Below are 57,671 nucleotides of genomic sequence, written 5' to 3'. Positions count from 1 at the left end.
CGCTCGGTTTCCGTTTGATCCGGAATATCCATGTCGCCACTGATGCTGGTCACGCTGACGAACTCCCACTCGCCTGGGGTAACATTCGGTGTTTCCGCCAAGGCGACCATCGGGAAGGCCAAAGTGGCCGCTACTACCATGTTTCGTAACATCATCGTTTCTCTCTTTAGCACGTTGAAAAACAGTCCGTGGAAAACCGCGTATATCCTACCTGATTCATCACCGCCATGCCCGGCTTCGCGCAGACTGCTACACTGCCGCCAAGCTCCAAACTTTTAAAGGTAGCTGCTTATGCACGATGATGCCCTGGTAAACCACGATTTTAACTGCCCCTATTGCGATGCGCCTCTGACGTTTGTCATCGATACATCTCAAGGCAGCCACGCCACGTGGGAAGATTGCCATCAATGCTGTGCGCCTATTCAGCTTGAAATCATCATCTCGCCCATGACCGGCGAACTTGAAGCCGTGTTAACCGGCCGAGACGATGACGTTTTCTAGCCAAGCGCCTCCTTGTTGCTAATTTATTTGCCGCTTGGCTTCGCTACGACGCATCAGGTACCACGCCCAAAACGTCACCAGCGATACCGTCAAAATAATCAGCGTCGCCAGCGCGTTAATTTTAGGCGATACGCCCATGCGAACAGATGAAAACACCACCATGGGTAACGTATTGGCGCCAGGGCCTGACACGAAGCTTGCGATGACCAGGTCATCCAACGACAGAGTGAAGGCGAGCAGCCAGCCCGCCGCCAGCGCAGGGGCAATAATGGGTAGCGTGATAAAAAAGAACGTTTTAAGCGGTGGTGAACCTAAATCCATTGCCGCCTCTTCTATCGAGCTATCCAACTCGCGCAGCCGTGCCGCCACTACAATGGCAACGTAAGCGCTGCAAAAGGTGGTATGCGCAATCCAGATAGTGCCTACACCGCGGTCGGCGGGCCAGCCTGTCAGCTGTGCCATTTGAACAAATAACAGTAGCAGCGACAGCCCGGTAATGACCTCGGGCATGACAAGGGGTGCCGTTACCATGCTGGAAAGTGCCGTTTTTCCACGGAAGTGACCAAAGCGCGTCATTACAAACGCCGCGACCGTTCCCAAACATACCGCCATGCTCGCGGCAAAAAACGCGATTTTTAGACTCGTCCATACTGCCGAAAGAATTTGTTGGTCCTGGAACAGCGCCCCGTACCACTGGGTTGAAAAACCCGCCCACACGGTAACGAGCCTGGAAGAGTTGAAGGAGTACACCACCAACACCGCCATCGGCAGATAAAGAAACACCAGGCCGAGTATCAGCATCACGGTTGAAAAATGCGGCCGCCGTCGTACTACGCTCATTCTTCAAGCCCCCGAGACTGGTAACGGTGAAACCAAACAATCGGTATTAGCAGCAGCAGTAACATCACCATTGCCAGCGCCGAGGCAACAGGCCAATCGCGATTAAGGAAAAACTCCTCCCAAAGTACCTTACCAATCATCAGCGTATCCGGGCCGCCCAATAGCTCGGGAATAACAAACTCGCCCACGGCCGGGATAAATACCAGCATTGACCCCGCAATAATTCCCCCCATCGAAAGGGGCAGCGTTACCTTGATAAAAGTATTGAGTTTACGTGACCCAAGGTCCGAAGCGGCCTCCAGTAGTGAATTATCCAGCCGGGCTAGATGGGCATAAAGCGGCAGCACCATAAAGGGAAGATAGGCATAGACAATACCTATCACCACGGCAAACTGCGTGTTCATCATTCGTAAAGGCGTATCGATCAGACCCAGCCCTATCAGTAGATTATTGATAAGACCGCTGTTACTTAAAATCCCCATCCAGGCATACACGCGAATCAAAAACGAGGTCCAGGAGGGCAACATTACCAGCAACAACAACAGAAGCTGCCAGCGTGCTGGGGCACGAGCCATGGCGTATGCCATCGGGTAGCCGATCAACAAACAGGCCACGGTTGAGATAAACGCCGTTTTTACAGACCCCCAATAGGCAGCTGCATACAGCGAATCGGAGAGCAAAAACAGATAGTTGCCCACGTTTAGAAAGATATGCAGGGTCTGGTTGGTATACTCAAGCAGCGGCCCATAAGGAGGGATCGCCACAACACCTTCCGACAAACTGATCTTCAGTACTAGGGCAAAGGGCAGCAAAAAAAACAGCAGTAGCCATACAAGCGGCAAGGCAATCACCGCCCGACGCCCTAACTGTAAGCGTTTGAACAGGGCAGTGAGTTGAGATGGCATCATCGCAAGCAATCTCCCAAGTAGCCAGAAAGGGCCATTAGCGGTTCAACACGATGGCACTGTGGTCTTCCCAGTAGACATACACACTGTCTTCCCAGGTTGGCCGGTCACCTCGCCGTTCGGTATTCGCCATGCTGACCTTAATCAACTGACCCGAGGCGGTGCGTACGTAGTAAAGCGAAAAACCACCCAGGTAGGCGATATCGTGGACTTTACCCTCTGCCCAATTGTAGTCAGACGAGGGTTTTTCACGCGTTAGCCAGATTTTTTCCGGACGCAGCGCGGCCCATACCCGCCGATCAACCGCTTGAGTTGTGATGCCGTGGTCGATATAAATGGGGCGCTCAAGCTCAGGCGATACGATTTGGCAGTGGTCAGCGGCATCTTCCACAATCTCGCCTTCAAACAGGTTCACCGTACCGACAAATTCCGCCACCATACGGCTGGCTGGGCTTTCGTATACATCGACCGGCGAGCCGACCTGCTCAATCCAGCCATCGGCCATAATGGCGACACGATCCGCCATGGTCATGGCCTCTTCCTGATCGTGGGTCACCATAATGCAGGTCACGCCTACCTGCTCAATGATCTCGACCACTTCCAACTGCATTTCAGTACGCAGCTTTTTATCCAGCGCGCCCATGGGCTCATCAAGCAGCAACAGTTTTGGTCGCTTGGCGAGGGAGCGCGCCAGCGCCACCCGTTGACGCTGGCCACCGGAAAGCTGATGCGGCTTGCGCTTGGCAAAGCGCTCCATATGCACCAGTTTCAGCATTTGCGCCACGCGCGCATCTACTTCCGCCTTGGCAAGCTTGTCCTGTTTTAGCCCAAAGGCAATATTTTGCGCCACCGTCATGTGTGGAAATAGCGCATAGGATTGAAACATCATGTTAATCGGGCGCTTGTAGGGCGGGATCGCAGTAATGTCTTGACCGCCCAGCAAAATATGCCCGTCCGTGGGAGTTTCAAACCCGGCAAGCATACGCAACAGCGTCGACTTCCCCGAACCCGACCCGCCTAAAAGCGCAAAAATCTCACCACGCTTCACCTGTAAATTTACATTATCTACCGCCAAGGCCTCGTCAAAGCGCTTACATAAGCCTTTAACTTCTAGCACGATGTCTTCTGCAAACCGCGGTGTCTTGCCTTGTGGGCGTTGTATCGCCAAGCCAGACGCTGCCGCCTCGTTCACTGAAGGTTCGTTTGCCGAGGGTTCGCTCGCCGAATTTCCGTCCGACAGGGGCGTAGTGACCATTCGCCACTCCCATCAAAAGACCCGGAAAACCGGGCATTAAAAGATGAACAGCGAGACAGGCAAAAGGCCTGGCTCGCTGTCGGATGAGGTTAGCTTAACGGTCAGACTTTACACGGTTCCACACACGTGTACGGATACGTTGTACCGGCTGTGGCATGTCAAGCGCCACATACAGGTTTTGCATAACCTCGGCTTCGGGATAGATCGCCGGGTCATTCAGAATTTCTTCCGGAAGGTAAGCATCGGCCGCCGCATTGGGGTTGGCGTAGCTGACGTAATCGGTAATTTCTGCGGCAATTTCCGGGTCCAGGATAAAGTTAATAAAGGCATGGGCGTTTTCAGCATTGGGTGCGTCCGCCGGGACCGCCATAACATCAAACCACAAGGCGGCGCCTTCTTTAGGAATGCTATAGCCAATGTCAAAATCACGCCCTGCTTCCTCGGCACGCTCAGCAGCCTGGAATACATCGCCTGAATATCCGCCTGCCACACAAATATCGCCATTGGCCAAGTCGGATACGTAGCGTGAAGAGTGGAAATAGGTAATATCATCGCGCACGGCGCTAATCACTTCACCGGCGGCTTCAAAGTCTTCCGCGTTTTCGCTTAGCGGGTTCAGGCCCAGGTAAGCCATGGCCGCGGGCAGCATTTCCTCCCCCGTATCCAGCATTGAAATACCGCAACCCGCCTTTTTTAACGCGGAGGTAATTTCAGGGTCAAATAGCATTGCCCAACTATCGACCGGCGCATCATCGCCCAGGATTTCTTTCACGCGGTCAACATTGTAGCCAATACCGTTAGTGCCCCACATGTAAGGCACTGAGTAGTCGCCATCAGGGTCAATCGCGTCTAAATTTTCCATCAACTCGGTATTGAGATTTTCCAGGTTAGGTAACTGCTCTTTATCAAGTGCTTGATAAACGCCCGCTTGGCGTTGACGCGTAAAGAAGTGCGTAGAAGGCACCACTACGTCATACCCCGAACGGCCTGCCAGCAAGGCAGCGTCAAGCGTCTCATTACTATCATAAACATCGTAGGTAACATCAATGCCGGTACGCTCGGTGAATTTTTCAAGCGTTTCCGGTGCTATATAATCTGACCAGTTATATACCCGTACCTCATCGGCATGGGCGACTGTCGCCGCTGCGGCTAAAGAAACGGCCGCAACGGCCCCGGAAAGTTTGTGAATGTTCCCCATTTCGTGCTCCTCATTATCCAAAAACAGTTATTCAGCAGCGGTTATTCAAAAACAGCTCTTCAAAACAGTACCATCTAGATTAACGCCAGCCATCAGCCACTCGCCGTTAGCATAGGCTTTTCTACTGAACGTGCGAATTTTGCGTCGCAGCGGTCTCTATCGCAAGTCAATGTGAAAGATTCTTGCATTATAGTGGGCCTGCCCCCACTTCAAGGTCTGCGGAGCGTAGATAGGCTGCTGCATAATAGTAAAAGACTATACGCCAAATGGTGTTTTTCAATTTTAGCTATCAGGAAAATACCCCTACTATAGTCCTCAACATTTTCACCTTTATTCACAAGACACGGAGATAATCTGGATGTCCTTGATCAACACTGAAGTAAAACCGTTTAAAGCTACCGCCTATCTAGATGGCGAATTTATTGATGTCACCGAAGCTGACCTGAAGGGAAAATGGTCTGTATTCTTCTTCTATCCGGCTGACTTTACGTTTGTTTGCCCAACAGAGCTTGGCGACCTAGCCGACAACTACGAAGCCTTCAAAAAGCTGGGCGTTGAAATTTACAGCGTTTCAACCGATACCCACTTCACCCATAAAGCATGGCACGATAGCTCCGAAACGATCGGCAAGCTTCAGTACCCAATGCTGGCTGATCCCACGCTGCAAATCTCGCGTAACTTTGAAGTCCTGATTGAAGAAGCAGGCCTTGCAGAACGCGGCACGTTTGTTATCGATCCCGACGGTAAAGTTCAGATCGTTGAAATCAATGCGGGCAACATCGGTCGTAATGCCGAAGAGCTACTGCGCAAAGTTAAAGCTGCCCAGTATGTTCGTGAAAACCCCAACGAAGTATGCCCGGCCAAATGGAAAGAAGGCGAAGAAACACTCGCGCCCTCTTTAGACCTCGTTGGCAAAATCTAAACGGCGAGTGCTGCCATCTTCGTTATCTTAACCGCTCTTGAAGCGCCGCTTACGATAACGGCTTAACCAGATGGCAGCCTAACACCCGGGCTTTTTTCACCCGGGTGTTCTCTTTACATCGCGCTATTTGTTCTCCCTTTTATACCGATCTTCGCTGTGATTTTCACAAGCGCGGGCTAAATGTGGCTAAGGGTTGAGAACACCTTTTACAGATTACGAGGAATTCACTGTCATGTTGGACGCTAATTTAAAAAATCAGTTGAAAGCTTACTTGGAAAAAGTGACTCAACCGTTCGAGATCGTTGCGTCCCTTGATGACGGTGACAAGTCACGTGAACTTCACGGCCTGCTGGAAGATATCAACGGGCTGAGTGACATGATCACCCTGAAAACGGATGGTCAGGATAGCCGCACACCCTCTTTTGCGATCAACCGCACAGGTGAAGAGACGGGTGTAGTATTTGCCGGCATTCCCATGGGCCACGAGTTTACGTCGCTGGTTCTGGCACTGCTGCAAGTAGGCGGACACCCACCGAAAACCTCTGACGAGGTGCTTAACCAGATTAAAGCGCTCGAAGGCGACATGCTCTTTGAGACCTACTACTCGCTGTCCTGCCAGAACTGCCCCGATGTGGTTCAGGCGTTAAACCTGATGGCGATCTTTAACCCCAACGTCCGCCATGTGGCGATTGATGGGGCGCTCTTCCAGGACGAAGTTGAAGAGCGTGAAATTATGTCAGTGCCCAGTATTTATCTAAACGGTAAGCCGTTCGATCAGGGCCGCATGACCCTTGAGCAAATTCTAGCCAAAGTGGACACGGGCGCCGCCGACCGCGAAGCCAAAAAGCTAAGCACCAAAGCCGCATTCGATACGCTGGTGATCGGCGGTGGCCCCGCGGGTGCTGCGGCTGCCATTTATTCTGCCCGCAAAGGCATTAATACCGGTGTTGCGGCTGAGCGTTTTGGTGGCCAGGTAGCGGATACCATGAGTATCGAAAACTTTATTTCGGTCACTCATACAGAAGGTCCCAAGCTTGTTAGCGCGCTTGAAGAGCACGTCAAGGATTACGACGTTGATGTAATGAACTTGCAAACGGCAACTGCCTTTAAAGCCGCTGAGGCCGAAGGTGGCTTGCACGAAGTGACCTTTGAGTCAGGTGCAAAACTCAAGAGCAAAACACTGGTTCTGGCGACCGGAGCCCGTTGGCGCGAAATGAATGTCCCCGGCGAGCAGCAATACCGCAACAAAGGCGTTGCTTACTGCCCGCACTGCGACGGCCCGCTATTTAAAGGCAAGCGCGTCGCGGTTATTGGCGGCGGCAACTCTGGCGTTGAAGCTGCCATTGACTTGGCGGGCATCGTTGCTCACGTCACCCTTTTCGAATTTATGGGTGAAATGCGTGCCGATGCAGTACTGCAGAAAAAACTTAAGAGCCTGCCCAACGTGGACATTATCTTAAATGCTCAAACCACCGAAGTAACCGGTGACGGCAGCCGCGTTAATGGCCTGACCTACAAAGACCGCAACACAGATGAGACTACAAACATCGCGCTGGAAGGCATCTTTGTCCAGATTGGCCTGGTGCCAAATACCGAGTGGCTGAAAGGCTCGCCCATCGAAATGACGCCGCGTGGGGAGATCATCGTCGACTCTCACGGCATGACCTCGCTACCCGGCGTATTTGCCGCGGGTGATGTTACCACGGTGCCTTACAAGCAGATTATTATTGCCATGGGCGAAGGCGCAAAAGCCTCACTTGGCGCGTTTGATTACCTGATCCGTAACTAATCGCCAAGCACCAACACCAAAAAGCGGGTAGTGGTTTTCCACTACCCGCCTCCCCTATCCCTTTGACGTATAAGACCGTGACGTCATAACCGCTGCCCTACGTAATGTTATTCGGCCAAGGCTTGCCGATACCGAAGGCTCCAAGAAAATCCGGCTCTCTCCCCCTGGAGGCCGGATTTCTTTGTCTTTAACCCAGCAACCAGATAGTCGCAGCAACTCATCAAAAAAAGGGATTCTGAGCAGGACAACGCTTGCAGATGAACCAACTAATGCCTCTTCTACGAAACATCGTCCTGTTTAGGTATCACACTGCACACAGTGCAAGCCGGATCACGCGGTACGTTGAAGTGGCGCCACTGGCCTCGTAGGCCATCAAAGGTTGCAAGCCCTTGGTGGGTTTGCCCGGCGCCGCTTAGCAATTTGAACGCCTCAACGGCTTGAAAACATCCGATTAACCCCACCAACGGCGCCATCACACCACTTTCAGCGCAGCCAAGTGCCTCATCACCCATATCGTCCGGCGGGTAAAGGCAAGCATAGCAGGGGCAGTTTGGGTCACGGGGGCTAAACACCGCAAGCTGACCAGAAAAGCGAATGGCAGCACCTGACACCAACGGAACACCTACCTTTTGCGTGGCAGCATTGATGGCATAGCGGCTGGAAAAACGATCCGTACAATCCAGCACCACATCGGCAGCAGCAACGAGCTGCTCCAGGGCTCCACCCTCCGCATGTGTTTCAAGTGCTGTAATACGACAATCCGGGTTTAGTGCCTGCATACTGGCCTTGGCAGAAACCGCCTTGTTCTGCCCAATGCTTGCCTGCTGATGAGCAATTTGACGCTGAAGGTTAGATAACTCGACATGATCAGCATCTACAATCGTTATCTGCCCGACACCCGCAGCGGCCAGGTAAAGTGCCGCCGGCGAGCCCAACCCTCCCGCACCGATGATCAGAGCATGGGCACTACGCAAGCGCTCCTGCCCTTCAATATCCACTTCAGGCAGCATAATGTGGCGGCTGTAGCGCAGCAGTGTCTGATCATCCATCATCGACTTATTTGTCCTCAAAGTGCTCAACGTCGGGTACATGCAGGCTAAAGCTTTCTTTCACCTCTTCCATCACCACGTAACTTTTAGACTCTTTGACGCCGGGGAGCGTAAGCACCACGTCTCCTAATAGCTGACGGTAGGCGGCCATTTCTGGAATGCGGCATTTCAAGATGTAATCAAATTGACCAGAGACCAGATGGCACTCCTGGATTTGCGGCAGCTTTTCAACGGCTCGACGAAATTCATCAAATACGGCTGGCGATTGAGTTTCCAGGCTAATTTCAACAAAGACCAGTAAATTGGCTTTTAGCGCCTGGGGGTCAAGAATCGCTTGGTAGCCACGAATAATGCCCGCGCGCTCCAGGCGCTTGACACGCTCCAAACAAGGAGTTGTGGATAAACCAACCTCTGATGCCAAATCAACATAGGAAATACGTGCATTTTCCTGCAGGCAGCGCAGAATTTTAAGGTCGATACGGTCTAGCGTTCTATTTTTAGGTTTCATAGCAGGATCCACTACAGATAAGCCAGACGAGCTAGTAGCGCCCAAGGGTAATACGCTCATGCCCACCGAGGTCGCAAACACTTTCAACGTTTTGATAACCCGCATCCACCAGCGCTGCGCGCACTGAGGCTGCCTGACGATAGCCATGCTCTAGCAACAGCCATCCTGAGGCTGTTAAGTAGCGCCGCGCCGTGACCACTAAATGTATCAAATCGGCCAGCCCATCGCCCCCTGCCACCAGCGCACTCAGCGGCTCAAAGCGCACATCCCCTTGGTGCAAATGCGGATCGTCAGCGGCAATATACGGCGGATTACTCACAATAAGATCAAACCGCTCTACGGGTGTCGCATCCTGCTCAAAGGCAGCAAACCAATTGCTTTGCATGAACGCTACGTTATCGATCCCTAACGCGGCTGCGTTTCGCTGTGCCAAAGAAACCGCTTCTGAGCGAAGGTCGACACCAACCACCTGCCAACCAGGCTGCTCACTGGCAAAAGCCAGTGCAATGGCTCCGGTGCCCGTACCTAAATCCAGCAAGCGCCCGACGGGAGAGGCAACGTGGTTGAGCGCTGTTTCTACCAGCGTTTCGGTATCCGGCCGCGGTATTAGCGTCTCTTTTGAAGTGACCAACCGCAACCCCCAAAACTCTCGCTCACCGGTCAGGTAGGCCACTGGCTGCCCCTGAACACGCGCCGCCACCAGTGCATCAAAGCGCGCATGCTCCCACCCGGAACAAGCACGGTCGCCCCAGGTATACAGCCATGTGCGGTCCCGTTGAATTACGTGGGCAAGCAGGACATCGGCATCCAGGCGCGGCGAGGCTGAGCCGGCGGCTTTTAAGCGCTCTGCCGTGGCCTGTAGAAGCGCATCAAACGTCATTACGTGTCCTGAAGCGCCGATAGCTGTTCGGCTTGATACTCGTGGATCAAGGGCTCAATGACCTCATCCAACTGCTCGCCGCTCACCACTTCATTGAGCTTATAAAGCGTCAGGTTGATACGATGATCGGTAATTCGCCCCTGAGGGAAGTTGTAGGTACGGATACGTTCGCTACGATCACCAGAGCCTACCAGCGAGCGACGGGCATCCGCCTGCTCCTGACGTTGGCTATCGACCGCATTACGCTTCAATTTCGCGGCAAGCAGCGACATCGCCTTGGCCCGGTTTTTATGCTGACTACGCTCTTCCTGGCACTCAACCACTACGCCTGTCGGTATGTGGGTAATACGAATCGCTGAGTCGGTGGTGTTAACGTGCTGGCCACCGGCTCCACTTGAACGGTAGGTATCGACGCGTAAATCCGATGAATTAATATCGATATCGCCAACATCATCAACTTCAGGCATCACCGCCACGGTACATGCCGACGTATGAATACGCCCTTGAGATTCAGTAGCAGGAACGCGTTGCACCCGGTGAGCACCCGACTCAAATTTCAAACGCGCATAGACGCTATCCCCCTTAACGCGGGAAATAATCTCTTTATAGCCGCCCTGCTCGCCATGGTTGGTACTCACTACTTCGACGCGCCAGCCACGTTTTTCCGCATAGCGTGAGTACATACGAAATAGATCACCTGCAAAAATCGCGGCTTCATCACCACCGGTACCGGCACGTACTTCCAAAAACACGCCTCGGCCATCATCGGGGTCTTTAGGCACCAGCAAACGCTTTAGCTCAGTATCCAGTAGGTCTAGCTGCTCGCGCCCTTCACTGACTTCCATCTCGGCAAGCTCACGCATATCAGGATCATCGTCCCGGCTAAGCTGCTGGGCTGCCTCAATATCGTTTTCAACGCTGCGATAGCGCTGCCAAGCCGCTACCAGCTCATCCAGCTCGGCGTACTCACGTGAATAGTCGCGAAAACGCTGCTGATTATTAATGACCTCAGGGTCAGACAGCAGCATCGCCAGCTCTTCAAAACGTTCGGTAAAGCTATCGAGGCGTTGGCGCAAGGTATCTTTCATGCGGGCGTATTATCCTTCTGGCGGTTAGCCGTGGGCGCGGGCTTTTCAAAGGCGGGTTTAACAGGCAATAGTAAGCGTGGCGCGGCCTCCAGCAAGTCATGCTGCTCTTGCGAGGCGGCATCGCGTATTGCTTGCGTGGGCTGGTGCATTAAGCGATTAGCCAGTTGGTGAGCCAGCCGTTCAATCACTTTGGTTGGGTCTTCACCGCGCGCCAAGCGCTCCAACGCCTGATCGCGCGATTGATCGCGCAGGGTTTCGGCGTGCTGACGGTAATCGCGAATCAACTCGCCACCGTTACGAATACGTTTTTCATGCTGCCAACTACTGACACCGTGTTCAATCAGTGACTCGGCCTGATCAGCAGCTACTTGGCGATAGCGACGATTCTCTTCGATCACCTCTTCCAGATCATCGACCGTATAAAGGAATACATCGGCAAGCTCGCCTACTTCAGATTCAATATCCCGCGGCACGGCGATATCCACCATAAAAACCGGGCGGTGGCGACGCTTTTTAAGTGCGCTTTCAACCATCCCCTTACCTAAAATCGGCAGGGGGGATGCGGTGGAAGAGATAACGATATCGGCTTCTTCCAGCGCGGCCGGAATTTCAGACAGCGTAATCGCCTTACCGCCCAATCGCGAGGAGACAAGCTCAGCACGCTCACGTGTGCGGTTAGCCACAGTTAATTGACGTACACCGGCTTCATGTAGATGACGCGCGACCAGCTCGATGGTTTCACCCGCACCGATTAACAACGCCCGCGAACGACTAAAATCATCAAAAATTCGGCTAGCCATACTCACCGCAGCATAGGCCACCGAAACCGGATTTTTGCCAATCCCCGTTTCAGTACGTACCTGCTTGGCAATTGCAAAGGTATGTTGAAAAAGACGCTCAAGCTCGCCGCCTAACCCCTGCATTTGGCGCGCCTGTTGATAGGCATCTTTCAATTGCCCAAGTATTTGCGGCTCCCCCAAGACCATCGAATCCAGACCAACGGCCACACGCATTAAATGGCGCGCAGCGTCGTTGTCTAAATAGTGGTACGCGCAGCGGGTCAGCTCCTCAACACTCAAGTTATGAAAACGCCCTAGCCACTCAAGCACGGCTTGCTCGCCAGCAGCGTCCGTTACGCAATATAGTTCAGTGCGGTTGCAGGTGGAGAGCACCGCTGCTTCGCTAATATGTGACAGACCACGCAGTTGCTCCAGCGCGTGTTCTAACTGCGTCGGAGTGAAGGCTACCTGCTCGCGTACGGCCACACTGGCAGTACGGTGATTGATTCCCAAGGCAAGAAGCGTCATACGGTATGCGTCTTCGCTAGTGGTTCGGTCATCACGTTGCTATCGGTCTTGAAGTCTCAATGGTTTACGTCTTACGCTTAATTAGCGCAAGTCTGGGCAACGGCTGATCATTACTCAATTGCGCTTATCTACCAGCCTTTCAAGGCCGACTATTCTATCACAGCAGACTAACATCTGGCGTACATCACTTTGCCGCAGCCAGCCAAGCCGCTATGCTGAACGCTCGGCCACTAAAATGAGAGACGCATGCCCCTTCGCTCACTACAATTGGGTTCATCCCTACTTCCCTTGGCCGCCACCGTGGTATTCCTGAGCGGCTGCCAGTCAGCACCCTCTTATAAAGGCGGCTTGCCAGACCTGATAGCTTCTGACCCCATGCAGTCGGCCCCACCTATTACCCGAGGCCTGGACGCCGATGGTCTACGTACGCTGCTTACGGCGGAATTAGCGGGCCAACGTGGCGATTACCGCTCTGCCAGCCAAGGTTACCTGGAGGCATCGCAACGCTATAGCGCTCCGGCGCTGGCTGAACGCGCCACTTTTGCGGCTCGGTTTGGTGACGATGTAGCGTTAATGGAGGCATCCGCACTGCGTTGGCGTGAGCTGGCCCCCTCGGCAGAATCACCCAACCAGCTACTGGCCGCGATCTCTTTGCAGCGCGGTGACTGGCTGGACAGCCTTGAACAGCGGCTAGCGATCACTCAAGCAGGCGGCAATGGCGAGCTTGCGGCCTTCGTCGACATCGCTATCACGGAAGGGAGCGCACCGCTCAACTTACTGGCCCAATCAATGCGCGCCCACTTGGCTCAGCCCAGTGCAGAGCAGCTTGAGTATCATAGCGATGCTTTACTTGCCACTGCGCTACTTGAATCAGTGCTTGGCAATACCCGCCAAGCGCAAGCGTATCTGGACGACGTTGCAAAGCAAGCGCCAGAATCGGCGATGCTTTGGCTTGCCCAAGCACAACTGGCGCTCGAAGCTGGCGATCTACACACAGCCAGGCGAGCCGCGCAACACGGCGCCAGCATTGCCCCCGATGACGTACGGTTTACGCTGCTGCTGGCTCAAGCCGAAATTCGTTTGAATAATATTGCCGCTGCAGAAGCACAAACGGATGCGCTACTGGAAAGCCATGACGGAAACCAGCGCTTACGCTTGGCCCTAACGCAACTCTACCTTGAGGAAGGCTACAGCGAGCCTGCTTACCGCCTGCTGCAGCCTCTCACAAGTCAGGACAACGTTCCCGATCTTGCCTACTACCTGCTGGGCGCTATTACGCAGTCCCAGGGCGATACCGATAACGCACTGCTTTACTACCGCCAGGTAGGCGAGGGAGACGAGTTTTTACCCGCCCGTGCGGCAGCCGCTCGCATGTTGATTGATGATGACCGTGTAATGGATGCGCGGGCTTTTTTACGCATTGAGCGAATGCGCTATGAAAATTACTTTGACGACCTGGTCGCCCTTGAAGTGCAACTGCTGGACGAACTGAACGCGCCCGATGAAGCATTAGCGTTACTTGACCGCGAATTGGCGCGCACACCGGATGACGTTAACCTGCTTTATTTACGCGCCATGCGCTCCTGGCAGAGTGGCAACTTCCCAGGCATGGAGCAAGATTTACGTCAGCTTTTGCGTGTTGAACCCAACAACGCAAATGCCTTAAATGCACTGGGCTATACCTTGGCAGACCTTAACCTGCCAGGACACATGGAAGAAGCCCGCGAGCTGATTGAGCGCGCCTACGAAGAAGACCCCAGCAACCCAGCGATACTTGATAGCATGGGCTGGGTATATTTCCGGCTGGGCCAAAATGAAGAAGCGCTTGTCTGGCTTGAAAGTGCCTATAACCAGATGCCCGACCAGGAAGTGGCCGCTCATTTGGCCGAAGTCTTACATGCCCTTGGTCGTAGCGATGAGGCTCGCATGTTAATCCAACGGGCGCTTGATAGCACAACGCACCACCCCCAGGTTGACGAGTTACTTGAACGTCATCCTGAACTCACCCCGTCAGGCGCTCCCTAACGGGGCTGGCGCGTCTCTTTATGCTTGATACGCCATTAAGACGCTGTCATTACCCTTTCAACACATTGACATGGAGCCTGTTATGTTGAACACACTGCCCACTTTTATGCGCTTTACCAGCACCGCTCGCGCCCCTCGCCTCTTGCTTGCCAGCATAGTGTTACTGCTGCTTGCCGGGTGCGCGACGCAAGGCCCGATGGAAGAAGGTGGCCGCCAAGCAGGTCAATGGGAACGCCAGCAAGCGGATGTTGAAGCCTTTGATTCCTGGACGTTGATCGGCAAGGCAGGCCTTCGCACACCACAAGAGAATCAGAGCGCCAACCTGGACTGGAGCCAACACCCCCACTACTTTCGCATGCTGATCAGCGGGCCGTTTGGTGGGGGCCGCAGCGTACTTGAAGGTCGTGAAGGTCGCTTCTCGCTAACCACGGGTGATGGCCGCTTTGAAGCAGAAACACCGGAAGCACTGATGGAAGAGCAGTTAGGCTGGTCACTTCCGGTTAGCGCCATGCCTGACTGGGTGCGCGGCCTGCCCGGTGAACATGCAAGCTATCAGTTGGAAACCGACGAGCTGGGCTTCCCGCAGCACATGCAGCAGGATGGCTGGGAAATTGATTACCGCGACTGGGAAGAGGTTGAAGGTATGTGGCTACCTCGCCGCTTGGTGATGAACTATGACGATGTACGCATCACCCTGGTCGTTAACCAGTGGCGCTCTCAATAACGCTGTATGCGCCCGTTGAGTTGTCGCGCCTAATTCAAGTCACGTGAGAGCGTTAATGCCTGCTTCTTTAACACTACCCGCACCTGCGAAGCTCAATCGCATGCTGCACATTGTGGGCCGTCGCGACGACGGCTACCACGAATTGCAAACCCTATTTCAAATCGTTGACATCAGTGATCAGCTCACACTCACCCTGCGCGAAGACAGCGATATCACGCTCGCCACTCCGATAAACGGTGTGGCTCACGATGACAACTTGATGGTTCGCGCAGCCCGCCTGCTTCAGCGCTCAGCAGGCACGTCACCAAAAGCTATGCCGGGGGCTACGCTAACCATTGAGAAGAAGCTTCCCATGGGAGGCGGGCTGGGCGGGGGCAGCTCGAATGCTGCCACCGTATTACTGGGGTTAAACAAGCTGTGGCAATTAGGACTTTCAATGGAGGCATTAGCCAAGCTGGGCTTACAGCTTGGCGCCGATGTACCGGTCTTTATTTATGGGCACAGCGCCTGGGCTGAAGGGGTTGGTGAAAAGCTGACCTCCGTGACCTTGGATACGCCCTGGTTTGTGATTATTCACCCGAAAGTGAGCGTCTCAACCCCCCTAATCTTCCAGGACCCGGAATTGACACGCGACAGCCGCCCCATTACTATGGCGCGCGCACTGCAGGGGGGAGCGTCTGAATGGCGTAACGACTGCGAGGCCATCGTAAAAAAACGCTATCCGCTGGTGGCGGAAGCGCTTGATTGGCTCGCGCAGTATGCACCTGTTCGGCTGACTGGTACTGGCGCTTGTCTGTTTGCGACGTTTGCGTCTGAACAAACCGCACGTACAGTCGCTGAATTGGCAGGTCAACGCTGGCCGACATGGGTCGCATGCGGCCTGAACACCTCTCCCCTACAAGATGCTCTGGGCTGCTGAAAGCGCCCGGTCATCGCATTAGGTTATTGCTGGGGTATCGCCAAGTGGTAAGGCACCGGTTTTTGGTATCGGCATTCCCAGGTTCGAATCCTGGTACCCCAGCCAACCTGACATGATCTGCGTTTTCTCCCCTGATTCCAAACACTGCAAAGGTGGCTGCGCGTGTCAAAATTGATGGTTTTCACCGGGAACGCCAATCCCGAACTCGCTCAAAAGATTGCCGAGAGCTTGGACAGCCGCATGGGTAATGCCACGGTTGGTCAATTTAGCGACGGCGAAATCGCAGTCGAGATCAATGAGAACGTGCGCGGTAAGGACGTGTTTATCCTCCAGTCCACCTGTGCACCGACGAATGACAACCTGATGGAGCTGATCCTGATGGTTGATGCTCTGCGTCGTGCCTCAGCGGCGCGGATTACGGCGGTCGTGCCGTATTTCGGCTATGCCCGTCAGGATCGCCGCGTACGCTCTGCTCGTGTCCCTATTTCCGCTAAAGTGGTGGCGGACATGATGGTAAAAGCGGGTGTTGATCGCGTAATGACGATGGACCTGCACGCCGACCAAATCCAGGGTTTCTTCGATGTCCCGGTAGACAACGTCTACGGTTCGCCGATTCTTCTGGATGATATCGAGCGCCAAAACTACGCTGACTTGGTCGTGGTTTCACCCGACGTAGGCGGTGTCGTTCGTGCTCGTGCTATCGCCAAACAGCTGAATGCTGACCTTGCGATTATCGACAAGCGTCGCCCCCAAGCCAATCAGGCTCAGGTGATGCACATCATCGGTGAAATTGAAGGCCGTACTTGCGTAGTCGTTGACGACATGATCGACACCGCTGGTACGCTTTGCAAAGCCGGTGAAGCGCTGAAAGATCATGGCGCTGCACGCGTAGTGGCCTATGCGACACATCCGATCTTGTCCGGCCCTGCCGTTGACAACATCACCAACTCTGTACTGGACGAAGTTGTCGTGGCCGACACTATTCCGCTTGCTGACCATGCGCGTCGCAGTGGAAAAATTCGTCAGTTGAGCGTTGCCGGTTTGATTGCAGAAGCGATCCGTCGGGTTAGCAACGAAGAATCTGTTAGCGCGATGTTCCATTGATCGCCTAACGATATAGCCCCCTTCTGGGGCCTTGGAAACGTCGTCGTCTGGTCGCGGACAGCGGCGTTTTCTTACTTAAACCAAGAGGCAAATTACATGTCTGATTTTATCCTGAAAGCCAGCGTTCGTAACGACCTGGGGAAAGGTGCGAGCCGCCGCCTGCGTCGTGCGAACCAACAAGTACCGGCCGTTGTTTACGGCGGTGAAAAAGGCGCGCAATCAATCTCTGTAGAAAAAACTGCTTTCTACAAAGCGATTGAAGACGAAGTCTTCTTCTCCTCAGTAATCAAGCTGGTTATCGATGGTAAAGAAGAGCAAGTAGTGGTACGTGACCTTCAGCGTCACCCCTACAAGCCGCTTCTGACTCACGCTGACTTCCTGCGTGTTGACGCTACTCATGAAATCACCATGAACGTACCGCTTCACGTAATCAGCGAAGAAAAGTGTGTGGGCATCAAAGACCAGGGCGGCGAACTGCACGTACTGGCTAACGAAGTTGCCATCAGCTGCCTACCGAAAGACCTGCCTGACTACCTGGAAGTTGATATTTCCGAGGTTGAGCTGGGCACGATCCTGCACCTGTCTGACCTGACACTGCCGAAGGGCGTTTCCTCCGTTGACCTGTCTCACGGTGAGGAGCACAACCACGCCATTCTCAGCATTACGAAAGTTAAAGTACGTAATGACGAAGAAGCAGACGAAGGCGAAGAAGGCACCAGCGCTGAGTAAGGCCGATAAGGGTGCGCATCGCCTTAATGGCTGAATACGTACCTGGCCCGGGCCATGCTCGTATGGCCCGGGAATGATAAGATCAAGCGCTTCGGCGCTTGATTTTTTTTTGCGACTTGCCTTTTTGCAACTGCACCTCAAGCCGCCAATGACGCACGACGTCAAGAATACGCCCGGATTTTTTTGGAGGTAGGTCAATGAGTCAGGTAACGGCCCTGATAGGACTAGGCAACCCCGGCGCCGAGTATGATACCACCCGGCACAATGCGGGTTTCTGGCTGGTCGATGCCATTGCGCGCAGCGCCCATACCGAACTGCGCCCGGAAAAGAAGTTCCTCGGCCTGTATGCCAAGGCCCGCGTGGGCGACCATGAGCTTCATCTGCTCAACCCTACCACCTTCATGAACCGAAGCGGCGCCTCTGTGGCAGCGCTTACCCAGTTTTTTAAACTTGCCCCCGAGAATTTACTGGTCGCTCATGATGAGCTAGACCTCCCCCCGGGGCAGGCGCGCTATAAAACAGGCGGTGGCCACGGTGGTCATAACGGCCTGCGCGATATCATCAGCGCACTTGGCAACCAAAAGCAGTTCCACCGTCTACGCATAGGCATCGGCCACCCAGGTGAGGCACGTCAGGTCACCCACTACGTGCTTGGTCGGCCCGGCAAAGACGAGCAGGCGGCCATTGATCATGTGCTTAACGAGTGCGAAGCCACACTCCCGCTTGTACTTGATGGCGATTGGGCGAAAGCCATGAATCGCCTGCATAGCGTAAAATAGTTACTATCGATTTTTTTTCACTTTAGACCCGCGCTGAACACATCCTTTCGTTAGCGCGCGCCTAGCGGCCAGGAATGAACTTATGGGCTTTAACTGCGGTATCGTCGGCCTACCCAACGTAGGTAAATCCACGCTCTTCAATGCGTTGACAAAATCAGGCATTGATGCGGAAAACTTCCCGTTTTGTACGATAGAACCCAACGTAGGCATCGTTCCCATGCCTGACCCACGTTTGGACAAGCTGGCTGCGATCGTCAAACCTGAACGAGTCCTGCCCACGACCATGGAGTTTGTCGATATCGCAGGCCTCGTGGCAGGAGCCTCCAAGGGTGAAGGTCTGGGCAATAAATTTCTTGCCAACATTCGCGAAACCCAAGCGATTGCCCACGTGGTGCGCTGCTTTGATAACGACAACGTTATCCATGTTGCCAACCAGGTTGACCCTCGCGCCGACATCGAAACGATTAACCTTGAGCTTGCCCTGGCGGACCTGGATACCGTTGAGAAGGCCAGCCAGAGGCTCTTGCGTTCGGTCAAAGGCGGCGATAAGGAGGCCATCGCAACCAAAGCCATCCTCGACAAGATTGAGCCACACCTGGCCGAAGGCCACCCATTGCGCAGTTTTGGTCTGGATGAGGACGAAAAGCGTCAGGTGAAAAGCTTTGGTTTTTTAACCCTAAAGCCCACCATGTACATCGCTAACGTCAATGAAGACGGGTTTGAGAACAACCCTTACCTGGATATCGTTAAAGAAATAGCTGCCGAAGAAGGCGCCGTCGTAGTGCCCGTCTGCAACCAGCTGGAAGCTGAAATCGCTGAGCTGGAAGATGAAGAACGCGCCATGTTCCTGGGTGAGATGGGCATGGAAGAGCCCGGCCTTGACCGCGTTATTCGCGCAGGTTATGCCCTACTGGGCCTGCAAACCTACTTCACTGCAGGCGTAAAAGAAGTCCGCGCATGGACAGTAAAACAGGGCGCTACGGCCCCAGAGTCTGCTGGCGCTATCCATACTGACTTCCAGAAAGGCTTTATCCGCGCAGAAGTGATCGCCTATGACGATTTTGTCTCACTGGGCGGTGAGCAAGGTGCTAAAGATGCGGGCAAATGGCGTCTGGAAGGCAAAGAGTACATTGTGAAAGATGGTGATGTGGTGCACTTCCGGTTTAACGTTTAATTGACCACCCCGTAACCTGCTAGCTCCTGCCATGGGCGCACTCCTGCGCCCATGGCAATTTGTCTCTTCATCTGCCACCTTCAGGCAACGCCCCTACCCCTTTTTTCTTAATTTTTCAGTGGCATCCTACGCCCAGCCGACTAATACTGAGGCATCCGAGCTTATTCAACCGGAAGCTGATACCTATGGAAACACTGTACAAAGTGCTGTTACTTGGCAGCCTGATGCTTATGATCATTGCGCTGGTGCAACGGCTCTCTGCGCGTACGGCGTTTCCTGAAGCAACGCTGCTGGCGTTAACAGGCATCACCCTGGGGCTCTCTTACGCGACCCTGTCGACATTATGGCCTGCCATAGATCTCTTTGATCCTCTCTTATCAGCATCCTTGCCTGCTGAAATTTATCTGTGGATTTTTCTCCCCCCGCTGTTGTTCCAGGCAGCGCTTAGTGTCGATGTTCGTGAAATGGTGCCTGATGCAGCGCCTATTTTACTCCTTGCGGTAGTGGCTGTTTTCGTTGCTACAGGTATGGTGGGCCTGTCTATATGGCTGCTAGGCGCAGCAGCGCTGCCTGTTGGGCTGTTACTTGGCGCCGTCATCGCGACAACTGACCCATCCGCCGTCATTGCCATTTTCCGTAACGTTGGAGCACCTCCACGGCTAATCCGTCTAGTGGAAGGCGAGAGCCTGCTAAATGATGCGGCCGCAATCGCGATTGTCAGCGTGCTACTCGCCTCACTTACCGACCATGTCGCTACCACTGCGCTACAGGTGGCCGGAATGCTAGCGTTATCCCTGGGCGGCGGTTTGATCCTTGGCGCTATCATCGGGCGTATCGGTGCAGAGGCACTCGCTCTTATCGGTAACGATGGCAAAGCGCAGATAGCCATCACGCTTTCTCTGCCATACCCCACCTACCTGCTGGGCGAAAGTTTCGGTGTTTCGGGGGTTGTCGCCGTCGTAGCCGCAGGCCTGGTGCTCAACGGTTTAGGCAGAACGCGGACGTCGCCCGCCAATTGGGAATACCTGCAACTTCTCTGGGTGCAAATTGCCTCCGTCGCGGGTGCCATGGTGTTTTTGCTCGCCATGCTGCAAGTGCCAAAAATGCTGGAAGGGATGACTCTTGCGTGGCTACCGTTACTCGTAACGATTATTCTGGCGACCTTACTGGCACGCCTCCTCGTTCTATTTGGCTTTCTGCCGCTGTTGAATCGACTCAAGCTTTCAACCCCGATCAGCGCAAGCTATAAGCTGGCTATCACCTGGGGAGGACTACGTGGCGCGGTCACACTCGTACTTGCGCTCGGCGTTGCAGAGCAAACAGCGCTTTCAGCAGACGTTCGCCATTTTGTTGCTATCCTGGCCACCGGCTTTGTACTATTCAGCCTACTGGTTAATGGAACCAGTCTTCAGGCGGTCATTCGCAAGTTAAAGCTTGATCAGCTAAACCCTTACGATAAAGCGCTTCAGCAACAGGCTATTCATCTTTCGACCATTGAGGTTGAAAGCGCGGTACAACGCACAGCGCAGAACTTCAACATTGACCCCTCCATCACCGATGATGTCATTGCTAAATTTCGTCGTGATATGGCCATCGAGACGGCCCCTTTCGCGCTTGACCAAGCGCTACCTGAGCGAGACCGTATGGCAATTGCGCTGGTGACGCTGGCTGTTCGAGAGCGCGATCTTATTCCGCGCTACGGAAACGGCGTCACCAGCATCCATAACCTGGATACGATGATGCGCGCCAGCGGCAGAACCATTGATGCGGCTCGCTCAGAGGGCCGCTTGGGTTATAACAGAGAAACACGGAAAATAACCTCACACACTCGCTGGATTAAGCTGTGCACCTTTCTTCACCAGCATATGAGGATTCGCTGGCCGCTGACACGTCTGCTATCTAACCGTTTTGAGCTATTAATTTGCCACAGGGCGGTACTAGAAGAGTTGCGCCATTACACGACACAGCGGCTAACCCCGCTATTCGGTCAGCGCATGGCTGAATTACTTGATGAGGTGCTCAATATAAGGATCAGCGCTGTCGACCAAGCAATACGTGAGACGGAAGCAAAGTTTGGTCGTCACGCCTACCAACTTGAGCAGCGCATGTTACGCCTTTATGCGTTGCGACGAAGTGCTGAAAGCATGGAAGAAATGGTAAAAGACCGCTTAATCTCTCAAGAGGTTTTCGACGATATACAGCGTGGTTTACATCGCATTTGGCACAAGGCAACTGACCGTCCCAGCCTTTCCGGGCACGATTACGAGCACTCTCCCAAGCACTCTCCCAAGCCCCCTCACAAGTTCACTGACAAGCCATCAGGGAACAGCCACTCCCTACCCAATGTAACGCCACCAGACAAACAACCTCAAAAAGACAACGAGTAACTACCTGGGCATCGCGCTTATTACGTTAAAATATTGACGAGCGGAAAAAAGCTGTTAATATACGCCCCCGTTGAAAGGCTACGTAGCTCAGCTGGTTAGAGCACATCACTCATAATGATGGGGTCCCCTGTTCAAATCAGGGCGTAGCCACCAACACCGAATAGCAAAAGGCCCGCTGACTTAGTCAGCGGGCCTTTTTCGTTGTTGGGCGTTATCTAGTGCGCATCAACCAAGCGTCGGCCGATTCAGAAACACTTTCAATGCTCGGGTTAGGTATTCCACGTCACGCGTACCCGCCGTTTCACGGATAGAGTGCATGGCCCACTGTGGCACGCCGATATCCAGCGTAGGCACGCCAAGCTCCGTCGCCGTAATCGGCCCAATGGTACTACCGCAACCCATATCCGCCCGCGTCACAAACGACTGTACCGGCACGTCGGCTTCGCGACACACATCACGAAATAGCGCACCGGTTACGCTATTGGTGGCGTAGCGCTGGCTGGCATTCACCTTGATAACCGGGCCGCCGTTAATGGCGGGGCCATGCTGCTCATCATGCTTATCGCGAAAGTTAGGATGCAACGCATGCGCATTGTCACAGGAAATCATCAGCGATGACTGAATCAACTGAATCAGCGACTCCTCGCTGCCCTCTCCTACCTGCGCATTGATGCGCTTAAGCACATCGCCCAGGAACGGCCCCTGCGCACCACAAGCGCTCGCACTACCCACCTCTTCGTGATCGTTCGCCACTAACAACGCCCCCTGGCTACCATCACTTTCGAGCAAGGCCTCCATGCCAATAAAACAGGAGAGCAGATTGTCCAGCCGCGCACTAGCGATGAGCTCTTGCTTAACCCCTACGAGCGAAGGCGGCTGCACATCGTAAAAACCCAGTTCAAAATCCACCACCTCAGCGGAGCGCACACCGTGCTGCTCCTCAAGCCAAGCGGCCAGCAATTCAGAAAGCTTGGTGCTATCGCTTTGCAGTAGTACCGGCGCCATTTGCGTTTGCGGATTAATAGCACGGCCCGAATTCACGTCGCGATCCAGATGGATGGCCAGGTTCGGCACCATCGCAATAGGCCGGTCAACATTCAGCAGCAGGCTTTCCAGCCGCCCGTCCGCATGGCGCACATGTACGCGCCCGGCTAATCCTAAATCACGGTCAAACCAGGGCGCCAACAGTACGCCCCCATACACCTGCACGCCAAGCTGCAACCAACCTGCCGAGTGCTGAGTGGCGTTGGGCTTTAAGCGCAATCCGGGGCTATCCGTATGCGCGCCCAGCATACGCAAGCTTTTAAGCGTATCGCTTGGCAACTGAAAGGCGATAATGGAAGAATCATTGCGCGTAACGTAATAGCGCTGCCCAGGCGCCAGCTGCCAATTAGCTGTCTCGTGGAGGCGCTGAAAACCTGCTTTCTCCAAGCGTTCGGCCATTGCCTTCGTTGCATGCCAAGGCGTGGGCGACTGGCGCAGAAAATCACATAACCGCGTTAGCCGATCGGCGTTGAAAGCTTCGGACATGGAAATCCTCATAACAGTAATGATTGAGTCTCATAGAGCAAACGACCTGCTACAATGCCCCCTGGCCTATGCAACACATAGGTCACAAGCAGGTCTAGGGAAGAATGAGTGTACACAAATCCGGGAGAGCTTGACTGATGAGCTTGTTTGCAACGCTTTCGCGCTCGGTCGCCCTTGCCGTGATGCTGGTCGTTACCAGCCCGGCAGTTATGGCGCAAATTGCGCCGACCGACGAACAACGCCAAGCGGCAGTAGAAATTGCGGATGCGCTCCGCTACGGCCACTACGCCAACATAACGTTTGATGAGCAGTGGTCACAGGAGGCCTTCCAACGCTACCTGGATATCCTCGATGGTCAACGCGCTTATTTACTGAATCGCGATATAGAGCCCTACCGCCATTATGAAAATGATATGGCTGAAGCACTCTTTAACGGCGATTTGGATGATGCTTACGCGCTTTATAACCAGCTAAGCGAGCGTAATATTGCGCGGGTTGAATGGCTGCTTGCACGTCTTGATGAAGGCCTATCGTTTAGCTTTGATAGCGATGAGCGCCTGGAAGTTGATCGCGAAAATGCTCCCTGGGCCACCCGCGAGAGCGAACTTGATGAGCTATGGCGCAAGCGGTTAAAAAATGACGCGCTAACGCTCGCACTTACCGACCAGGATGACGAGCAGATAGTCGATAACCTGCGCCAGCGCTATGAAGGCCAGCTTAGTCGCCTACGCCAAACCGAATCAGAAGATGTCTTCGGCTTGATAATGGCAGCGGTCACCAGCACGATTGATCCACATACCGGCTACCTCTCACCACGCCAAAGCGAATCTTTTGACATCCAGATGAGCCTCTCGCTGGAAGGCATTGGCGCGCTACTGCAGGCCGATGGCGAATACGTGAAAGTAGCAAGTCTGGTGCCCGGCGGCCCTGCTGACCGTGCAGATGTCCTGGAACCAGCCGACCGCATTATTGCGGTTGGCCAGGAAGAGGGCGAAATGGTCAACGTTGTGGGCATGCGCTTGGACAACGTCGTTGACTTGATTCGTGGCCCCAAAGGCTCCGTCGTCCGCCTGGATATCGTGCCCGCCCAAGCGGTGGACATGACCCGCTCGCATATTGTCGAGATCACCCGCGATACGGTAAGCCTTGAAGACCAAGCGGCCCATGGCGAAGTGATCAACGTTGAGCGAGACGGTGAATCCCATCCCATTGGGGTCATTAACATTCCTACTTTCTATGTTGATTTTGACGCCTGGCAGGCGGGCGAAGAGGAGTATCGCAGCACCACACGCGATGTCGCCCGTGAAGTCGAGCGCCTAAAAGAGCAAGGCGTAGAAGGCATTGTGCTGGATCTGCGTAATAACGGCGGCGGCGCGCTTCAAGAGGCTAACTCGCTGATTGGCTTGTTTATTGACCGAGGCCCCACAGTACAGGTACGTGACGCTCAAGGGCGCATTCAGCTCTATGGCGATACCAGCGCAGGCACACTCTACGATGGTCCGCTGACCGTGCTGGTCAACCGCCTTTCCGCCTCTGCCTCGGAAATCTTTGCAGGCGCTATTCAGGATTATGGTCGCGGCCTGGTAGTAGGCTCATCAACCTTTGGCAAAGGTACCGTACAAACGCTGAACGACCTAAGCCATGGGCAGATCAAGCTGACCCGCGCCAAGTTTTACCGCATCACCGGTAAAAGCACGCAAAACCGTGGGGTTGAGCCTGACATTAGCTTCCCGAGCTTAATCGACCCAGAACGGATCGGTGAAAGCAGCCTGGATAACGCCCTTGGCTGGGATACTGTTCAAGATGTTCAGTATCGTCGCTATGGAACGCCGGAAGCCTTTATAGACGCACTGAACACCCAACACGCAGCGCGCGCCAAAGAGAACCCCAACTTCCGCTATGTTGAGCGCCAGTCCACGCTGGCCCGCCAGCTACGTGAGCAGCACACCAGCGTGAGCCTGAACCGCGAGCAGCGCCAGCGTGAGCTTGAGGCCCAAGAGGCCGAGCAGCTTTCGCTAGAGAACCAGCGTCGCCGGGCACTCAAACTGCCAGAACTAGACGAGTGGATGGATGCACGCCTGGAAAGCAGCGAACCCAGTGACGATGCTGACAAAAACGGAGAGGATGAAGGCATGCCCGCTGATCGCGCTCCCGTACTAGAAGCCGCAGAAATCCTGCTGGATTACGCGCAATTTCAACAAGCCCAGCGAATGACGACACGCTAAATAACCATTGATCGCTGTATGACGCCGACCTTTTAGGTCGGCGTTTTTTTACGCATGACTTCTGACCCGCCAGATACGCGAAATCAACCCAATACCGTTAGGCAGCGGGGCCAATACTTTTACAGGGGTTAATAACGACCTGGAGAAGATAAAGGCTTAAAGAGGTAATAAAGGTTTGAAGAGGTAATAAAAATCAGGGGAGCTAGAAAACAGACCGAAGTACGCTTTTCAGAACCAGGCACAAAGGAAGCACCCTGTGAATCTAAAAAGGCAAGTAGATGGCTCCTCGAACAGGACTCGAACCTGTGACCCAATGATTAACAGTCATTTGCTCTACCAACTGAGCTATCGAGGAATAACGCGCTACCTATAGCAGGCTATGCCGAAACAGGTAGTAAAATAGTCAGCTTGGCTCCTCGAACAGGACTCGAACCTGTGACCCAATGATTAACAGTCATTTGCTCTACCAACTGAGCTATCGAGGAACATCTTAAGCTATTGTGTTTTAAGCAGAACCAACCTGTAAAGTGTTGGCTCCTCGAACAGGACTCGAACCTGTGACCCAATGATTAACAGTCATTTGCTCTACCAACTGAGCTATCGAGGAACTTCTCAAACACGGTGCGTAGTATACTGATTTAGAGACTAAGGTCAAGTATCGATTATTGGGGAATGCTAGCCCCCGGTTTCTTGTGCCCGTATAATAGGATTATTCAACAGTAGCCTACGCTGCTAAAACGATACCCCATTCATTCCTCGTCCCCCGACGACCCATAGACGACAGGTACCGATGGCGAAGAAGCTCTTCATCAAAACGCACGGCTGCCAAATGAACGAGTACGACTCCTCCCGTATGGCGGATCTACTCGGTGAATCTCACCAGCTTGAACTCACCGACAATGAGAAGGAAGCCGATGTCATCCTTCTTAACACCTGTTCAATTCGTGAGAAGGCTCAGGAGAAAGTGTTTCATCAGCTGGGGCGCTGGAAAAAGCTAAAAGACGCCAACCCGGACCTGGTAATTGGCGTAGGCGGCTGCGTGGCAAGCCAGGAAGGCGATGCACTGCGTAAGCGTGCGCCCTTCGTGGATATGATTTTCGGCCCGCAGACGCTGCACCGTGTGCCCTCCATGCTGGATGCGCGCAGCAACAATCAAATTGCCGCCGTAGACGTAACGTTCCCGGAAATCGAGAAGTTTGATCACCTGCCCCAGCCCAAGTCAGATGGCGCCACGGCCTTTGTCTCGATCATGGAAGGCTGCTCCAAATACTGCACCTTCTGCGTGGTGCCCTATACCCGCGGAGAAGAGGTCTCGCGTCCGTTTGAGAAGGTGATGGATGAAGTTATCCACTTGGCCGATCAAGGGGTACGCGAAGTCAACCTTCTGGGCCAAAACGTTAACGCCTACCGAGGCGACAACGACGACGGTGATGAAATTGATCTTGCCGAGCTGATTGCCTGCATCGCTGCAGTAGATGGCATTGACCGCATACGCTTTACCACCTCGCATCCGGTTGAGTTCACCGACAGCCTGGTGGATGCATTTGCAGACATCCCGGAACTGGTCAGCCACCTGCACCTGCCGGTGCAATCGGGTTCCGACCGGATTCTCAGCGCCATGAAGCGTGGCCATACTGCCGAAGAGTACATTGAGAAGATGGAGCGCGTGCGCGCTAACCGTCCGGATATCAGCTTCTCATCAGACTTCATTATCGGCTTCCCAGGTGAAACCGAGGAAGACTTTGAAGCCACGATGAATCTGATCCACCGGATTGGTTTCGATCACTCGTTTAGTTTTGTGTACTCGGCGCGCCCGGGCACCCCCGCCTCAGGCCTGCCGGATGACACCCCGGAAAGCGTCAAGAAGCAGCGTCTGGCGATTCTGCAAGAGCGCATTCTGCAGAATGTGGCCCAGATCAGCCGCCGCATGGTGGGGTCTACCCAGCGCATTCTGGTCACCGGCTTTTCACCTAAAGACCCCGGCCAACTCTCTGGGCGCACGGAGAATAACCGCGTGGTTAACTTCCGTGCGGCTAACCCTACCGAGCTAATCGGCTACTTTGTGGATGTTGAGATCACTGAGGCATTCCCCAACTCGCTGCGCGGCGAGCTCGCCTCCCCCGAGCGTTACTGACCGCTATCTTATCTTAGGTAATTGCCCCAACCCCGGTTGGGGCAGTAAGCTGGGTGTCTACACACATTAACTGACGGATTTCCTACTCTTGAGCCAGCCATCACCTCAGGCCAATCGCATTATCACCCTAAGCCTTGAACCCAATGACCCACAGCGGCTTGCCAGCCTAAGTGGCCAGCAGGACGAGCATCTAAAGCTGATTGAGAGCCGCTTGGACGTGACTTTGCGCAACCGGGGCAATATGTTTCAGCTGGCCGGTGCTGCCAACCGCATCAAAGCGGCGGCTAACGTGCTTGAGCACCTCTACCGCGAAACGGCGGTGGATGATCTTTCGGCAGATACCGTGCACCTGTTCCTGCAAGAGTCTGGCCTGGAAGCACTAGAAGACGAGCAGGACGGAGAAGGCAGCCCCGATGACGTGGTAATGCGCACGCCGCGCACCATGATCAAGCCGCGCGGCTTGAACCAGCAGCGCTACGTCACCAGCATCCGCGAGCACGATATTAACTTCGGCATCGGGCCAGCCGGCACCGGCAAAACGTATCTGGCGGTAGCAGCAGCGGTTGAAGCGCTTAACCAACAGGAAGTGCGCCGCATCTTACTGGTACGCCCAGCGGTTGAAGCGGGTGAAAAACTCGGCTTTTTGCCTGGTGATCTAGCCCAAAAGATCGACCCGTACCTGCGCCCGCTGTACGACGCGCTGTACGAGATGATCGGTTTTGAACAAGTGGCCAAGCTCATCGAGCGCCAAGTGATTGAAATAGCGCCGCTGGCCTATATGCGCGGTCGCACGCTGAATAATTCGTACATCATTTTGGACGAAAGCCAGAACACCACGCCGGAGCAGATGAAAATGTTCCTGACCCGGATCGGTTTTGGCTCAACGGCCGTGATCACCGGGGATATCACCCAGGTCGACCTTCCTCGTGGGCAGCGCTCTGGCTTGTCCCAGGTACTTGACGTACTGAAAGATACGCCAGGCATCGGCGTTACCCACTTTGCCGCCAAGGATGTCGTACGCCACCCCTTGGTGCAGCGCATTATCGAAGCCTACGACGAATTCGAGTCGCAGCAGGAAGTGGAAGAGCGTGCCCGCCGTGAAGTACGCCAGCAAGAGCGCGAGGCACGCCTTCAGGGGCGCGAACAGCCTCAGGAACGATGGGGAGATACATCACGTTGAACAATATCGTGATTGATCGACAGGCCGCTATTGATGAACCGCTGCTGCCCACGCTTGAACAGCTCACCCTCTGGGTGGGCTGTGTGTTTTCTCATCACCCGGATGATGAGCGCCAAGAGCTTACGATCCGCTTTGTGGACGAGCAAGAAAGCCAAGCCTTAAACCGCGATTATCGCGGCAAAGACAAGCCCACCAATGTGCTATCGTTCCCATTTGAAAACCCGCCGGGGCTCACGCTACCGCTGCTCGGCGATTTGATTATTTGTCATGCCGTTGTGGTAAAAGAGGCGGGCGAGCAACAGAAGCCGTTAGCGCATCACTATGCGCACATGGTCGTTCATGGCACGCTTCATTTAATGGGTTATGACCATATTGAAGATGAAGAGGCAGAAGAGATGGAGCAGCTAGAGCGTACGCTGCTTGCTGAGCTGGGCATCTCTGACCCTTACCATGTGCCATGACACTGACACTGACAACGCGCAGGGAAGAAACCGTTCATTGATGCAAGGCAAGAGGCATAGTGCAACATAGCGCCCTGTACCAGGGGGACACCGCCTTGTTGGCACCCTGTTTTTTGTTGATACTAGATTTAGGCACGTTACGACACCTGTCTGCCCCGTAAACAAGAGATTTGACGCATGAGCGAAGACCGATCGAGCAATCCTAATCAAAAATCCTGGCTCGAGAAACTCTTTGGCGCCCTTACCGGAGATACCGACGAACCCAGTTCACGCGCTGAACTGATGACGTTTTTACGCCATACCGCTGGGAAACTGAAGCTGGATCAGGACGCCATCATGATTATTGAAGGTGCGCTTGAAATTAGCGATCGACAGGTTCGAGAAGTATTAATACCCCGCTCTCAGGTATCAGCCATAACGCTGGACCAAACGCGTGATGGCTATTTACCGCTTATCCAGGAAACCGGTCACTCCCGCTATCCTGTGATTGGCGAGAATCTGGATGATGTTAAAGGGATATTGCTGGTAAAAGACTTGCTTCCTTTACTGTCGCAAACCCAGGAAAGCCGGGACGCCTTCAAACTGGAAGATGTTCTCCGTCCGGCCATGTTTATTCCAGAGTCGAAACGACTTAACAGCCTGCTCAAAGAGTTTCGTGATACGCACAACCACATGGCCATTGTGGTAGATGAGTATGGCGGTACTGCCGGCATTATTACGATTGAAGACATTCTGGAACAAATCGTGGGTGATATTGAAGACGAGCACGATACCGACGAAGAGGACGATATCCGTACGCTGGAAAACGGCCACTTTGCTATTCGCGCCCTCACCCCCATCGAAGACTTTAACGAACGCTTTGGCACCGAATTCTCTGATGATGAATTCGATACCGTGGGCGGCCTGGTGATGCAGCAATTTGGTCATTTGCCCGGGCGCAGCGAGCATACTCGCTTCGGCGGCTGGCACTTTGTCATCCTGAATGCAGATAACCGGCGCATCCGCTTATTAGAGGCCTATCGTGAAAGCGATGGCGAAAGCCTCGAACCTCAAAAAAACGACTAGCAGCTTACCGATTAACCACGTATTGACAGGATATTTCATGGGGCCAACACCCGCCTTTATGCTTCAACTGTTACTGGCCCTGGTTGCGGGCGGCTTTACCACGCTAACCGCTTCACCATTTGAACTATGGTGGCTTGGCCCGGTAGCGATTGCCCTGCTTTACGTAGGGATTCATACCTTAACGCCTGCCCAGGCAGCGCTTAAAGGCTGGCTCTATGGCATTGCACTCTTTGCCAGCGGCGCCTCATGGGTCTATATCTCCATTCATGATTACGGCTATACCGGCGTGCCGCTGGCAGTGTTGCTGACCGCACTTTTTGTCGCCGTACTGGCCCTTTTTTATGCGGGCACTTTCTGGCTTTACCGGCGCTTTACCACCCCGCGATTGGCATGGCTAACGTTTGCCGGTGCCTGGGTGCTGGGTGAAGTGCTGCGCACCTACCTGTTCACAGGCTTCCCTTGGCTACTAATGGGCTCAGGCTATGTCGATTCCCCCTTGGCAAGCTGGGCACCAATTGGCGGTGTTTACCTGCTTTCCCTGCTGGTGGTGCTTAGCGGCACACTGGCGGCTAACGTGCTTCTGCGCCGCCAGTGGTGGGCACTGGCCCCGTTACTGGCGATCTGGCTGATACCGCTGGCCTTGCCTGCACTGTGGACCACCCCTTCCAGCACACCGACTCGGGTTGCTTTACTTCAGGGCAACCTCCCGCAGTTGCTAAAATGGACGCCAGACGGCCAGCGCATCGCAGCGAATACCTACAGCCGACTGACCGCTGAAGTCGCCGATGAAACTGACATAATTATCTGGCCAGAAACCGCACTTCCCATGATGGAAACTCAGGCACGTCCGGTCCTGGAGCGCGTTCAGGCTAACCTTCCGCCAGGCGTTGCCTTGGTGACAGGCATCGTTCAATTGGATGAGGCTAACCGCTACTACAACAGCGTGGTGGGCATTGGCAACGTTGAAGGCAGTTATCAAAAAGAGCACCTGGTGCCCTTTGGCGAATACCTACCGCTTGAAAGCGTGCTGCGCGGTGCTATCGACTTTTTTGACCTGCCGATGTCGAGCTTTACCAAAGGCGCATCGCATCAGACGCCCATGCAGGCCTCCGGCATTCGCCTGGGCAACGCGATCTGTTATGAAATCATCTATCCGCAGCTTGTGGCGCGTCGCGCTCAGGACAGCGATGTGCTGCTGACGGTTTCCAACGACACCTGGTTTGGCGCCTCCATTGGCCCTTTCCAGCATTTGCAAATGGCACGGCTTAGAGCACTTGAAAATGGTCGCTATGTAATACGCGCCACCAGTAACGGCGTTACAGCGATTATTGATGCCCACGGAAGCATCGTTGCTCAAGCGCCCCAGTTTGAAACGACAGCGTTAGTGGGTGAGTTCTATGCGATGGAGGGGTTAACACCTTTCACCCGCACCGGGAGCTGGCCAGCATGGCTACTAGCGGGGCTAATGCTGCTACCAGGCCTTCGCTTGACACGTTGTCGCGGTCGATAGGAACCTTCAACATGACACGCTACAATAGGGCACTTTTTTGATTCTAGCTGGCATAGGAATACCGCTATGTTGAAATCTCGTCCTTTTTTACTACTTGTCGTGATGCCGCTGGCGCTTACTGTCGTGCTGGCGGGCGCTATCTTCGGTGGCCAGGTTATGTCTGACAGCCATGTTGGCGATGACATTCAACACGCTCTGGCAAATAAGCTGGGGACATCCCATGATATTGAGCTCTCGCAGCTGCAGGAAGTGCAGTATGGTTATGGCATCTGCGGCCTCTATCGCACAACCTCTTCTGACAATGGCTATGCCTCCTTTTTCTATGATAAAGACAGTGAGAATATCGAACTGGATATTAACTCTCGTCTGTACAAGTCGCGCTGCGGCCTCTCTGCCGTCTGCTAAATCGCTTTCGTTGCCAGGTATTAGCCAAGTAAACGGCACATAAAAAGGGGCGACTGATCATCAGTCGCCCCTTTTTTGCTACAGACTTTTTCTACCTACGTCTACTACCTGTTTAGCTCCCTGGGGCTACTCCAAGCGGCGTTAGCTTTTTTCTATCAGCCGTGTGATATCCGCCTGAACATCCGTTATCGGGTGGCTATCCCGCACCAGGAACTGTGCATTCCCCTCTCGATCAAAGGCAAAAACAGCGCTGGAGTGTGTTACCAGGTAGTCACCATTCTCATTCTCTTCACCGTATTCGTAAGCAACGCGGTAACGGTTGGTGATCGCATCAATGTCGGCTTTATCGCCGGTCAAGCCAGTGAACTCAGGGCCAAAGGCATTGGTATAGCGCTTTAGCACCTCGGGCGTGTCACGCGCCGGGTCGACCGAAATAAACAGCACCTGAACCTCGTCGCGCGTCTCATCATCCAGCTGTCTGATCGCATCGCCTAATCTTGCCAGGGTAATGGGGCAAACATCGGGGCAAAACGTGTAGCCAAAATAGACAAGCGCTGGCTTACCCAGATATTCATCCGCCTGGACGCTGTCGCCGTTATCATCCACCAGTGAAAAATCAAGCGACGGCATAATGTCGGCAACGTCGGTGGTACGCCAGCTCTGATCACTACAACCAGCCAGTAAAAGAGACGCCAACGCGGCGAACAACAACTTGTACATATAGGGTTCCTATTCCTGGCCTTTACATCGATGCTGGAGAGACAACATTAAAGGTAACGGGCAGTTGCTGTTCATCGCTAAACTCAAGCACCACGTCAACGTCATCACCTACGTTTAAGGGCTCAACGCGGCGCATAAACATCAGATGATGACCTTTAGGAGCAAACTCAAAACGCTCGCCTGAAGCAATTTCAAGCGATGTAAGCTCGTGCATATGGGCCATACCGTCGTGCTCGGAGCTAACATGTATTTCAACACTATCAAAGGCAGGGCTTTGAGCGCCCACCAGCGTGACGGTTTCATCGCCCGTATTATAAAGCTCAAAGTAACCCGCACCGGGCGTGTTACCAGGCAGCAGGCTTAACCGAGCATTGCTTACTTCAAGCGTCTGCGCCTGCGCAACGCCTGCCGTTAATAGCAGTGCTAACACGCTTAACGCCAGCCGCTGAGTCACTCGTTGGGCCATGACATTCAATGCCTTGTTCGCCATTACTTCGATGCTCCCTTTAAATAAACACGGTTAAACGGCACACGCGCCAAGCTCGCACGTACTGGCCTATCGTATGTCGTTATAAATCTTTGGCTACCATAGCGCCATCCAGGTGTTCTACAACCCTCCTGCGACATTATGACAGCACCCTCGGCCTGCCGATATTAGGCGAGAACGCGGCTAAGTCGCGGTTTGTGTTTGCCACACAGAGGGCGCCAGAAGCATGGGAACAGCGGTTGCAAATAGCCCCTAAAAAGAGTTCAACGTCTATCTCCTTAAGCCCGGAAATAGACGTGGGGCCTACTGAAATCCCACCTACCGCGTTAAAAACATTTAAACCAGCAAGGTTGTCCTAAAACCAACACTTCTATTAATGGCCGGAAAAGCGGTCAGTGCTTGATTGATTCAACATAAACAAACAACCGATCAAGCACTTAAAATCGATATTTATAAACGATCTTGCCAAGCTATTGCTGCAAACAATCTTTATAAACACGCCCAGCTTTCATAATCATGCGCAAGTTACGCTCTGGATCTTTAAGAAAATCAAGATCTTTGCTTGGATCACCATCAACGACCAGCAGGTCGGCTAGCGCACCAGGCTCAATACGCCCAAGCACTCCCGGATACGGGTTACGCGGCCCCGAGAGAGAAAGTAGTTCCCCGTTACGCCCCGTCGCCATTGCCAATGCGGTCAACGGGTCGTAGAAACGCGTTAGCTTAGCCAAGTGATGCAGCTGGTTGGGGGTATTTTGAGGATTAAAGAGAATATCCGTTCCCCAGCCAGTTTTAACGTTAAATCGCTGGGCCATTTCATACGCGCGAACCGTTCCTTCGGCAACTTGCCGCTGAGACTCTCGGCGTGCCGCATCCGGGTAAACGTTGGAATCTTCATCCTGCAGAAAAGGCTGAAGGCTCCACCACACATCTTCACCGGCCATCATTCGAACGGTCTCTTCATCTGCCAACTGACCATGTTCAATTGAGCGTACGCCTGCCCGCAGGGCACGCTGAATACCCCGGGAGGTGTAGACATGAACCATGACATACGTGCCCCAGTCACCGGCTGCCTCAACCGCTGCGCGAAGCTCGCGCTCGCTAAACTGCGTACTGTCGAGCGGATCATAAAATGACGCGACGCCACCACCCGCAATCAGCTTTATTTGAGAAGCCCCCAGCATCAACTGCTCACGCGTGCGCCTAAGCACTTCAGCTTCACCGTCAGCAATCATGGCGACCCCTTGCTGCTCCGTGTAACTTAGCGGGGTTGTACTACCACGAGGCAATTCGTGCCGCATTCGGAAATCACCGTGCCCGGATGTCTGGGAAATCATGGCGCCTGCGGGAAATATCCGCGGTCCGTTCACGATGCCTTCGTCAATGGCTCTCTTCAGTGCAAATGACGGCCCTCCCACATCTCTGACCGACGTAACCCCTCGCATCAGCGTTCGCTCGGCCTCTTTTGCGGCGACCAAATGGATATAACCAATATCCGCGCTCATGGCTTCCATCTGTGTAATAGCGGCTAGCGTGGAGTGCCAATGCGCATCGATTAAGCCAGGCATCAACACGCGCCCATCACAGTCGATAACGTCCCCGGACTCGGCGCCAGCATTACCTTCAAGAATAGCGCTGACCCGCCCATCCTCTACCTTAACGGATACGCCATCGCGCAACGGGCCACCACTTCCATCAAAAAGCGTTAAGTTGGTGAGTAGCACAGGGCCGTCATGCGCTTTTGAGGGCTGGTCAACCACGTGTGGCGTATGTACACCTGCAAACAGCGCCATGACCGCTGCCGGCCCACCCAGCATTTCGCGGCGAGCAATCTCTGCCATAACGCGCTCATGAAAGTGCTGTAAGACGGGTGAACCACAGCAGCAAGCGCCATGGTTATTAGGACGGTGTTGTGCGCTAAACGCGGGGGCTAATGAGTAACGGGTAGTGGGCGGCATTGTTAGCACCTCGCTTAAACATGAGAAGGATAGTTTTTTTGTAGAATACCCGGATAATCGGAGCAGCCTTTATAGGCTGCCCTGTTCGCTTAGCACGTCAGGAATGGTCATTTTGACATAGCGCCCTGGTGCTGACTCAATCACCTCAAGCTTACCGTCGCCGGGTGTGCGCGAGGGCACCATTTTCTGGGTATCCGCATAACCATTTTGTGTCATCCATGCCTGCCAGTGCGGCCACCAGGAACCCTCATTAAACGCCGCTGTTTCAAGCCACGCTTCATGGCTTTCTGGCAGAGCGTCGTTACTCCAATAACCGTACTTGTTCTTTTGCGGTGGATTAACGATACCGGCGATATGCCCCGAGCCACCTAATACAAACGTGACGGGGCCTTTAGGCAGCAACGCCCCATAATAGGTGCTGTTCCACTTGGCGATATGGTCCTCTTTGGTCGACACGAAATAACTGGGGGTGGAGATTTTGCGTAAATCAATTTTTACGCCATCAAGCTCAATACCCCCCGGCGCGACCAAACGGTTTTCAAGATACATGTGGCGTAAATACCAGGCATGCGTGCCCGCCGGTAGATTCGTGCCATCCGTATTCCAGTGGAGAAGGTCAAAGGCGGCGGGCATCTCTCCTTTCAGGTAGTTATTGATATAAAACGACCAGAAAAGATCATTTTCACGCAGCAGGTTAAAGGTGTAAGCCATCGAGCGACCATCCAGGTAGCCCTTTAGCTGCATGGTTTGCTCAAGCCCTTGCACCACGGCTTCGTTCAGGAAAACGCCGATATCGCCGGGGTCACGAAAATCCTGCAGCGTGGCCATGTAGGTGACCGACTTCACCTTTCGCCCCTTGCGGGTACTTGTTAGATAAGCAACGGTCGAAGCCGTCAGGGTGCCGCCCACGCAGTAGCTCACCAGGTTGACCGACTTCTCACCACAGGCATCCTCAATGGCGCTAATCGCGCTGATCAGCCCCATTTGCATGTAATCGGCCCAAGTAATGTCACGCTGTTCAGGACCAGGATTGCGCCATGAAATTAAAAATACGGTGTGGCCCTGGTCCACCATCCACTTGACCATGGAATTGTCCTGGCGCAGGTCAAGGATGTAATACTTGTTGATCCAGGGCGGCACGATTAACAGCGGCGTTTTAAAGGTCTTCTCAGTGGTGGGCGTGTACTGAATCAGTTGAATTAACTCGTTTTCATACACGACTGCCCCGGGGGTAACCGCGATGTTTTCCCCGATGCCAAACGCATTGCGCTCGGTCATACACACATTGATGCCTTCCGCTGAGTTGGCAAGGTCTTCACGCAGCCGAGATAACCCTTCTACCAGATTTTGCCCACGAGTTTGCAGCGTTCGCCGCATCACCTCAGGGTTAGTAGAAACGAAATTGGTGGGCGACATGGCATTGACGAGCTGACGGGCATAAAACCCCAGATTTCGTTTCTGGAGGTCATCCATGCCTTCAAGGCTTTCGATCAGTTCTTCTACTACCTGCGAAAACAGCAGGTACTGCTGCATGATCGCCGCATAGTGAGGGTCTTGCGTCCAGGCATCGTCTTTAAAGCGCCGGTCGCTTTTGGAGGGGGTAATCAGCGGTGTGACCTGCTCACCAGACAAAGCACGCATGCTTTGCTGCCATAGCAGCCACTGATCTTGCAGCAGGCGCGCTTGGGTTTGCCACAGCAAGGTTGGGTTATTCATTAATGCCTGCGCACCCGCCTCGAAGCTTTTACGCATATCGCTATATACCGAGTCGGCCGCCTCGCTTGGGGCCATGCGTGCCAGCAGACCCTGCATAAGCCCCTGGTACTGCTCAGCGGCCTCTTTCAGTTGCGTATTCCATGCCTCAATGTCTTCTTGAGACACTCCCTGCTGAAACATGTCGTGCAATGGTCGTTTCCACCCCTGCATACTGAATCCCCTTATAACAATACGGCGCCTAGAGGCGCCGTGAGTTAGCCGACTTCTTATTTTTTCCGTGAAGACTGGCTCGAGGCGGATCCAGAAGCACCAGGCTGTTGGCCTTTTGCGGCGGCGGTCGCCTGCTCGGTCATTTGCTGCCCGGCATCACTGAAGAGTTTTTCCATTTCCGTTTTGAACTGCAGGCTCATCTCGCCCATAGCACGGGCGTCTTCCTGCATTTGCTGGGAAAGCTCGTTCATGATTTCAGCCTGCTGGGTGCCGAAATCACGCAGGCTTTCTGCATCTTGAATGCTGGTGGCACTGCGGATGCGCTCGGTGCCCATTTGGCTATAGCGCTTCATGGCTTCCAGTTGATACTGGGTCATTTTTTCCATGTTGTTGAGCATCAGCGAGTTAATCTTGCGCATGGGCTCAAACATTTGGCGGGTCTGGGCGTTAAAAGCGTCCATCATATCGTCTTGCATAGTGTCTAATCCTCTTCCGTTTCAGAGTGTGGGCGCTTTCGCGCCCCCCCTACGAAGTGATTTGCTGCACTGCAAAAAGAGTAATCCTTGACCGGGTGCTTTGCAATAACACTGTTTTCAAGAACCCTGTTTTCAATAACACTGTTTTCAAGAGCCCTGGATGACGGCGCTCATTAACTGGCCGTTACGCACCTCGCCACATTACTCGGTTTTTCCTTTACCACGCGAACGCGAGGACGCCGTTGCTTTGGCATTAGGCGCTCCCCCGCTGCTCGACGCATCATTGTCCGCCGCTTGATCATCAGAGGCGGTACCGCTGGCATTGCCTGCCTGGCGCAACATATCCAACATCATCTGTTGGTAAGTTCCAAAGTTGGCCAACCCTTGAGAAAGCCCCTGCTGCATCATGGGCTGCTGCAAAAAGGGGCGCATCAAACTCATGGGGTCATACCCTTCTGCACCCGACTCCATTTGCCGCTGAATATTTTCCAGCAGGCTTTGCTGGAATGCCTCTACATCAGGAAGCCCCAATGCTTGACGAAATTCATCCGGGGTCAGATCAAACTCAACGTTAATCTTCATGGGTTACTCCTCAGCCATCTTCCTTGAGTGTAGCAGCGTTACGCCAAGCCGTACGCCGCTTTAACGCTGTGCTAAACGGGGTGTATCAACGCTAACCTCACCGTTTTGCCCACGCTGGCGCAGCCAGTGGTCAAGCAATGTAATCGCCATCATGGCTTCGGCAATCGGCGTGGCGCGAATCCCCACACAAGGGTCGTGGCGACCTTTGGTAATCACCTCGACCGGCTGGCCGTTAACATCAATGGAACGCCCAGGTGTCGTAATGCTGGAGGTCGGCTTAAGCGCCAGCCTGGCCACAATCGGTTGCCCACTGGAAATACCGCCCAATATGCCACCGGCATGATTGGACAAGAAGCCTTCCGGCGTCATCTCGTCTCGGTGCTCGCTACCGCGCTGGGCAACGGATTCAAAACCCGCACCAATCTCAATACCTTTTACCGCATTAATACTCATCAAACCGTGCGCCAGCTCAGCATCCAGGCGATCAAACACCGGCTCACCCAGCCCGACCGGAACGCCCTCAGCGACCACGGTAATCTCGGCACCGACGGAATCCTGGTCACGGCGCAGCTGATCCATATACGCTTCAAGCTCGGCTACTTTGGCGGGATCGGGGCAGAAAAACGCATTCTGCTCGACGGCCTCCCACTGCTTAAACTCAATTTTTATGGGGCCCAGCTGGCTCATATAGCCACGAATTTGTACGCCTTGGGCGGCCAGGTACTTCTTGGCGATAGCACCCGCGGCTACCCGCATGGCCGTTTCGCGGGCGCTTGAGCGGCCGCCACCCCGATAGTCACGGTGGCCATATTTATGGTGGTACGTGTAGTCCGCATGGGCGGGGCGGAACTGCTCCTTGATTTTCGAGTAGTCCTTGGAGCGCTGGTCGGTATTCTCGATCAGTAGGCCAATCGAGGTGCCGGTGGTTTTTCCCTCAAACACGCCCGATAAAATCCTCACCTGATCAGGCTCTTTGCGCTGCGTGGTGTGGCGAGAGCTACCTGGGCGACGACGGTCCAGGTCGCGCTGTAAATCCTCTTCACACAGCGCAAGCCCCGGCGGGCAACCATCGACAATGGCGCCCAGCGCAATGCCATGGCTCTCTCCAAAGGTGGTAACGGTAAACAGCTTGCCAAAACTATTGCCAGACATGGGCGTTCATTCCTTACGCAAAAGACGCCGCATGGGCGTCGAGTTCATCGGCGCTCAAAGCAAATACGCCTTGGCCGCCGCGCTCGAAGTCAAGCCACAGGAAAGGCACGTCGGGAAACGCAGCCTCCACATGGCGGTCAGAATTGCCCACTTCGACAATCAGCCAACCTGTATCGCTCAAATGGCTGCGCGCCTCGCGCAAAATACGCCGCACAATATCCAGGCCATCTTTACCGGCACCCAGTGCCAGTGCGGGCTCATGGCGGAACTCGGCGGGCATGGTAGCCAAATCGCGCGCATCGACGTAGGGCGGGTTGGAAACAATCAGGTCAAAGCGCTGGCCTTCCAGCCCGTCAAACACATCCGAGGCGACCGCCCGTATCCGGTCACCCACGTCATGGCGGGTAATGTTTTCTCGGGCGACGGCCAGTGCATCCTGGCTAATATCGGCAAGCGTCACTTCGCAGGTAGGCAAATAAAGGCCGGTTGCAATGCCGATACAACCAGAGCCGGTGCATAAATCCAGCACGCTCTCCGGCGGCTCTTCCTGGAACCAGGCCGAAAAACCGTCTTCGATCAGTTCGGCAATCGGCGAACGCGGAATCAGCACTCGCTCATCAACATTGAAGGGGTGACCTGCAAAAAAGGCCTCGCCCAGCAGGTACGGCAATGGCTGGCGGCTGGCTACCCGCTTCCGGGTCAGGGCGATAATACGCTGGCGCTCAACAGGCAAAAGCCGTGCTTCCAAAACGGCGGGGTCGACGTTCCAGGGCAGATGAAGTGCCCCCAGGCAGAGCGCAACGGCTTCATCCCAGGCAGACTCGGTGCCGTGGCCATAGTGCAGTCCGGCCAGATAGAACTCGCTGGATACCCAGCGCAGATAGTCGCGTAGTGTAAAAAGATCGCTCACCAACGCCGTATCCGGCAACGAAAGGGTTGAGTGAGAGGTCTCAGCATTGAGGTGCGTGGTCACAGCGACTCCTGATAAACGAAAACCATACATGCAGCCACATGCGGCTACACTCATTGATAAAGAAAAGATTGTACCTGTAAAGATTGTACCTTTGACGCCGCCCGGTTCACAGCGCCGCTCAGCTCGCTATACTGTCGGCAGTTTATATGCTTTCTTGTTTTACTCTTTCTTCCTTTTCACACTTTGAGCTTGATATGACGCGACGCCACCTGCCCAACGATGACGATATCAGCGCTTTTCGCCAGGCGCTGCAAGCAGCAGGCGTACGCCGTATTGCACATAATCAAGCCGACCCCGGCAAGCCCAAGCGCAATGATGAAGCCCAACAGGCGCGGCGTAATGCGGCGGTTCAAAACAGCACAGTACAAGCCAGCGGCCGCACATCGGATGGCCGGGTCGAGGCCGTGCGCCCGTCTGAGTACCTTGAGTTTAGCGTGCCCGATTTACCCTGGCGTACCTTCAGCCAGTTAAAGCGTGGCCAAACCGAGTGGCAGGCGGGGCTTGACCTGCACGGCTACACGCTTGAAGAAGCCCGCGCGGAGCTTGAAAGCTTCTTGCGCGATGCATCAAGCCAAGGGCTGCGCTGCGTGCTGGTGGTTCACGGCAAGGCGTGGGGCACCACTTCAGATTTTCCGGTGCTTAAGAGTCACACCAATACCTGGTTACGCGAATGGCCGGGGGTGCTGGCCTTTTGCTCGGCCATTGATATTGATGGCGGCACCGGAGCAGTCTATATATTGCTGCGTAAGCGCGGGGCGTAACGCCGCTCAACCGCTCTCTTCACTGCTCTACTGGCACTTTTCCAGTGGCTCGCTGCCTCACTCTGTCGCATCCGAGGCAATGCTGGGCATGCGCCGCTCCAGCGCCTCATCGGCCAAGTGCCGCCCCAGGCGGATCAAGTCTTTGGCGCGATGAAACTCATACGTACTGCATACTGTCTTGGGAATCTCGATCAATATATCGGGCGGATAACCGGCAATTTTGTATTTTGCCAGGGCCGCTTGGGTAATATCAAACGACTCTAAAATCATATCGAGCTTGCTCCACTCGCGCTTGCCTCGCGTCTCAACGCTCTCTTCAGCGCCAGCTTCCACGCCGCTGTCCTCTTCACTGCTGCCAAGTCCCTCCCATAAACGCAGGGTGGCTTGGCGCACGTCGCTCATCCAGCCGCCAATCTTTTCATCACGGTCACGCTCTTGCGCCGTTCGGCTGTCATTTTCCTCGTGCTCACGAGGCAGGAGCTCTTCCAACGATACCGGCTGCGGGCTATGTGCCGTTACGTTAATCGCAATCACCAGGTCTGCTTCGTGGGCAGAAATAACCGGCATGATAGGCAGCGGATTAAGCAGCCCGCCATCGACCAGCACCTGATCACCAACATTGACCGGCGTAATGACGCCAGGAATGGCGATAGAGGCACGAATGGCGCGCAGTAACGGGCCATTTTGAAACCACACTTCGCGCTGGCGAACTAGGTCAGTCGCCACCGTTGTCACCGGAATAGGCAAATCCTCAATGAGCACATCGCCTACCAACGCTTCCAACTTGCTCATCACCTTATTGGCACGCATGGCACCCATCGGGCTCCAGGTCACATCCACCAGCTTTAGTACGTCCAAATAATCGAGATTACAGACCCACTCGCGATACTCGGGCAGTTTGCCAGAAGCGTAAATGCCACCAATCAGCGCGCCCATGGAGCATCCCGCCACTGAAATAATCTCAAAGCCTCGTGCTTCCAGGGCTTCAATGACACCGATATGGGCATAACCGCGCGCCCCGCCACTGCCCAACACCAAAGCCACTTTTTTCCCGCTACCCGCGTGCGTCAGTTGATTCATTGGCTATTCCTATTGCTCTTGAGCCGACCGTATAACCGCTTTACACGGCTGCCTCCCAGTGGGCGGTGGCGAGTTCCGCCACAGCGGCAACCGCTTTAGATTCTAAATGTAGATGATGCCCGCCAGGCAACACATGGCGGGTCAGATCATTAACCGCCAAGCGCGCCTGCTCGGCCCAGGCACGCTTTCCTAAAATACCCTGCTCGCCTTCAATCAGTAGTACCGGCGCCTGAATACACGCTAACAGAGCCAGCACCTGCTCAGGGGTAAAGCGCACCAGAGAGGGTTTTAGCAGTCGACTATCCGTACACATTTGTAGATAGCCATCGGCAGTTGCTTGCGTATTACGCTCAACCAACGGCATCGCCGCTACACTATCCAGCGTGGTGACGCCACCGGCTACCCGCGCGGCAACCGCACTTTCGATATCAGCATAGCGTGGTGGGCGGGAAAGCGGGCGACGATGGGCAATAAGCCCTTTGCGCAACTGGCTGGCAGTTTCTTCCGCAGGCGTATTCAACGCCCCCAGCCCGTCAATCAAGGTTAACCGGGCAATACGCTCTGGCATGGCGGCGGCCAGTAGGCAGGCAACCGCCGCGCCCATGGAGTGGGCCAGTAAAGAAGCCTGTTCAATACCTAGCGCGTCCAGCGCATCAAGCACGTCGTGGCAGTAATCCCACAACGCATAGTCGCTTCCGAAAGCGGCATGCTGGGAGTGTCCATGGCCACGAAAATCAATGGCTACCACGCGGATATCCAGCGCATCTGCCAAAAGCGGAGCCAAGCGGCTAAAGCTTGCCGCGTTATCCAGCCAGCCGTGTAGCGCCAGCCAGACAGGTGCATCCACGCGGCCCCAGCCCAGTGCGGCCAAGCGCCCTTGCGCAAGCACCAGCGGTTGCGCAGTGTGTCGAGACGCGTGCTGGAGTGTCGGTTCACGCATACATTGTTTTCCTGATGAAGTGGTCATCTCGTTGGCAAATAACGCGACGCCTTTAATGTTCCTGAATTCAGCTTTCAGGCAATGTCTGGATGACGGTATCAGTAACAAACGTTACCATGCCAGGCGCAATTCTTCCGCCGCTTTTCCCCAACCCTTGCTAATGGTGCTGCCATGAAACCACGCCGCGATACACGCGCCCGTAACCTTGTTTTTTTTATTGCTGTTGTTAGTGCCATCGTCGTGGGGTTGTGGCTAGCGCGCTAGGCTTGCCTAATCGCCGCTCAACGCTTGCAATTTAAACCTCACGAATAAATACTGTATATACATACACACTATATTCAGTGAGGATGCCGACGATGTCGTTGCCTCCATCGACGCTCGTGCCCACCTTGCCGTTAACGTCTCAGCCGTTGCCTTTTTCATCGTTACAAGGCCGTGCGGGCTTTAGCGGCTTTCCATCACCAGCGCAGGATTACGAACCGCGTACGCTCGACCTCAACACGCGGTTAATTAAAAACCCTACCCAGACGTTCTACCTTTCCGCCGCTGGTGACAGTATGGAAGGCTGGGGGATTTTTGATGGCGACCTGCTGGTCGTTGACCGCAGCATTAAGCCTCGGCTAGGGCACATTCTGGTTGCCATGTTTGAAGAGGAAGTGCTGATTAAGCGCTACGCCCTCTACCAAAATACGCCGCATCTCTGCTCTGCGCATCCTCACTACCCGCCGCTTCCTTTGGAAGGCACCGAGTGCCAGCTCTGGGGAGTAGTGCGTGCTGTCATTCATGAGTATGTCCGATGATCGGCCTGGTCGATGCCAACAACTTTTACGTCAGTTGTGAGCGTGTGTTTGATCCTGCGCTGGAAGGCAAGCCGGTGGGCGTTATGTCGAACAACGACGGCTGTATCATCGCCCGCTCTGCCGAGATGAAAGCCATGGACATCCCCATGGGCATGCCATCGTTTAAGCTCGAAAGCCTGCGTAAGCGTGGTGACATTTACCTCAAGTCATCCAACTATGAGCTGTATGGCGATATGTCGGCCAGGCTGTGCCAGCTACTGCGCGATACCTGCCCAGCCGTGTCGCCGTACTCCATTGATGAAATGTTTATTTACCTGGAGGCGTTCAGCAACCAGCAGTGCCAAACCCTGGGCGAATGGCTGCGTCGGCGGATTCGGCGTCATTTAGGCCTGCCGGTATGCGTCGGGCTGGCCCCTACGCATACACTGGCGAAGCTTGCCAACCACCTGGCCAAGCAGGCGACTCACTATCAAGGCGTGTGCCTGCTAACGGGAAAAGATGCGGCAACGATCGCCTTGCTTAAACAGACACCGGTGGGCAGCGTATGGGGCGTTGGGCGCCGGATTGCTGAGCGGTTAGCGATCAGTAATATTAATACCGCTTGGGACTTACGTGAGGCTGACCTTCGGCTACTGCGCAAACATTTTTCGGTAGTGCTGGCCCGCACGGCGCTGGAGCTGCGCGGTACGCCCTGCCTGCAGATGAATGCGCTGGATCAACCGCGCCACCGCATTATGACGTCGCGCTCATTCGGCCAATCAACCGGCAGTAAAACAGAAGTACATAACGCGTTACGCCAACATGCCCAGCGCAGCGCCGAAAAACTCCGTCAGCAGCACAGCCTAACGCGAGCCGTGATGATTTTTTTAAACACCAACCGCCACCGCCGAGACCAACCCCAGTATTTTCCTCACACCATGGTGCCCCTGCCCTCACCCAGCGATGATACGCGCACAATTCTTGAGGCCGTTCACCAAGGGGTTGAACAGGTTTACCGGCCAGGCTACCGGTTTATGAAGGCAGGTGTGATGCTGCTGGATCTGGTTGATGCCGAGCAGCACCAGCTCTCGTTGCTACATCAACCGCCGCGGAACCGATACCCTTACTTAATGGCCACCCTGGACAATATCAATCAGCGTATGGGGCAAGGCACCATCAGCTTTGGTATAACGGATGCCGATGCCGCTTGGCAGCTACGCTGCGGGCACCGCTCAGGCCGCTACACCACACGCTGGGACGAGTTGATGAAGGCAGGCACCCATCCTGGTGCTATCAAGCAATCTGCTTTACGCAAGTAACCGCTGTGATTTCAACTACGATCTCAGGAAGAGACTCAAATCACCTGCCAAACGCCGCTGGATGAGCCGTCACTCATTGCTCAGCAGCAGCGTTGGCTGGGGAGAATCCGTTAGCGTGTCGTTAACGCCTGACGCAGACGAGGACTCAACCACTCGCCCAGCGCCATCATGATCAGCAGGATAGCTAACAACCACGGCCAATGAACTGAAAAAGTAACGGTAAACAGCCCTAACGCATCAGCGAAAATAACCAAAATACCCAGCGGGCTGACATAACGCACCATGGCAAGCCATAGCGTATAGGGCAGAGGCGATAGCCCCAGCTCGTCGCGGAACGTTTCACTCTTTAGGACAAAGCCTGCCAGTATGACGGTGCCTAACCCACCCAACGGCATCATCCAGCGTGAAGTGATGTAGTCCAGCCAGTCAAAGAAGGTCTTGCCTGCCAACGTCCAATCAGCGCCCAGGTTAAAGGAGAGCATGGCAGCGGTACTAATCAACCAAAGAACAATCCCCGTGCTCCACGCAGCACTGCGGCGTGAGAACCCTTTGTTGTCGCAGAGCCAGGAAACGGTCGCCTCGACCATCGAAATGGACGATGTCAGCGCGGCCATGGAGAGCATGGCGAAAAACAGAATCCCAAACAGCGTACCCAGCGGCATGGCCTGGAACGCCAGCGGCAAGCTCATAAAGATAAGCCCGGGGCCTTCACCTGGGTCCATGCCATTGGCAAAAATTACCGGGAAGATCGCCAGCCCCGCCATCAAGGCAACGGCCGTGTCTGCAATGGCGACGCTAATGGTGGTGCGCCCAATGGAGGCGCCTTTGGGCAGGTAGCTTCCGTAGGTAAGAATGGCACCCGAGGCAAGCGATAAGGTAAAGAACGCATGGCCAAGCGCGGCCAACATCCCTTCACTCGAGAGGCTCCCCGCCTTAAAGGAGAACAAAAAGCGTACTGCGTCACCAAAGCCACCGGAAAACACGCCGTACACAATCAGCAGTATCAGCATGATGACCAGGCCTGGCATCATCCAACTGACGTTTTTCTCGATCCCCTCCTGAACGCCTTTGCCCACAATAATCATGGTCACCAGCGTAACAAGCGTGCTCCAGAAGCCTAGGCTGAGCGGGTTGGCGTTGTTTTCCCCAAACACGGCGGCCATGTCGTCAACGCTGGTGCCCACCAGACCACCGGTTAACATCTTCCACAGATAAGAAAACGACCAGCCTGCCACGACCACGTAGAACGACAGAATCAAAAAGCCGCACAGCATGGCCATCCAGCCAAGCAGCGACCACGCCGATGAGCGACCGGACTCGTTAACCACTCGACGAATCGCATCAATGGGGCTACCGCGCCCGCGCCGCCCGAAAGCGATTTCGCTCATCATTACCGGCACGCCCACCGCAAAAATGCACGCCAGATAGACAAGCACAAACGCGCCACCGCCATACTCGCCGGTGATATACGGGAATTTCCAGATGTTGCCCAGCCCTACCGCCGAACCGGTAGCGGCGAGCACGAACCCCCAGCGGCCCAGCCACTGGATGCGTGGTTGCTCGGAAGACGCCATGACTATCCTTCTGGTGTAAAAAAAGCGTTTATCCTAGAGGATTTCGGCTCAAAAGCACAAAACTCGTTAACTCTTTTCTGAAAACGACCGCCTGACGCCCCTGGCTTCTTCCTGGCCTGCCCCATTCGCTCATCATTTAGCGCTTCAATTAGCGCATTACAGACAGCGCTTTCGCCTCGGCATCCAGCCGCTGAGCAGTTTGGTCCACGCATCGCAGCCACACCAATAGCACCGCCCCCAACATGACAAAGCCACCGGCCAGCCAAAGGCCCACGGTATAGTGGCCCGAAGCCTCAGCCAGCACGCCGGTTAAGGCGGGTGCAAAGATCTGCGCGGCGCCATACGCCAGCGTCATTTGGCCCATTAAGCGCGCAGGGCTTGCCGGGTAAAGCCTACCAGCCATGGTCAGCACCAAACTCACGCAGCCTAGAAAAGTACCGCCGTATAGCACCGCGCTGAGCAGCACAACCACCAGGTTTGAGGAGATAGCAGGCAATACAATCCCCACGGCCTGGATCGACATGGCCACCACCAGCGCCCCCAAATAGCCAAGCCTCCGCGCCACCAAATCCCACAGCATAACGGCAGGTGCGGCCGCTAAACCGACCACAGCAAACGTCCAGTTACCCGCGCCCGCAAGCAGCGGTTCACGCTCAACGATGGTGACAATAAACGTGGCGTTAATCACATAGCCGTACCCGGCACAAAAATAGGCGGGCAACATTAAGCGCATAAAGGTACGCGAAGGCGGCTTGGCAGCCGGCAATGCTTTTTGATGCGCACCTGCAACCGGCTTTACCGGGCGTGGCAGACATCGCCAGGCAGGTACCAACAGCACCGCGCCCAATACGCCAAAAATCCACCACTGGCTTTGCCAGTCAAGCGAGAACGCCAGCATTAACTCTACCGCCACAGCAGCCAGTACAATGCCTAACCCCAGCCCCGCAAAATGAATCCCCAGCTCTCCCCGCTGGTGATGGTTCATCAACCAGTGAAGGATCAGCCCAGACGCCAAAAGCATGGCCGCACTGCTGGAAAGCCCCGCCAAAAAACGCAGCGCCGCCCATAGCCAGAAGTTCTCCGTAAGAGCCATGCCCACGGTTGTCAGCACCGCCAGCACCAGGCCAATACGGTAAAGCGTGTCTTTGATGTAAATACTGCGAATCGAGGCGGCCAGCACCGCGCCCAGCATATAGCCCGCGTAATTAAGCGCCGCTAGCCAGCCACCATCCGCGTCGCCCATCCAGGTGTGCTGCTGCATGATCGGCAGCAATGGCGTATAGGCAAAGCGGGCAATGCCAACACACAAAAGCTGACTGCAAACGCCCGCCAACAATACTCTATAGCGCTGAACGCGTAGCGATGCCGCACTCATGCTCTCTCCTGTCGCTGTTTTGGCTTAACCGTTGTTTCTAGTTAATTAGCCTGCATATTACGTGTACACGGCGCGGCCCACATCGTCTAATGGTGGAAGAGCCTGATGAATCTGGCAGACTAGTTACACAGATAACCCCATGGAGAGTTTTAATGAGCGATAACGCCAAGCCCTGGACACAGCCGATGCCCGAAGCGCAGTTCAAGCTGATGCGCGACATCCTGGCCGCACCTAGCCCGGTTGGCCTTGAAGGGGCCATGACCTATGGCGTCTTAAAGCCCTACTTTGAGACATTTGCCCCCAAAAGCTGGCACCTTCATCAGTTCAAGGGCAACGCAGGCGTGGTGCTGGATACCCACCCTAACCGCGATGATATGTTCAAGGTCATGATTATCGGCCATGCGGACAAGATCCGTATGCAGGTACGCTCTATCGGCGAAGACGGTAAAATCTGGATCAACACCGACTCCTTTTTACCTTCCGTGCTGATCGGCCATGAAGTGAAGCTGTTCAGCGAAGACCCCGAAAAACCGGGCAGCTACCGCTCGATTGAGGGTGGCACCGTTGAAGCACTCGGCGCCATTCACTTTTCCGACCCAGCAGCGCGCACCGGCGACAAAGGCATTAAGAAAGAGCAGATCTACCTGGACCTGCAAATTCACGGCGAGAACAAAAAGCAGCAAGTGCTTAATTTAGGCGTGCGTCCGGGTGACTCGATTATTTTTGACCGCCCTATCCGCCCCGGCTTCAGCCCCGACACCTTCTACGGCGCCTACCTGGACAACGGCCTGGGCTGTTTTGTAACGGCTGAAGTAGCGCGGTTAATCGCCGAGGCAGGCGGCACTGACAACGTGCGCATTATGTTTGCGATTGCAAGCTACGAAGAGATTGGCCGCTTTGGTAGCCGGGTAATGGCTGGTGAGCTAAAACCCGATGCGCTGATTGGCGTGGACGTTAACCACGACTACGTAGCCGCGCCGGGTATCGGCGATAAACGCATGCAGCCGCTGGAAATGGGCAAAGGCTTTACCATGTCGGTAGGTTCGATTGCCAGTGAGCAGTTAAACCGCATCATCGCCAGCGCCGCCAAAGAGCAGGATATTCCGATGCAGCGCGATATGGTGGGCGTCGATACAGGCACCGACGGCATGGCAGGCGTGCTGGCCTCTATCGATAGCGCCGCGACCTCCATCGGTTTTCCGATCCGCAATATGCACACCATTTCGGAAACTGGAAACACCCAGGACGTACTGGCCGCTATCCATGCGCTCACGCATACCTTACAAGCGCTGGACAAACTGCCCAACCTTGAGCGTGAATTTTTGGATAACCATCCGCGCCTTGACCAAGCAAGCGCACTTAGCCACCAGGGGCATGCAAAACCTGAGAACAACGAGGACAAATAACCGCGCTGTTCATTTTCATTAGTACGTTTTATTAGCACGTTGCAATAAGAAAGCCCCAGGCATCACAGCCTGGGGCTTTATCGGTTCCTCTGTAATCTTTCCTCGCGAACGTCCTGTTCGTGCATCCCTGGCGACCACAAGCACTCCTTGCTTGTTCTTCCTAACCACGTTTCCGTGTGGTGCTACCTACCTTGAACCTTAAATGTGTCAAATACATTAACCTGAGATAGAAAAAGTTTAAAAGCCCTTAATCTCTAAAAGATGGTTGCCAATAGCCAACGTAGGCCCCGGCATTACGCGCTACTTATACTTAAAGATAGTTAATCTTCACGCACAATAAGAGCCAAATAAAAAGTTAAACGCCAATAACTCTAACAATACGACATGTTACTTTTTATGCTTCCCGCCAAATAACGCCCCAACCCTTGCACCCTCTCAATTTGCTATTGATTACCACGCTGAGTGAAAGCAACGCTGGCAGACACTCCACATCCTTATACCAAAGTCTAAAAATCTACAACCAACGGCGTATAAACGAAAGTGGTAGCATGCCCGCTTCTTATTGTTAGCAAACTATCAATAAATTCATGCAATAGCGTCAGGAGACGAGTATGGGAATGTCATTGTCAAATTGGCGCCACTGGGTACCACTGTTAGCGGGACCACTTCTTTTTGTACTGATACAGGTACTGCTGCCAGACACGCTGATTGATCCAGCCCCCCGCACGGTGCTGGCATTAACCGTATGGATGGGCGCCTGGTGGGTGACAGAGCCGGTTCCTATCCCTGTTACTTCTTTTCTACCCATGTTGGTACTGCCGCTTAGCGGTGTGATGGTGTTGGACGAAGCCGTTGTGGGCTACGCCAACCCGGTTATTTACATGTACATGGGTGGGTTTATTCTGGCCATTGCCATTGAGCGCTGGAACCTGCACCGACGCATCGCCCTGTCTATCGTCAACCGCATTGGCAACAGCCTGCGCAGCATCGTATTAGGCGTTTTGATTGCCTCGGCGTTTTTATCCATGTGGATATCCAACGCCGCCACAGCGCTTATGATGCTGCCTATTGCCGTCGCGCTAACCAATGAATTAGACGAACGCGACCAGTTTGAACGCCATCATCGCGATAGCTTTGCACGTATTTTGCTGCTAACCGTTGCTTATTCAGCCTCGATTGGCGGGCTGGCAACCATTATCGGCTCAGTGCCCAATGCCATCGTAGTGGCCATGATCCCGCAGTTTTTTGAAGGGGTAGAAATCAGCTTCTTGCAGTGGATGATTTTCGCGCTGCCACTCACGCTGATCTTACTGGCGATTTTGTACGTCTATCTCACGCGGATATACACCAAAATACCCAATACGCCGCTTGAAATTGATTTTGTAGCTCAGGAGCTTGCGGCCCTTGGACCCATGAGCCAGGAAGAGAAGCGTGTCTTGGGCGTATTTGTGGCAACGGCACTGGCCTGGGCATTACGCGGCTGGCTGGCACCGTTTTTTGATCTGCCTATTAACGATACGATTATTGCGGTAACCGCCGCCATTGCGTTGTTTGTCATTCCTGCCCACAACGAAAAACGCGCCCTGCTGGTTTGGGACGATATGAAGGGCTTGCCGTGGGGCTTGTTTATACTTTGGGGCGGGGGTATGACGCTCGCTGCTGCGTTCATCGCCAGCGATTTGACCGGTTGGATCAGCGAGCAACTGCAGTTACTGGATGGCGTCAATTACTTCTGGCTACTGCTAATTATGGTGCTGTTAATGCTGTTCTTGACGGAAATCATTTCTAATACTGCAACGGCAAATATGGCACTGCCCATTACTGCGGGCATGGCTGCAGCCATCACGACCGGCAATCCGCTCGGATTAATGGTGGCGGTTGCTCTCGCCACTACGTGCGCCTTTATGTTGCCGATATCCACCCCGCCTAACGCCGCTGTATTTTCCACAGGGCGTATTTCTATTAAACAAATGGCCAAAGCGGGATTTGCCATGAACCTCGTAAGCGCTATTGCGATTACGCTGTTTGTTTATTTTATTATGCCGCTGCTGTTACCCACACCTTAATTAGCGAGCAATCTTTTCAAAAGAGTATTAAAAAAACCCCGGCCATTGCTGGCCGGGGATGATTAGTTCCTCCATAATCCTACACCACGAACATCCTATTCATGCTTCCTTGTGTACCACAAATATCCTTATTTGCTCTTCCTTAATACGCTGTCCTTGCGCTATATGGCTACCTTGGATCTTAAAGCGCCCACAAAAGCTCATCTTCCGGCCTAATATTAAACGCCCAACAAAATAACAAAATTCACATAAAAAGAACAAGATACACATAAAAAGAACAAGATACACATAAAAAGAACAAGATACACAGCAGCATAGATATATTATCCGACAACACCACCTATTAAATAATAACAGCAGAAGAAAATTATCTTTTAACCAGTATATCAATAAAAGCATCGTTTCAAACCTGGATTGAAACTGCCGCAGGTGAGTAGATATTACATCATGCACAAGGGGATAGCGGTTTTTAGCTAGCCTCACGCCTGTCCAAGGCTTGCCTATAATAGGTTAAGGCGCACCTTCTCCTATGAAGCAGGGAAAGAGTTGGACAGCCGTGATCGCATTTGCACAGGCTTTTTCGAATAATATTGTACGCCGCTTAACTTCCATATAGCTCCCGCACATCGTTAGCCAAGGCGTTCCTTGTGATCAACCATTTATATTTCAAAGCTATCCTTGAGTATAAATCACCGTCGCCACTCCTATAAGGACTTCCTCAAAGCTTGTTTAAAATCTTTTCATCACACTTTTAGAAAGTCCACTGAGGCGCCTCTTAAAAAGACTTATGTAGCGTTTTACTCCGCAACTATTTCTGATATACGCTATAACGCATACTGCGTTTGAACACCATTCTTTGATACGCTTGATAACGGTCGGCAGGTAAGTAATGAAACTCAGAAGTCAACAACAGTGGATTACTTCACACCTAACGCGCTTTTCAGGCGTGGGCCTGGTACTGGGCACGCTCTTCTTTGCGTTTTCGCTAACGCCAAGCCTTATACCTCGCCCACTCATCGCGCAAGGCATCGTGTCGGGGCTAAGTTTTACCGCGGGCTATGCGTTGGGAGTGATGGGGCATGGGCTTTGGCGTTACCTCCATTTACCTGCCCCCAATGCGCGGCTGGAAACGTATTTTCACTGGTTAGCCGCCGCTGTATCCCTGAGCATCGCCGCTCTTTTTTTATGGCGAGCCGCCGAATGGCAAAATAGTATTCGCCAACTAATGGAGATGGAACCCGTTAGCGGCACACACCCCTTCTCCATTGCCTTAATTGCCTTGGGTGTGTTTGCGTTTTTAATGCTTATGGCGCTGCTTTTCAGGCGTACCTTCCGGCTACTTTCACGTAAGTTGGCTTATATTCTGCCCCGCCGAGTGGCCTATGTGCTGGGCACGATCGCAGCTATTGCGCTGTTTTGGCTCGTTATCGAAGGCATTATTTTTTCGTATGCGCTAAAGGTGGCCGACCGCTCGTTTCAGCAGGTAGATGAGCTTATGCAAAGCGACCTTTCTCCGCCTGAAGACCCTCTAAAGCCCGGCAGCGCAGAGTCATTAATTAGCTGGGAAGCGTTAGGCAGCCGTGGCCGGCGCTTTGTGACCGAAGGCCCGAGCGGCGCGCAAATCGGTGACTTTCTGGGCGAAGAAGCTCCTGACCCTGTCCGTGTTTATGTGGGTCTTAATGCTGCTGAAACGCCTACCGAGCGAGCCGAACTCGCGCTGGAAGAGCTGATCCGAGTAGGCGGTTTCGAGCGTTCTGTCTTGGTATTAGCGACACCAACAGGGCGTGGGTGGATAGACCCGGGGTCGCAGGATACAGTGGAATACCTACACCGCGGCGACATTGCCACGATAGCGGCCCAATACTCCTACCTGCCCAGCCATCTATCGCTAATTTCTGAAGCCGATTATGGCGTCGAAAATGCCCGGGCGTTATTTGCAGTGGTCTATGATTACTGGTCCAGCCTTCCCAGTGACGAGCGCCCTCGGCTGTACCTGTTTGGGCTCAGTCTGGGCGCACTTAACTCGGATCTTTCGTTTGATCTCTACGATATTATTGATGATCCCTTTAATGGAGCGCTATGGGCCGGCCCGCCTTTCCGAAGCGACACATGGAAACGCATTACGGCTGACCGTGACCCTGGCTCGCCAGCTTGGCTACCCAGGTTTCGCGATGGCTCGGTAGTGCGCTTTATGAACCAAACGCAGGGGCTTCAAGAAGTACCGGGAGAATGGGGAAATTTTCGTATTGCCTACCTGCAATATGCCAGCGACCCCATTACGTTTTTTGAACCCGCTTCTTTCTGGCGTGAACCAGACTGGATGCACACACCGCGTGGTCCCGATGTTTCACCCGATCTGCGCTGGTATCCTGTGGTAACAATGCTGCAATTATTGGTAGACCTTACTACCGAAAGCGCCCCGCCAGGCTTTGGCCATGAAATTGCGGCGGAAGACTATATTGATGCCTGGGCCGCGCTTTCCGAACCGCCCGGCTGGGATGAAGAGTCTCTGAAACGTTTACGTGACTTCTTTATTCACGCCAGGGAGGCAAGGATTCAGCACTAACCCTCAAGCTGTCTAGCTTGAATAGCCAACAGGTAAGCGCGCCGTGAGTATCGACGCTCGAACGTTTTATCGCAACGCGCCGTCTTATCGCCAGCAGGAGCCCAGCAGCTTTGCGCTTATTCGGCGCCAGTTCGATTTTCGCTCCATCGAAATTGGCCGCTGGGTGACTCCTACTGAGCGCGACCGTGCAGCGGAGCTGTTTCATGATGCGCTGTGCGATTTGATGTTGATTCTACAAGGCCCCGAAACGCTGGTGTCATTACGCGGCTCACTGGCATTGCAGTATGGCAGCGGCGGGCGGCCCGGCGTTGCCGCCCATTACGACCCCGCCCAGCGCAGCTTTGCGCTGGCTAAGAACGCGGGGCCTGGCAGTATTGCCCACGAGTGGTTTCATGCCTTTGATCACTACATTGCGCAAAAGTGTTTCACGGGGCTATCTCGCGATATATTTGCATCAGCCGCTTGGCTGGCTGATGCGCCGCCTATTGTGCACCCGCTTAACCTGCGCCTAATAGAGTGCTTTACGGCCATTCTGCTACAACCCAACGGCAAGCAGCCCAGTGAGCTTTTTCAGCACTCGGTAGCCATGGACCGCAAGCTAGGACAAGTGTATTACAGCAAACCGGAAGAGCTATGCGCCCGCGCGTTTGAAGCCTTTGTGCAGGACGCGCCGATCAAGAATCACTTTTTGGTTAAAGGCACCAAAGCCACCCCAGAAGCCGAACTTGGCCTTTACCCCCAGGGCAGCGCCCGCCAGCACATCAATACTGCTTTTCAACGCTATTTCAGCCAGTTAGGCCTCGCCTTAAGCCGCCCCCTATAAACCCTGGTTATCAGGTACCAGCCCGTTCATCGTCTCTCTGTTGGTGCAAAATCGCTCGCCTACATATCGGCATTTACAAGACGACTAAGCATAAAGTCTAGGTTGTGCAGCCAAAACAGAGTCACCATAATCCGCGCGACTTTAGTTTATTAACCATTAGTTTAATTCAGAAAATAGTGAAATATCCTGGATTGAAAATTCACGCTCAAGGAGCTGAAAATGTCGCTAAGCCTAGCGGGCCTGACCGCTATCGCTGCTATTGTAGCCATGCTGTTAAGCGGACGCGTATCGCCCCTGGTGGCCTTCGTCCTTGTGCCTATTGTTGCCGCCATAGTTACCGGTTTTGGTATTGATGATATCGCGATGTTTTATGAGCAAGGCTTCGCACGCGTTATCCCTGTCGCTGTCATGTTTGTGTTTGCCATTCTGTTCTTCGGTATCCTTCAGGATGCGGGGCTATTTGAACCGGTTATTCGCAAGGTGCTGTCAGTATCCAAAGGCAATGTGGTTAGCATTACCGTAGCCACCGCGCTTGTTGCCAGTATTGCCCACCTGGATGGCTCCGGAGCCACCACTTTTCTACTAACCATTCCTGCACTTCTACCTACCTACCAGCGCCTACGTATGAGCCCTTACCTGCTGTTACTGCTGGTCGGTTTGGGCGCCAGTATTATGAATATGCTTCCCTGGGCGGGCCCGCTCGCCCGAATTGGCTCAGTACTCGGCATGAGCCCAAGTGAGCTATGGCGCCCGCTTATTCCCCTGCAGATATTTGCGCTGGTCCTTCTACTCGCACTGGCAGTGGTATTAGGCCTGCGTGAAAATCGTCGTATCAAGCGCCTGCCTTCACTCGACGCTGACGCTGCCTTGAATGACACCGCTACCGCCAATATTCAGGAAACCTTCAAAACACAGCCAGCCGCCGACAAGGTGCCCGGCTGGAAAATGGCCTTTAATGCGCTGCTGTTATTCGCGGTTGTCGTTGCGCTTACCATGGACACTTTGCCGCCCGCGCTGATCTTTATGATCGGTGTTGCCTTGGCACTACCGGTAAACATTCCCCAGATGGATGGGCAGATGCAGAGCATCAAACGCCATGCGCCCAATGCCCTTGTTATGGCCACCATTATTATTGCCGCGGGCACCTTCCTCGGGATTCTTAATGGCTCCAATATGCTGAGCGAGTTATCGGCGGATATCGTGGCAATTCTACCGGCAGCCGTGGTGCCCTATATGCACATATTGATCGGCATTTTTGGCGTACCGTTTGATCTTATTCTGAGCACCGATGCGTACTTCTTCGCCTTTTTGCCTATCGTGATTGAAGTGGTCGGCAATGCAGGGGTTCCAGCGGTTTCAACCGCGTACGCGATGGTGATCGGTAATATTATCGGCACCTTTGTTAGCCCCCTTGCCCCGGCCGTTTGGTTAGCGTTACAGCTTGCCGGGCTGGAAATGGGCAAACATATCCGGTACTCCTTCGGCATTATGTGGGTCTTCAGCCTTGTATTACTGCTTTTTGGCTACCTTATCGGTGTCATCACTCTGTAGCCCAAAGCTGCGCGATAGCCGCTTGTAAAACGCTGTAAAAAAAGCTCGCTGAGGCATCCCCTCATGCGAGCTTTTTTATGCTTTTTTCAAACGCGGTAGCAAGTAGTCAGGCCTTTAATTACCCGGCTGGCCTGGGAAAGGAACAAATTCGCTATTGTCGTCAGGTGGCAGTTGGAAGCGGCCATGTTCAAAGTCGCCTTCAATCCATGCTTCCTTGGCGGCTTCAAGCTTCTCTTTGGAAGAGGCGACAAAGTTCCAGGACACGTAGCGCGGGCCGTTAAGCGTCTCGCCGCCCAGCAGCATTAAGCGCGCGCCGCGCTCGCCTGCCGTAACGGTAATCGGGTCGCCTGGGCGGAACACCATCATCCGGCCCTCCTCAAACACTTCACCGGCGATAATCACGCTGCCCGAGGTAATATAAACGCCTCGGTCTTCATGGTTATCAGGTAGCGGCAATTTAGCGCCCGGCATCAAGGTAGCATCGGCATAAAACATGTCCGAGAAGGTCTGTACGGGCGCTTTCTCACCCCACGCCGTGCCTAGAATCAAGCGCACCTCTTTGCC

At 54.0% G+C, this 57,671-nt stretch carries 50 protein-coding genes and 5 tRNA genes (1 of these 55 running past the window's edge); 28 read left to right on the top strand and 27 right to left on the bottom strand.

What is annotated here, in order from left to right; all coding sequences use genetic code 11:
- Positions 1-155, bottom strand: partial view of a DUF3617 domain-containing protein gene (locus tag ACT3TC_RS06040; protein ID WP_172117113.1) — the 5' end (the start) only. It extends 274 nt beyond the left edge of the window; 155 of the gene's 429 nt are visible here — the first part of the coding sequence; its start codon is at positions 153-155; the stop codon falls past the left edge of the window.
- Between the two features lie 136 nt (positions 156-291).
- Between ACT3TC_RS06040 and ACT3TC_RS06035 the strand changes: the two genes are divergently transcribed.
- Positions 292-501 (top strand): CPXCG motif-containing cysteine-rich protein, encoded by a 210-nt coding sequence (locus tag ACT3TC_RS06035; RefSeq protein WP_087106752.1) that lies wholly within the window; start codon positions 292-294, stop codon positions 499-501.
- Between the two features lie 18 nt (positions 502-519).
- On the opposite strand, the gene ACT3TC_RS06030 is transcribed toward ACT3TC_RS06035, so the two are convergent.
- The 4 genes from ACT3TC_RS06030 to ACT3TC_RS06015 all read right to left on the bottom strand — a co-directional run bounded on the left by ACT3TC_RS06030 (position 520) and on the right by ACT3TC_RS06015 (position 4,699).
- A complete protein-coding gene (locus ACT3TC_RS06030) occupies positions 520-1,341 on the bottom strand; it encodes an ABC transporter permease subunit (protein WP_444639480.1) in 822 nt (273 codons plus the stop codon).
- Positions 1,338-2,249, bottom strand: coding sequence for an ABC transporter permease subunit (locus tag ACT3TC_RS06025; protein ID WP_444639479.1), 912 nt, complete (start codon positions 2,247-2,249; stop codon positions 1,338-1,340). Before ACT3TC_RS06025 ends, ACT3TC_RS06030 begins: the two co-directional genes overlap by 4 nt.
- Positions 2,250-2,283: 34 nt before the next feature.
- Positions 2,284-3,501, bottom strand: a complete 1,218-nt coding sequence (potA, locus tag ACT3TC_RS06020; protein WP_444639478.1) for a polyamine ABC transporter ATP-binding protein — start codon at positions 3,499-3,501, stop codon at positions 2,284-2,286.
- A 94-nt stretch (positions 3,502-3,595) separates the two neighbouring features.
- Positions 3,596-4,699 carry a polyamine ABC transporter substrate-binding protein gene (locus ACT3TC_RS06015; RefSeq protein WP_444639477.1) on the bottom strand — a complete coding sequence of 368 codons (1,104 nt, stop codon included), beginning with the start codon at positions 4,697-4,699 and terminating at the stop codon, positions 3,596-3,598.
- Between the two features lie 358 nt (positions 4,700-5,057).
- Between ACT3TC_RS06015 and ahpC the strand changes: the two genes are divergently transcribed.
- Complete coding sequence (gene ahpC, locus ACT3TC_RS06010) at positions 5,058-5,621, top strand: alkyl hydroperoxide reductase subunit C (protein WP_444639476.1); 564 nt, start codon at positions 5,058-5,060, stop codon at positions 5,619-5,621.
- A gap of 232 nt (positions 5,622-5,853) precedes the next feature.
- Positions 5,854-7,410, top strand: a complete 1,557-nt coding sequence (ahpF, locus tag ACT3TC_RS06005; RefSeq protein ID WP_444639475.1) for an alkyl hydroperoxide reductase subunit F — start codon at positions 5,854-5,856, stop codon at positions 7,408-7,410.
- Positions 7,411-7,688: 278 nt separating this feature from the next.
- Here the strand turns inward: ahpF and ACT3TC_RS06000 are convergent, their stop codons facing one another.
- The 5 genes from ACT3TC_RS06000 to hemA are packed head-to-tail and all read right to left on the bottom strand — an operon-like array spanning position 7,689 to position 12,242.
- Positions 7,689-8,462: a HesA/MoeB/ThiF family protein gene (locus tag ACT3TC_RS06000; RefSeq protein WP_444639474.1), complete on the bottom strand. Its 774-nt coding sequence runs from the start codon at positions 8,460-8,462 to the stop codon at positions 7,689-7,691.
- Positions 8,463-8,466: 4 nt separating this feature from the next.
- The gene (locus ACT3TC_RS05995) at positions 8,467-8,967 is read right to left on the bottom strand and encodes an Lrp/AsnC ligand binding domain-containing protein (protein ID WP_087106768.1); all 501 of its coding nucleotides are present in this window, start codon (positions 8,965-8,967) and stop codon (positions 8,467-8,469) included.
- Positions 8,968-8,998: 31 nt separating this feature from the next.
- Positions 8,999-9,847: a peptide chain release factor N(5)-glutamine methyltransferase gene (prmC, locus tag ACT3TC_RS05990; RefSeq protein WP_444639473.1), complete on the bottom strand. Its 849-nt coding sequence runs from the start codon at positions 9,845-9,847 to the stop codon at positions 8,999-9,001.
- The gene (prfA, locus tag ACT3TC_RS05985; protein WP_172117122.1) at positions 9,847-10,935 is read right to left on the bottom strand and encodes a peptide chain release factor 1; all 1,089 of its coding nucleotides are present in this window, start codon (positions 10,933-10,935) and stop codon (positions 9,847-9,849) included. The genes prmC and prfA overlap by 1 nt, the downstream gene beginning before the upstream one ends.
- On the bottom strand, positions 10,932-12,242 hold the full coding sequence (gene hemA / locus ACT3TC_RS05980; RefSeq protein WP_172117123.1) for a glutamyl-tRNA reductase: 1,311 nt from the start codon (positions 12,240-12,242) through the stop codon (positions 10,932-10,934). The genes prfA and hemA overlap by 4 nt, the downstream gene beginning before the upstream one ends.
- Before the next feature lie 246 nt (positions 12,243-12,488).
- On the opposite strand from hemA, the gene ACT3TC_RS05975 reads away from it, so the two are divergent.
- The 10 genes from ACT3TC_RS05975 to ACT3TC_RS05930 all read left to right on the top strand — a co-directional run bounded on the left by ACT3TC_RS05975 (position 12,489) and on the right by ACT3TC_RS05930 (position 22,236).
- Entirely contained in the window at positions 12,489-14,267 is a 1,779-nt protein-coding gene (locus tag ACT3TC_RS05975) for a tetratricopeptide repeat protein (protein ID WP_444639472.1), read from the top strand.
- Between the two features lie 82 nt (positions 14,268-14,349).
- Positions 14,350-14,991, top strand: coding sequence for a lipoprotein insertase outer membrane protein LolB (gene lolB / locus ACT3TC_RS05970; RefSeq protein WP_444639471.1), 642 nt, complete (start codon positions 14,350-14,352; stop codon positions 14,989-14,991).
- Positions 14,992-15,046: 55 nt separating this feature from the next.
- Positions 15,047-15,910 carry a 4-(cytidine 5'-diphospho)-2-C-methyl-D-erythritol kinase gene (gene ispE / locus ACT3TC_RS05965; protein ID WP_444639470.1) on the top strand — a complete coding sequence of 288 codons (864 nt, stop codon included), beginning with the start codon at positions 15,047-15,049 and terminating at the stop codon, positions 15,908-15,910.
- A 30-nt stretch (positions 15,911-15,940) separates the two neighbouring features.
- Positions 15,941-16,015, top strand: a tRNA-Gln gene (locus ACT3TC_RS05960).
- 57 nt (positions 16,016-16,072) lie between these two features.
- Positions 16,073-17,014, top strand: coding sequence for a ribose-phosphate pyrophosphokinase (locus tag ACT3TC_RS05955; RefSeq protein WP_172117127.1), 942 nt, complete (start codon positions 16,073-16,075; stop codon positions 17,012-17,014).
- A gap of 96 nt (positions 17,015-17,110) precedes the next feature.
- Positions 17,111-17,743, top strand: a complete 633-nt coding sequence (locus ACT3TC_RS05950) for a 50S ribosomal protein L25/general stress protein Ctc (RefSeq protein ID WP_172117128.1) — start codon at positions 17,111-17,113, stop codon at positions 17,741-17,743.
- 197 nt (positions 17,744-17,940) lie between these two features.
- The gene (gene pth, locus ACT3TC_RS05945; RefSeq protein WP_193054974.1) at positions 17,941-18,522 is read left to right on the top strand and encodes an aminoacyl-tRNA hydrolase; all 582 of its coding nucleotides are present in this window, start codon (positions 17,941-17,943) and stop codon (positions 18,520-18,522) included.
- Between the two features lie 82 nt (positions 18,523-18,604).
- Positions 18,605-19,696, top strand: coding sequence for a redox-regulated ATPase YchF (ychF, locus tag ACT3TC_RS05940; protein WP_172117130.1), 1,092 nt, complete (start codon positions 18,605-18,607; stop codon positions 19,694-19,696).
- Positions 19,697-19,881: 185 nt separating this feature from the next.
- A complete protein-coding gene (locus tag ACT3TC_RS05935) occupies positions 19,882-22,083 on the top strand; it encodes a cation:proton antiporter (protein WP_444639469.1) in 2,202 nt (733 codons plus the stop codon).
- A 76-nt stretch (positions 22,084-22,159) separates the two neighbouring features.
- Positions 22,160-22,236, top strand: a tRNA-Met gene (locus tag ACT3TC_RS05930).
- A gap of 72 nt (positions 22,237-22,308) precedes the next feature.
- On the opposite strand, the gene ACT3TC_RS05925 is transcribed toward ACT3TC_RS05930, so the two are convergent.
- A complete protein-coding gene (locus ACT3TC_RS05925; protein WP_444627431.1) occupies positions 22,309-23,613 on the bottom strand; it encodes a M18 family aminopeptidase in 1,305 nt (434 codons plus the stop codon).
- A 137-nt stretch (positions 23,614-23,750) separates the two neighbouring features.
- Between ACT3TC_RS05925 and ACT3TC_RS05920 the strand changes: the two genes are divergently transcribed.
- On the top strand, positions 23,751-25,838 hold the full coding sequence (locus ACT3TC_RS05920) for a carboxy terminal-processing peptidase (RefSeq protein ID WP_444639468.1): 2,088 nt from the start codon (positions 23,751-23,753) through the stop codon (positions 25,836-25,838).
- Between the two features lie 279 nt (positions 25,839-26,117).
- Here ACT3TC_RS05920 and ACT3TC_RS05915 read toward each other — a convergent pair.
- The 3 genes from ACT3TC_RS05915 to ACT3TC_RS05905 form a co-directional block, all read right to left on the bottom strand.
- Positions 26,118-26,193, bottom strand: a tRNA-Asn gene (locus ACT3TC_RS05915).
- Between the two features lie 54 nt (positions 26,194-26,247).
- Positions 26,248-26,323: transfer RNA gene (locus tag ACT3TC_RS05910), tRNA-Asn, on the bottom strand.
- Between the two features lie 46 nt (positions 26,324-26,369).
- Positions 26,370-26,445 (bottom strand) — tRNA-Asn (locus ACT3TC_RS05905).
- Between the two features lie 183 nt (positions 26,446-26,628).
- On the opposite strand from ACT3TC_RS05905, the gene miaB reads away from it, so the two are divergent.
- The 6 genes from miaB (at position 26,629) to ACT3TC_RS05875 (ending at position 32,593) form a co-directional block, all read left to right on the top strand.
- Complete coding sequence (gene miaB, locus ACT3TC_RS05900) at positions 26,629-27,972, top strand: tRNA (N6-isopentenyl adenosine(37)-C2)-methylthiotransferase MiaB (protein ID WP_444627430.1); 1,344 nt, start codon at positions 26,629-26,631, stop codon at positions 27,970-27,972.
- Between the two features lie 88 nt (positions 27,973-28,060).
- The gene (locus tag ACT3TC_RS05895) at positions 28,061-29,152 is read left to right on the top strand and encodes a PhoH family protein (RefSeq protein ID WP_444639467.1); all 1,092 of its coding nucleotides are present in this window, start codon (positions 28,061-28,063) and stop codon (positions 29,150-29,152) included.
- Positions 29,149-29,613 carry an rRNA maturation RNase YbeY gene (gene ybeY / locus ACT3TC_RS05890; protein ID WP_444639466.1) on the top strand — a complete coding sequence of 155 codons (465 nt, stop codon included), beginning with the start codon at positions 29,149-29,151 and terminating at the stop codon, positions 29,611-29,613. Before ACT3TC_RS05895 ends, ybeY begins: the two co-directional genes overlap by 4 nt.
- A 177-nt stretch (positions 29,614-29,790) precedes the next feature.
- Positions 29,791-30,678 carry an HlyC/CorC family transporter gene (locus tag ACT3TC_RS05885; protein WP_193053079.1) on the top strand — a complete coding sequence of 296 codons (888 nt, stop codon included), beginning with the start codon at positions 29,791-29,793 and terminating at the stop codon, positions 30,676-30,678.
- A gap of 37 nt (positions 30,679-30,715) precedes the next feature.
- On the top strand, positions 30,716-32,188 hold the full coding sequence (gene lnt / locus ACT3TC_RS05880) for an apolipoprotein N-acyltransferase (RefSeq protein ID WP_444639465.1): 1,473 nt from the start codon (positions 30,716-30,718) through the stop codon (positions 32,186-32,188).
- 66 nt (positions 32,189-32,254) lie between these two features.
- Positions 32,255-32,593 (top strand): hypothetical protein, encoded by a 339-nt coding sequence (locus ACT3TC_RS05875; protein WP_444639464.1) that lies wholly within the window; start codon positions 32,255-32,257, stop codon positions 32,591-32,593.
- 141 nt (positions 32,594-32,734) lie between these two features.
- Here ACT3TC_RS05875 and ACT3TC_RS05870 read toward each other — a convergent pair whose 3' ends face one another.
- The 8 genes from ACT3TC_RS05870 to prmB form a co-directional block, all read right to left on the bottom strand.
- Positions 32,735-33,313: an SCO family protein gene (locus tag ACT3TC_RS05870; RefSeq protein ID WP_444639463.1), complete on the bottom strand. Its 579-nt coding sequence runs from the start codon at positions 33,311-33,313 to the stop codon at positions 32,735-32,737.
- A gap of 22 nt (positions 33,314-33,335) precedes the next feature.
- The gene (locus tag ACT3TC_RS05865; RefSeq protein WP_444639462.1) at positions 33,336-33,803 is read right to left on the bottom strand and encodes a copper chaperone PCu(A)C; all 468 of its coding nucleotides are present in this window, start codon (positions 33,801-33,803) and stop codon (positions 33,336-33,338) included.
- A 467-nt stretch (positions 33,804-34,270) separates the two neighbouring features.
- Positions 34,271-35,758: an amidohydrolase family protein gene (locus ACT3TC_RS05860; protein WP_444639461.1), complete on the bottom strand. Its 1,488-nt coding sequence runs from the start codon at positions 35,756-35,758 to the stop codon at positions 34,271-34,273.
- A 69-nt stretch (positions 35,759-35,827) separates the two neighbouring features.
- Complete coding sequence (gene phaC / locus ACT3TC_RS05855; protein WP_444639460.1) at positions 35,828-37,684, bottom strand: class I poly(R)-hydroxyalkanoic acid synthase; 1,857 nt, start codon at positions 37,682-37,684, stop codon at positions 35,828-35,830.
- Between the two features lie 56 nt (positions 37,685-37,740).
- A complete protein-coding gene (locus ACT3TC_RS05850; protein ID WP_172117143.1) occupies positions 37,741-38,160 on the bottom strand; it encodes a phasin family protein in 420 nt (139 codons plus the stop codon).
- 201 nt (positions 38,161-38,361) lie between these two features.
- On the bottom strand, positions 38,362-38,742 hold the full coding sequence (locus ACT3TC_RS05845) for a hypothetical protein (RefSeq protein WP_444639459.1): 381 nt from the start codon (positions 38,740-38,742) through the stop codon (positions 38,362-38,364).
- Positions 38,743-38,802: 60 nt separating this feature from the next.
- Positions 38,803-39,894 (bottom strand): chorismate synthase, encoded by a 1,092-nt coding sequence (gene aroC, locus ACT3TC_RS05840; protein ID WP_172117145.1) that lies wholly within the window; start codon positions 39,892-39,894, stop codon positions 38,803-38,805.
- Between the two features lie 13 nt (positions 39,895-39,907).
- Positions 39,908-40,867, bottom strand: coding sequence for a 50S ribosomal protein L3 N(5)-glutamine methyltransferase (gene prmB / locus ACT3TC_RS05835; RefSeq protein ID WP_444639458.1), 960 nt, complete (start codon positions 40,865-40,867; stop codon positions 39,908-39,910).
- A 194-nt stretch (positions 40,868-41,061) separates the two neighbouring features.
- Between prmB and ACT3TC_RS05830 the strand changes: the two genes are divergently transcribed.
- Positions 41,062-41,628 carry a Smr/MutS family protein gene (locus tag ACT3TC_RS05830; protein WP_087106822.1) on the top strand — a complete coding sequence of 189 codons (567 nt, stop codon included), beginning with the start codon at positions 41,062-41,064 and terminating at the stop codon, positions 41,626-41,628.
- A gap of 57 nt (positions 41,629-41,685) precedes the next feature.
- Here the strand turns inward: ACT3TC_RS05830 and ACT3TC_RS05825 are convergent, their stop codons facing one another.
- Together ACT3TC_RS05825 and ACT3TC_RS05820 are read right to left on the bottom strand one after the other, a co-directional pair.
- Entirely contained in the window at positions 41,686-42,708 is a 1,023-nt protein-coding gene (locus ACT3TC_RS05825; protein WP_193053085.1) for a patatin-like phospholipase family protein, read from the bottom strand.
- A 40-nt stretch (positions 42,709-42,748) separates the two neighbouring features.
- The gene (locus ACT3TC_RS05820; protein ID WP_444639457.1) at positions 42,749-43,648 is read right to left on the bottom strand and encodes an alpha/beta fold hydrolase; all 900 of its coding nucleotides are present in this window, start codon (positions 43,646-43,648) and stop codon (positions 42,749-42,751) included.
- A gap of 356 nt (positions 43,649-44,004) precedes the next feature.
- On the opposite strand from ACT3TC_RS05820, the gene ACT3TC_RS05815 reads away from it, so the two are divergent.
- Together ACT3TC_RS05815 and ACT3TC_RS05810 are read left to right on the top strand one after the other, a co-directional pair.
- Positions 44,005-44,448: a LexA family protein gene (locus tag ACT3TC_RS05815; RefSeq protein WP_087106828.1), complete on the top strand. Its 444-nt coding sequence runs from the start codon at positions 44,005-44,007 to the stop codon at positions 44,446-44,448.
- Positions 44,445-45,746 carry a Y-family DNA polymerase gene (locus ACT3TC_RS05810; protein WP_444639456.1) on the top strand — a complete coding sequence of 434 codons (1,302 nt, stop codon included), beginning with the start codon at positions 44,445-44,447 and terminating at the stop codon, positions 45,744-45,746. Before ACT3TC_RS05815 ends, ACT3TC_RS05810 begins: the two co-directional genes overlap by 4 nt.
- A 110-nt stretch (positions 45,747-45,856) precedes the next feature.
- On the opposite strand, the gene ACT3TC_RS05805 is transcribed toward ACT3TC_RS05810, so the two are convergent.
- Together ACT3TC_RS05805 and ACT3TC_RS05800 are read right to left on the bottom strand one after the other, a co-directional pair.
- A complete protein-coding gene (locus tag ACT3TC_RS05805) occupies positions 45,857-47,320 on the bottom strand; it encodes a sodium-dependent transporter (protein WP_172117150.1) in 1,464 nt (487 codons plus the stop codon).
- 148 nt (positions 47,321-47,468) lie between these two features.
- Positions 47,469-48,695 (bottom strand): YbfB/YjiJ family MFS transporter, encoded by a 1,227-nt coding sequence (locus tag ACT3TC_RS05800; RefSeq protein WP_444639455.1) that lies wholly within the window; start codon positions 48,693-48,695, stop codon positions 47,469-47,471.
- A 152-nt stretch (positions 48,696-48,847) separates the two neighbouring features.
- Here ACT3TC_RS05800 and ACT3TC_RS05795 point away from each other — a divergent pair, with 152 nt between their 5' ends.
- From ACT3TC_RS05795 to ACT3TC_RS05775, 5 genes are all read left to right on the top strand, one after another.
- Positions 48,848-50,101, top strand: coding sequence for a M20/M25/M40 family metallo-hydrolase (locus ACT3TC_RS05795; protein WP_441679057.1), 1,254 nt, complete (start codon positions 48,848-48,850; stop codon positions 50,099-50,101).
- 617 nt (positions 50,102-50,718) lie between these two features.
- A complete protein-coding gene (locus ACT3TC_RS05790; protein ID WP_444639454.1) occupies positions 50,719-52,167 on the top strand; it encodes an SLC13 family permease in 1,449 nt (482 codons plus the stop codon).
- Positions 52,168-53,056: 889 nt separating this feature from the next.
- Positions 53,057-54,733 (top strand): alpha/beta hydrolase, encoded by a 1,677-nt coding sequence (locus ACT3TC_RS05785; RefSeq protein WP_444639453.1) that lies wholly within the window; start codon positions 53,057-53,059, stop codon positions 54,731-54,733.
- 43 nt (positions 54,734-54,776) lie between these two features.
- On the top strand, positions 54,777-55,556 hold the full coding sequence (locus ACT3TC_RS05780) for a CLCA_X family protein (RefSeq protein ID WP_444639452.1): 780 nt from the start codon (positions 54,777-54,779) through the stop codon (positions 55,554-55,556).
- A gap of 219 nt (positions 55,557-55,775) precedes the next feature.
- On the top strand, positions 55,776-57,107 hold the full coding sequence (locus ACT3TC_RS05775) for a CitMHS family transporter (RefSeq protein WP_192528636.1): 1,332 nt from the start codon (positions 55,776-55,778) through the stop codon (positions 57,105-57,107).
- Between the two features lie 114 nt (positions 57,108-57,221).
- Here ACT3TC_RS05775 and ACT3TC_RS05770 read toward each other — a convergent pair.
- On the bottom strand, positions 57,222-57,671 hold a 450-nt coding region (locus ACT3TC_RS05770), incomplete at its 5' end, for a pirin family protein (protein WP_444639451.1).

This window comes from Halomonas sp. AOP27-A1-41 (assembly GCF_052378605.1).
Lineage (GTDB): Bacteria > Pseudomonadota > Gammaproteobacteria > Pseudomonadales > Halomonadaceae > Vreelandella > Vreelandella citrativorans.
This window is presented reverse-complemented; position numbering and strand designations above follow the sequence as displayed.

Bases quoted from the DNA above. Each gene is read 5' to 3' on its own strand.
- ACT3TC_RS06035 (WP_087106752.1), top strand. From the start codon at position 292: ATGCACGATGATGCCCTGGTAAACCACGATTTTAACTGCCCCTATTGC.
- ACT3TC_RS06030 (WP_444639480.1), bottom strand. From the start codon at position 1,341: ATGAGCGTAGTACGACGGCGGCCGCATTTTTCAACCGTGATGCTGATA.
- ACT3TC_RS06025 (WP_444639479.1), bottom strand. From the start codon at position 2,249: ATGATGCCATCTCAACTCACTGCCCTGTTCAAACGCTTACAGTTAGGG.
- potA (WP_444639478.1), bottom strand. From the start codon at position 3,501: ATGGTCACTACGCCCCTGTCGGACGGAAATTCGGCGAGCGAACCCTCG.
- ACT3TC_RS06015 (WP_444639477.1), bottom strand. From the start codon at position 4,699: ATGGGGAACATTCACAAACTTTCCGGGGCCGTTGCGGCCGTTTCTTTA.
- ahpC (WP_444639476.1), top strand. From the start codon at position 5,058: ATGTCCTTGATCAACACTGAAGTAAAACCGTTTAAAGCTACCGCCTAT.
- ahpF (WP_444639475.1), top strand. From the start codon at position 5,854: ATGTTGGACGCTAATTTAAAAAATCAGTTGAAAGCTTACTTGGAAAAA.
- ACT3TC_RS06000 (WP_444639474.1), bottom strand. From the start codon at position 8,462: ATGATGGATGATCAGACACTGCTGCGCTACAGCCGCCACATTATGCTG.
- ACT3TC_RS05995 (WP_087106768.1), bottom strand. From the start codon at position 8,967: ATGAAACCTAAAAATAGAACGCTAGACCGTATCGACCTTAAAATTCTG.
- prmC (WP_444639473.1), bottom strand. From the start codon at position 9,847: ATGACGTTTGATGCGCTTCTACAGGCCACGGCAGAGCGCTTAAAAGCC.
- prfA (WP_172117122.1), bottom strand. From the start codon at position 10,935: ATGAAAGATACCTTGCGCCAACGCCTCGATAGCTTTACCGAACGTTTT.
- hemA (WP_172117123.1), bottom strand. From the start codon at position 12,242: ATGACGCTTCTTGCCTTGGGAATCAATCACCGTACTGCCAGTGTGGCC.
- ACT3TC_RS05975 (WP_444639472.1), top strand. From the start codon at position 12,489: ATGCCCCTTCGCTCACTACAATTGGGTTCATCCCTACTTCCCTTGGCC.
- lolB (WP_444639471.1), top strand. From the start codon at position 14,350: ATGTTGAACACACTGCCCACTTTTATGCGCTTTACCAGCACCGCTCGC.
- ispE (WP_444639470.1), top strand. From the start codon at position 15,047: ATGCCTGCTTCTTTAACACTACCCGCACCTGCGAAGCTCAATCGCATG.
- ACT3TC_RS05950 (WP_172117128.1), top strand. From the start codon at position 17,111: ATGTCTGATTTTATCCTGAAAGCCAGCGTTCGTAACGACCTGGGGAAA.
- pth (WP_193054974.1), top strand. From the start codon at position 17,941: ATGAGTCAGGTAACGGCCCTGATAGGACTAGGCAACCCCGGCGCCGAG.
- ychF (WP_172117130.1), top strand. From the start codon at position 18,605: ATGGGCTTTAACTGCGGTATCGTCGGCCTACCCAACGTAGGTAAATCC.
- ACT3TC_RS05935 (WP_444639469.1), top strand. From the start codon at position 19,882: ATGGAAACACTGTACAAAGTGCTGTTACTTGGCAGCCTGATGCTTATG.
- ACT3TC_RS05925 (WP_444627431.1), bottom strand. From the start codon at position 23,613: ATGTCCGAAGCTTTCAACGCCGATCGGCTAACGCGGTTATGTGATTTT.
- ACT3TC_RS05920 (WP_444639468.1), top strand. From the start codon at position 23,751: ATGAGCTTGTTTGCAACGCTTTCGCGCTCGGTCGCCCTTGCCGTGATG.
- miaB (WP_444627430.1), top strand. From the start codon at position 26,629: ATGGCGAAGAAGCTCTTCATCAAAACGCACGGCTGCCAAATGAACGAG.
- ACT3TC_RS05885 (WP_193053079.1), top strand. From the start codon at position 29,791: ATGAGCGAAGACCGATCGAGCAATCCTAATCAAAAATCCTGGCTCGAG.
- lnt (WP_444639465.1), top strand. From the start codon at position 30,716: ATGGGGCCAACACCCGCCTTTATGCTTCAACTGTTACTGGCCCTGGTT.
- ACT3TC_RS05875 (WP_444639464.1), top strand. From the start codon at position 32,255: ATGTTGAAATCTCGTCCTTTTTTACTACTTGTCGTGATGCCGCTGGCG.
- ACT3TC_RS05870 (WP_444639463.1), bottom strand. From the start codon at position 33,313: ATGTACAAGTTGTTGTTCGCCGCGTTGGCGTCTCTTTTACTGGCTGGT.
- ACT3TC_RS05865 (WP_444639462.1), bottom strand. From the start codon at position 33,803: ATGGCGAACAAGGCATTGAATGTCATGGCCCAACGAGTGACTCAGCGG.
- ACT3TC_RS05860 (WP_444639461.1), bottom strand. From the start codon at position 35,758: ATGCCGCCCACTACCCGTTACTCATTAGCCCCCGCGTTTAGCGCACAA.
- phaC (WP_444639460.1), bottom strand. From the start codon at position 37,684: ATGCAGGGGTGGAAACGACCATTGCACGACATGTTTCAGCAGGGAGTG.
- ACT3TC_RS05850 (WP_172117143.1), bottom strand. From the start codon at position 38,160: ATGCAAGACGATATGATGGACGCTTTTAACGCCCAGACCCGCCAAATG.
- ACT3TC_RS05845 (WP_444639459.1), bottom strand. From the start codon at position 38,742: ATGAAGATTAACGTTGAGTTTGATCTGACCCCGGATGAATTTCGTCAA.
- aroC (WP_172117145.1), bottom strand. From the start codon at position 39,894: ATGTCTGGCAATAGTTTTGGCAAGCTGTTTACCGTTACCACCTTTGGA.
- ACT3TC_RS05830 (WP_087106822.1), top strand. From the start codon at position 41,062: ATGACGCGACGCCACCTGCCCAACGATGACGATATCAGCGCTTTTCGC.
- ACT3TC_RS05825 (WP_193053085.1), bottom strand. From the start codon at position 42,708: ATGAATCAACTGACGCACGCGGGTAGCGGGAAAAAAGTGGCTTTGGTG.
- ACT3TC_RS05820 (WP_444639457.1), bottom strand. From the start codon at position 43,648: ATGCGTGAACCGACACTCCAGCACGCGTCTCGACACACTGCGCAACCG.
- ACT3TC_RS05815 (WP_087106828.1), top strand. From the start codon at position 44,005: ATGTCGTTGCCTCCATCGACGCTCGTGCCCACCTTGCCGTTAACGTCT.
- ACT3TC_RS05810 (WP_444639456.1), top strand. From the start codon at position 44,445: ATGATCGGCCTGGTCGATGCCAACAACTTTTACGTCAGTTGTGAGCGT.
- ACT3TC_RS05805 (WP_172117150.1), bottom strand. From the start codon at position 47,320: ATGGCGTCTTCCGAGCAACCACGCATCCAGTGGCTGGGCCGCTGGGGG.
- ACT3TC_RS05800 (WP_444639455.1), bottom strand. From the start codon at position 48,695: ATGAGTGCGGCATCGCTACGCGTTCAGCGCTATAGAGTATTGTTGGCG.
- ACT3TC_RS05795 (WP_441679057.1), top strand. From the start codon at position 48,848: ATGAGCGATAACGCCAAGCCCTGGACACAGCCGATGCCCGAAGCGCAG.
- ACT3TC_RS05790 (WP_444639454.1), top strand. From the start codon at position 50,719: ATGTCATTGTCAAATTGGCGCCACTGGGTACCACTGTTAGCGGGACCA.
- ACT3TC_RS05785 (WP_444639453.1), top strand. From the start codon at position 53,057: ATGAAACTCAGAAGTCAACAACAGTGGATTACTTCACACCTAACGCGC.
- ACT3TC_RS05775 (WP_192528636.1), top strand. From the start codon at position 55,776: ATGTCGCTAAGCCTAGCGGGCCTGACCGCTATCGCTGCTATTGTAGCC.